General features: G+C 58.3%; 58 protein-coding genes (2 of these 58 cut by a window edge). 24 read left to right on the forward strand and 34 right to left on the reverse strand.

The window, feature by feature from the left end; all coding sequences use genetic code 11:
- A protein-coding gene (locus tag I6J19_RS10330) for a Re/Si-specific NAD(P)(+) transhydrogenase subunit alpha (protein ID WP_038628253.1) crosses the window boundary here: on the forward strand, positions 1-713 show its end. The gene continues 877 nt to the left of window position 1, outside the view; 713 of the gene's 1,590 nt are visible here — the last part of the coding sequence; the start codon falls outside the window, past its left edge; it ends in the stop codon at positions 711-713.
- A gap of 6 nt (positions 714-719) precedes the next feature.
- Positions 720-2,195 carry an NAD(P)(+) transhydrogenase (Re/Si-specific) subunit beta gene (locus tag I6J19_RS10335; RefSeq protein WP_038628251.1) on the forward strand — a complete coding sequence of 492 codons (1,476 nt, stop codon included), beginning with the start codon at positions 720-722 and terminating at the stop codon, positions 2,193-2,195.
- A gap of 48 nt (positions 2,196-2,243) precedes the next feature.
- On the opposite strand, the gene I6J19_RS10340 is transcribed toward I6J19_RS10335, so the two are convergent.
- The 5 genes from I6J19_RS10340 to I6J19_RS10360 form a co-directional block, all read right to left on the reverse strand.
- The gene (locus I6J19_RS10340) at positions 2,244-2,711 is read right to left on the reverse strand and encodes a GNAT family N-acetyltransferase (RefSeq protein WP_038628248.1); all 468 of its coding nucleotides are present in this window, start codon (positions 2,709-2,711) and stop codon (positions 2,244-2,246) included.
- An 87-nt stretch (positions 2,712-2,798) separates the two neighbouring features.
- Positions 2,799-3,683, reverse strand: coding sequence for a 5-oxoprolinase subunit C family protein (locus tag I6J19_RS10345; RefSeq protein ID WP_038628245.1), 885 nt, complete (start codon positions 3,681-3,683; stop codon positions 2,799-2,801).
- 18 nt (positions 3,684-3,701) lie between these two features.
- Entirely contained in the window at positions 3,702-4,355 is a 654-nt protein-coding gene (locus I6J19_RS10350) for a 5-oxoprolinase subunit B family protein (RefSeq protein WP_038628241.1), read from the reverse strand.
- Positions 4,356-4,426: 71 nt separating this feature from the next.
- On the reverse strand, positions 4,427-5,200 hold the full coding sequence (locus I6J19_RS10355) for a LamB/YcsF family protein (RefSeq protein WP_038628238.1): 774 nt from the start codon (positions 5,198-5,200) through the stop codon (positions 4,427-4,429).
- Positions 5,201-5,289: 89 nt separating this feature from the next.
- Positions 5,290-6,501 carry an NRAMP family divalent metal transporter gene (locus tag I6J19_RS10360; RefSeq protein WP_038628234.1) on the reverse strand — a complete coding sequence of 404 codons (1,212 nt, stop codon included), beginning with the start codon at positions 6,499-6,501 and terminating at the stop codon, positions 5,290-5,292.
- 148 nt (positions 6,502-6,649) lie between these two features.
- Between I6J19_RS10360 and I6J19_RS10365 the strand changes: the two genes are divergently transcribed.
- Positions 6,650-7,339 (forward strand): GntR family transcriptional regulator, encoded by a 690-nt coding sequence (locus I6J19_RS10365; RefSeq protein ID WP_038628232.1) that lies wholly within the window; start codon positions 6,650-6,652, stop codon positions 7,337-7,339.
- Positions 7,340-7,366: 27 nt separating this feature from the next.
- Positions 7,367-8,332 carry a quinone oxidoreductase family protein gene (locus I6J19_RS10370; protein WP_235191238.1) on the forward strand — a complete coding sequence of 322 codons (966 nt, stop codon included), beginning with the start codon at positions 7,367-7,369 and terminating at the stop codon, positions 8,330-8,332.
- 13 nt (positions 8,333-8,345) lie between these two features.
- Here I6J19_RS10370 and I6J19_RS10375 read toward each other — a convergent pair whose 3' ends face one another.
- From I6J19_RS10375 to I6J19_RS10405, 7 genes are all read right to left on the reverse strand, one after another.
- Positions 8,346-8,867: a hypothetical protein gene (locus I6J19_RS10375; RefSeq protein ID WP_038628219.1), complete on the reverse strand. Its 522-nt coding sequence runs from the start codon at positions 8,865-8,867 to the stop codon at positions 8,346-8,348.
- The gene (locus tag I6J19_RS10380) at positions 8,864-9,181 is read right to left on the reverse strand and encodes a hypothetical protein (protein ID WP_038628215.1); all 318 of its coding nucleotides are present in this window, start codon (positions 9,179-9,181) and stop codon (positions 8,864-8,866) included. Before I6J19_RS10380 ends, I6J19_RS10375 begins: the two co-directional genes overlap by 4 nt.
- A gap of 92 nt (positions 9,182-9,273) precedes the next feature.
- Positions 9,274-9,966, reverse strand: coding sequence for a metal-dependent transcriptional regulator (locus I6J19_RS10385; RefSeq protein WP_038628213.1), 693 nt, complete (start codon positions 9,964-9,966; stop codon positions 9,274-9,276).
- A gap of 3 nt (positions 9,967-9,969) precedes the next feature.
- Positions 9,970-10,788, reverse strand: a complete 819-nt coding sequence (locus I6J19_RS10390; protein WP_038628210.1) for a metal ABC transporter permease — start codon at positions 10,786-10,788, stop codon at positions 9,970-9,972.
- Positions 10,781-11,611, reverse strand: coding sequence for a metal ABC transporter permease (locus I6J19_RS10395; RefSeq protein ID WP_038628208.1), 831 nt, complete (start codon positions 11,609-11,611; stop codon positions 10,781-10,783). Before I6J19_RS10395 ends, I6J19_RS10390 begins: the two co-directional genes overlap by 8 nt.
- Complete coding sequence (locus I6J19_RS10400) at positions 11,601-12,269, reverse strand: metal ABC transporter ATP-binding protein (protein ID WP_038628204.1); 669 nt, start codon at positions 12,267-12,269, stop codon at positions 11,601-11,603. Before I6J19_RS10400 ends, I6J19_RS10395 begins: the two co-directional genes overlap by 11 nt.
- A 23-nt stretch (positions 12,270-12,292) precedes the next feature.
- Positions 12,293-13,423: a metal ABC transporter substrate-binding protein gene (locus I6J19_RS10405; protein WP_038628201.1), complete on the reverse strand. Its 1,131-nt coding sequence runs from the start codon at positions 13,421-13,423 to the stop codon at positions 12,293-12,295.
- 275 nt (positions 13,424-13,698) lie between these two features.
- Between I6J19_RS10405 and arsC the strand changes: the two genes are divergently transcribed.
- The 8 genes from arsC (at position 13,699) to I6J19_RS10445 (ending at position 22,881) form a co-directional block, all read left to right on the forward strand.
- Entirely contained in the window at positions 13,699-14,043 is a 345-nt protein-coding gene (gene arsC, locus I6J19_RS10410; RefSeq protein WP_038628199.1) for an arsenate reductase (glutaredoxin), read from the forward strand.
- 197 nt (positions 14,044-14,240) lie between these two features.
- Positions 14,241-15,638: an MFS transporter gene (locus tag I6J19_RS10415; RefSeq protein ID WP_038628196.1), complete on the forward strand. Its 1,398-nt coding sequence runs from the start codon at positions 14,241-14,243 to the stop codon at positions 15,636-15,638.
- A gap of 142 nt (positions 15,639-15,780) precedes the next feature.
- Positions 15,781-15,948: an antitoxin gene (locus tag I6J19_RS10420; RefSeq protein WP_080969535.1), complete on the forward strand. Its 168-nt coding sequence runs from the start codon at positions 15,781-15,783 to the stop codon at positions 15,946-15,948.
- Between the two features lie 249 nt (positions 15,949-16,197).
- Positions 16,198-17,187: a FecCD family ABC transporter permease gene (locus I6J19_RS10425; protein WP_235191237.1), complete on the forward strand. Its 990-nt coding sequence runs from the start codon at positions 16,198-16,200 to the stop codon at positions 17,185-17,187.
- Positions 17,184-18,044, forward strand: a complete 861-nt coding sequence (locus I6J19_RS10430; RefSeq protein ID WP_038628188.1) for an ABC transporter ATP-binding protein — start codon at positions 17,184-17,186, stop codon at positions 18,042-18,044. The genes I6J19_RS10425 and I6J19_RS10430 overlap by 4 nt, the downstream gene beginning before the upstream one ends.
- Positions 18,045-18,156: 112 nt before the next feature.
- On the forward strand, positions 18,157-19,182 hold the full coding sequence (locus tag I6J19_RS10435) for an ABC transporter substrate-binding protein (RefSeq protein ID WP_038628185.1): 1,026 nt from the start codon (positions 18,157-18,159) through the stop codon (positions 19,180-19,182).
- A gap of 116 nt (positions 19,183-19,298) precedes the next feature.
- Entirely contained in the window at positions 19,299-21,035 is a 1,737-nt protein-coding gene (locus tag I6J19_RS10440; protein ID WP_235191236.1) for an ATP-binding cassette domain-containing protein, read from the forward strand.
- Between the two features lies 1 nt (position 21,036).
- Positions 21,037-22,881, forward strand: a complete 1,845-nt coding sequence (locus I6J19_RS10445) for an amino acid ABC transporter ATP-binding/permease protein (RefSeq protein ID WP_038628180.1) — start codon at positions 21,037-21,039, stop codon at positions 22,879-22,881.
- Between the two features lie 46 nt (positions 22,882-22,927).
- Here the strand turns inward: I6J19_RS10445 and I6J19_RS10450 are convergent, their stop codons facing one another.
- Both I6J19_RS10450 and I6J19_RS10455 read right to left on the reverse strand, forming a co-directional pair.
- A complete protein-coding gene (locus I6J19_RS10450) occupies positions 22,928-24,223 on the reverse strand; it encodes an alpha/beta fold hydrolase (protein ID WP_038628177.1) in 1,296 nt (431 codons plus the stop codon).
- A gap of 15 nt (positions 24,224-24,238) precedes the next feature.
- Positions 24,239-25,333 carry a trimeric intracellular cation channel family protein gene (locus I6J19_RS10455; RefSeq protein ID WP_038628175.1) on the reverse strand — a complete coding sequence of 365 codons (1,095 nt, stop codon included), beginning with the start codon at positions 25,331-25,333 and terminating at the stop codon, positions 24,239-24,241.
- Between the two features lie 57 nt (positions 25,334-25,390).
- Here I6J19_RS10455 and I6J19_RS10460 point away from each other — a divergent pair, with 57 nt between their 5' ends.
- The 3 genes from I6J19_RS10460 to I6J19_RS10470 all read left to right on the forward strand — a co-directional run bounded on the left by I6J19_RS10460 (position 25,391) and on the right by I6J19_RS10470 (position 27,821).
- Positions 25,391-25,987 (forward strand): HD domain-containing protein, encoded by a 597-nt coding sequence (locus tag I6J19_RS10460; RefSeq protein ID WP_052155592.1) that lies wholly within the window; start codon positions 25,391-25,393, stop codon positions 25,985-25,987.
- Positions 25,988-26,157: 170 nt separating this feature from the next.
- Positions 26,158-27,192 (forward strand): NADP-dependent oxidoreductase, encoded by a 1,035-nt coding sequence (locus I6J19_RS10465; protein WP_168155784.1) that lies wholly within the window; start codon positions 26,158-26,160, stop codon positions 27,190-27,192.
- A gap of 95 nt (positions 27,193-27,287) precedes the next feature.
- The gene (locus I6J19_RS10470) at positions 27,288-27,821 is read left to right on the forward strand and encodes an LURP-one-related family protein (RefSeq protein ID WP_224786560.1); all 534 of its coding nucleotides are present in this window, start codon (positions 27,288-27,290) and stop codon (positions 27,819-27,821) included.
- 29 nt (positions 27,822-27,850) lie between these two features.
- Here I6J19_RS10470 and I6J19_RS10475 read toward each other — a convergent pair whose 3' ends face one another.
- Positions 27,851-29,176, reverse strand: coding sequence for an MFS transporter (locus I6J19_RS10475; protein ID WP_222867186.1), 1,326 nt, complete (start codon positions 29,174-29,176; stop codon positions 27,851-27,853).
- Positions 29,177-29,316: 140 nt separating this feature from the next.
- Here I6J19_RS10475 and I6J19_RS10480 point away from each other — a divergent pair, with 140 nt between their 5' ends.
- From I6J19_RS10480 to nagB, 5 genes are all read left to right on the forward strand, one after another.
- Positions 29,317-31,092, forward strand: coding sequence for an ABC-ATPase domain-containing protein (locus I6J19_RS10480; RefSeq protein ID WP_038628170.1), 1,776 nt, complete (start codon positions 29,317-29,319; stop codon positions 31,090-31,092).
- 111 nt (positions 31,093-31,203) lie between these two features.
- On the forward strand, positions 31,204-31,992 hold the full coding sequence (locus I6J19_RS10485) for a MerR family transcriptional regulator (RefSeq protein ID WP_038628167.1): 789 nt from the start codon (positions 31,204-31,206) through the stop codon (positions 31,990-31,992).
- 75 nt (positions 31,993-32,067) lie between these two features.
- Positions 32,068-32,382: a cupin domain-containing protein gene (locus I6J19_RS10490; protein ID WP_038628164.1), complete on the forward strand. Its 315-nt coding sequence runs from the start codon at positions 32,068-32,070 to the stop codon at positions 32,380-32,382.
- Between the two features lie 81 nt (positions 32,383-32,463).
- Positions 32,464-32,775, forward strand: coding sequence for a hypothetical protein (locus tag I6J19_RS10495; RefSeq protein WP_016422332.1), 312 nt, complete (start codon positions 32,464-32,466; stop codon positions 32,773-32,775).
- Between the two features lie 251 nt (positions 32,776-33,026).
- Positions 33,027-33,812 (forward strand): glucosamine-6-phosphate deaminase, encoded by a 786-nt coding sequence (gene nagB, locus I6J19_RS10500; protein ID WP_016422331.1) that lies wholly within the window; start codon positions 33,027-33,029, stop codon positions 33,810-33,812.
- A 62-nt stretch (positions 33,813-33,874) separates the two neighbouring features.
- On the opposite strand, the gene I6J19_RS10505 is transcribed toward nagB, so the two are convergent.
- Complete coding sequence (locus I6J19_RS10505; protein ID WP_038629476.1) at positions 33,875-34,492, reverse strand: cation efflux transmembrane domain-containing protein; 618 nt, start codon at positions 34,490-34,492, stop codon at positions 33,875-33,877.
- 42 nt (positions 34,493-34,534) lie between these two features.
- Between I6J19_RS10505 and I6J19_RS10510 the strand changes: the two genes are divergently transcribed.
- Positions 34,535-35,620 carry a lipoate--protein ligase family protein gene (locus I6J19_RS10510; RefSeq protein WP_038628161.1) on the forward strand — a complete coding sequence of 362 codons (1,086 nt, stop codon included), beginning with the start codon at positions 34,535-34,537 and terminating at the stop codon, positions 35,618-35,620.
- Between the two features lie 161 nt (positions 35,621-35,781).
- On the opposite strand, the gene I6J19_RS10515 is transcribed toward I6J19_RS10510, so the two are convergent.
- The 6 genes from I6J19_RS10515 to lepA form a co-directional block, all read right to left on the reverse strand.
- Positions 35,782-36,747 (reverse strand): ADP-ribosylglycohydrolase family protein, encoded by a 966-nt coding sequence (locus I6J19_RS10515; RefSeq protein ID WP_052155590.1) that lies wholly within the window; start codon positions 36,745-36,747, stop codon positions 35,782-35,784.
- A 79-nt stretch (positions 36,748-36,826) separates the two neighbouring features.
- A complete protein-coding gene (locus tag I6J19_RS10520) occupies positions 36,827-37,399 on the reverse strand; it encodes a histidine phosphatase family protein (RefSeq protein WP_038628155.1) in 573 nt (190 codons plus the stop codon).
- Positions 37,400-37,448: 49 nt separating this feature from the next.
- Positions 37,449-38,384, reverse strand: a complete 936-nt coding sequence (locus I6J19_RS10525; RefSeq protein ID WP_235191235.1) for a hypothetical protein — start codon at positions 38,382-38,384, stop codon at positions 37,449-37,451.
- Positions 38,385-38,512: 128 nt separating this feature from the next.
- The gene (locus I6J19_RS10530; protein ID WP_005511540.1) at positions 38,513-40,096 is read right to left on the reverse strand and encodes a cation:proton antiporter family protein; all 1,584 of its coding nucleotides are present in this window, start codon (positions 40,094-40,096) and stop codon (positions 38,513-38,515) included.
- A gap of 91 nt (positions 40,097-40,187) precedes the next feature.
- Entirely contained in the window at positions 40,188-41,204 is a 1,017-nt protein-coding gene (locus I6J19_RS10535) for an ankyrin repeat domain-containing protein (protein WP_038628151.1), read from the reverse strand.
- Between the two features lie 12 nt (positions 41,205-41,216).
- On the reverse strand, positions 41,217-43,064 hold the full coding sequence (gene lepA, locus I6J19_RS10540) for a translation elongation factor 4 (RefSeq protein ID WP_038628148.1): 1,848 nt from the start codon (positions 43,062-43,064) through the stop codon (positions 41,217-41,219).
- 162 nt (positions 43,065-43,226) lie between these two features.
- Here lepA and I6J19_RS10545 point away from each other — a divergent pair, with 162 nt between their 5' ends.
- The 3 genes from I6J19_RS10545 (at position 43,227) to I6J19_RS10555 (ending at position 45,229) form a co-directional block, all read left to right on the forward strand.
- Complete coding sequence (locus I6J19_RS10545) at positions 43,227-43,841, forward strand: type II toxin-antitoxin system PemK/MazF family toxin (protein WP_038628145.1); 615 nt, start codon at positions 43,227-43,229, stop codon at positions 43,839-43,841.
- Positions 43,842-44,097: 256 nt separating this feature from the next.
- Positions 44,098-44,364: a 30S ribosomal protein S20 gene (rpsT, locus tag I6J19_RS10550; RefSeq protein WP_038628143.1), complete on the forward strand. Its 267-nt coding sequence runs from the start codon at positions 44,098-44,100 to the stop codon at positions 44,362-44,364.
- 430 nt (positions 44,365-44,794) lie between these two features.
- Positions 44,795-45,229 carry an OsmC family protein gene (locus I6J19_RS10555; protein ID WP_038628140.1) on the forward strand — a complete coding sequence of 145 codons (435 nt, stop codon included), beginning with the start codon at positions 44,795-44,797 and terminating at the stop codon, positions 45,227-45,229.
- A gap of 80 nt (positions 45,230-45,309) precedes the next feature.
- Here the strand turns inward: I6J19_RS10555 and holA are convergent, their stop codons facing one another.
- The 12 genes from holA to obgE all read right to left on the reverse strand — a co-directional run.
- Positions 45,310-46,299 (reverse strand): DNA polymerase III subunit delta, encoded by a 990-nt coding sequence (holA, locus tag I6J19_RS10560; RefSeq protein WP_235191234.1) that lies wholly within the window; start codon positions 46,297-46,299, stop codon positions 45,310-45,312.
- A 65-nt stretch (positions 46,300-46,364) separates the two neighbouring features.
- Positions 46,365-48,365, reverse strand: a complete 2,001-nt coding sequence (locus I6J19_RS10565; RefSeq protein ID WP_038628135.1) for a ComEC/Rec2 family competence protein — start codon at positions 48,363-48,365, stop codon at positions 46,365-46,367.
- Positions 48,349-49,119, reverse strand: a complete 771-nt coding sequence (locus I6J19_RS10570) for a ComEA family DNA-binding protein (RefSeq protein ID WP_235191233.1) — start codon at positions 49,117-49,119, stop codon at positions 48,349-48,351. Before I6J19_RS10570 ends, I6J19_RS10565 begins: the two co-directional genes overlap by 17 nt.
- Before the next feature lie 126 nt (positions 49,120-49,245).
- On the reverse strand, positions 49,246-50,607 hold the full coding sequence (locus I6J19_RS10575) for a DegV family protein (RefSeq protein WP_038628128.1): 1,362 nt from the start codon (positions 50,605-50,607) through the stop codon (positions 49,246-49,248).
- Positions 50,597-51,304 (reverse strand): histidine phosphatase family protein, encoded by a 708-nt coding sequence (locus I6J19_RS10580; RefSeq protein ID WP_038628127.1) that lies wholly within the window; start codon positions 51,302-51,304, stop codon positions 50,597-50,599. Before I6J19_RS10580 ends, I6J19_RS10575 begins: the two co-directional genes overlap by 11 nt.
- Positions 51,305-51,306: 2 nt before the next feature.
- Positions 51,307-51,765 carry a ribosome silencing factor gene (gene rsfS, locus I6J19_RS10585; RefSeq protein WP_038628124.1) on the reverse strand — a complete coding sequence of 153 codons (459 nt, stop codon included), beginning with the start codon at positions 51,763-51,765 and terminating at the stop codon, positions 51,307-51,309.
- 89 nt (positions 51,766-51,854) lie between these two features.
- A complete protein-coding gene (gene nadD, locus I6J19_RS10590) occupies positions 51,855-52,625 on the reverse strand; it encodes a nicotinate-nucleotide adenylyltransferase (protein WP_049182052.1) in 771 nt (256 codons plus the stop codon).
- Between the two features lie 21 nt (positions 52,626-52,646).
- Complete coding sequence (locus I6J19_RS10595; protein WP_235191232.1) at positions 52,647-53,990, reverse strand: glutamate-5-semialdehyde dehydrogenase; 1,344 nt, start codon at positions 53,988-53,990, stop codon at positions 52,647-52,649.
- 14 nt (positions 53,991-54,004) lie between these two features.
- Positions 54,005-54,157: a hypothetical protein gene (locus I6J19_RS10600; protein ID WP_038628121.1), complete on the reverse strand. Its 153-nt coding sequence runs from the start codon at positions 54,155-54,157 to the stop codon at positions 54,005-54,007.
- Entirely contained in the window at positions 54,158-54,871 is a 714-nt protein-coding gene (locus I6J19_RS10605; protein WP_038628118.1) for a class E sortase, read from the reverse strand.
- Between the two features lie 159 nt (positions 54,872-55,030).
- Positions 55,031-56,380 carry a glutamate 5-kinase gene (gene proB, locus I6J19_RS10610; protein WP_049182044.1) on the reverse strand — a complete coding sequence of 450 codons (1,350 nt, stop codon included), beginning with the start codon at positions 56,378-56,380 and terminating at the stop codon, positions 55,031-55,033.
- A 98-nt stretch (positions 56,381-56,478) separates the two neighbouring features.
- Positions 56,479-57,671: the 3' portion of a GTPase ObgE gene (obgE, locus tag I6J19_RS10615; RefSeq protein ID WP_038628113.1), read on the reverse strand. The gene runs 322 nt beyond the window's last position; the window shows 1,193 of its 1,515 coding nt (coding positions 323-1,515); the start codon falls outside the window, past its right edge; its stop codon occupies positions 56,479-56,481.

A 57,671-nucleotide genomic window follows, 5' to 3' on the forward strand; every position in this document is an offset into this window, starting at 1 on the left:
CCGTTCCAGGCAAGACTATTGTCACTGACAACGGGGTGACCATCATCGGTTACACCGACCTTGCAGGACGTCTGCCCGCACAGGCATCGTCGCTGTACGGCCAGAACATTTTCAACCTGTTCAAGCTGATTACGCCAGAAAAGGATGGCTCTCCAGTTCTCAATCTCGAGGACGAGATTATCCGTGGCATCACGGTGACAAAGGCTCGCCCACAGAATGGTGCCGGCGCTACCGGAGCTGAGATTCTCTGGCCACCACCGCCAATCAAGGTCGCTGTCACCCCTGCTGCCCCGCTGCAGGAACAGCAGGCTCAGCAGGCTGCATTAGAAGAGAATGCGCCGGAGAAGGTTTCTTTCATGGGATCGGGCCTGGGCTCGAAGATTGCTCTGGGTCTGACGGCACTGCTGGCAATTGTGGTTATGCTCAGCGCGCCGCACAGCGTGAGCGCCAACTTCATGGTTCTCACCTTGGCTATCGTGCTTGGCTTCTACGTGATCTCCGCGGTTACGCCACGCCTGCACACACCGCTGATGTCTGAGACCAACGCGATTTCCGGCATTGTTCTGGTGGGTGCGATTCTCCAGGTGGGAAGCTCCAACCTGCTGGTTTCCGGTCTCGCGTTCGCGGCCATCGTGGTCAGCTCCATCAATATCTTCGGCGGTTTCGCCGTCACCGACCGCATGCTTGGCATGTTCGTGAAAGAGGAGGCATAAAGTCTAATGGCTAGCATTGATACTGCTTCGCTTCTGGACTGGACCTACCGCCTGTCCAACGTCGGCTACATTGTCGCCGCTGTCCTGTTCCTCTCTGCCCTCTCGGGCCTGTCTAAGCCGGAGACCGCTCGCCGCGGAAACGCCTTCGGTATTGCCGGCATGGCTGTCGCCGTTGTCATTGCCATCTTTCAGGCACTCGTCACCGCTGACACCAAGCCGGATACTCACTTCTCCCCGCTGATTACCCTGATTCTCATCGCTGTCGCTATCGGCATCGGTGGTGTCATCGGTATCACCCGCGCACGCAGCGTTGCCATGACTGGTATGCCGCAGCTGATTGCACTGTTCAACGGTCTGGTTGGACTCGGCGCTATCTTCATCGGCTTCAACTCGTACATCTTCGCCGAAGATGTTGACACCGATGCCCTGAAGTTCCACTTCGGCGAGGTCTACATTGGCGTCTTCATCGGCGCTGTGACCTTCACTGGTTCCATCGTCGCTGGCCTGAAGCTGTCTGAGAAGATCAAGGGCTCGCCGCTGCTACTGCCGGGCCGCAATGCTCTGAACATTGCCATTCTGGTGGTCACTCTGGTTCTCCTGGCTGTCTTCATCGCAACCGGCACCGAGGGCGGCGCCATCGCATGGGCATGCATGGTTGCTGTGACTGCTTTGGGCCTGTTTTTGGGCTGGCACTTGGTCATCGCCATCGGTGGCGGCGACATGCCGGTTGTCGTGTCCATCATGAACTCGTACTCCGGTTGGGCCGCTGCTTTCACCGGCCTCATGCTTGGCAACCCGCTGCTCATCATCACCGGTGCGCTGGTTGGTTCCTCCGGCGCCTACCTGTCGTACATCATGTGTGAGGCCATGAACCGCTCCTTTGCAAACGTTATTCTGGGTGGCTTTGGCTCCGAGGCTTCGTCGGCAAGCGCTGTGGAAGGCTCCCACACTGAGGTCAACCACGAGGACACTGCAGAAATCCTGCGCAACGCGGACAAGATTCTCATTGCTCCGGGCTACGGTATGGCTGTGGCACAGGCTCAGTACGCCGTCGCCGATCTGGTACGCAATTTGCGTGCCGACGGTAAGGAAGTGGTCTTCGGTATCCACCCAGTCGCTGGCCGCCTGCCGGGTCACATGAACGTGCTGTTGGCAGAGGCCAAGGTTCCCTACGACATCGTGCTGGAGCTGGACGAGGTCAACGATGACTTCGCTGATGTGGATGTCACCCTGGTCATCGGTGCAAATGACACCGTCAACCCGATGGCAGAGCAGCCGGGCTCCCCGATTGCGGGTATGCCGGTACTGAAGGTGTGGGAATCTGAGCGCGTGATTGTTCTCAAGCGGTCGATGGGTTCGGGCTACTCGGGCGTGCAGAACCCGCTGTTCTTCAACGAAAACACCGACATGCTTATCGGCGATGCGAAGGCGAGCATCGACTCCCTGAATCGCATCCTGGCGGATTCGAAGGTCACCGCTTAAACCCGAAGTAAGCAACGCCGTACAAACCGGAGCCTAGGCGATTAGTTCCTAGGCTTCGCCACGGGCTGCATCACGAACCATGGTGATGTGCTCAATGCCGGCTTCCATGAAGGTCTCCCCGACCTCATGGAAGCCGGCTTTTGCGTACACAGCCTTCGCCTGCGTCTGGGCATGAAGAATCAGCCCCGTATCCGGGTGGTCAGCGATGACCTGCTGCAGCAGTTTCGAGGACAACCCCCTACCCCGGCTCGCAGCATCGACGACAACTCGGCCGATGGTGCGCGGGTAGCTCGACGAGTACTCATCGAGCGTGTCAATTACACGCAAGTACGCGATAATCTTGCGGGAGTCGTTGTCGTCGCGGATGAAATAGTGCTCTGCGGTATCTTCCAGGTCGCGCCAATCCATTTCCGGCTCCTCACAGGACTGCTCAAGATAGAACACGTCGGTACGCAGCGCCGAGATGGCATACGCATCGGTCGCACTGAGGTCGGAAAAAGAAGCTCTCTCAATCATGGTGGCTGATTTTACTGCGAAGTGCTGTGCGACTCTGACAGCTGGCAGACTTTGTGGCGCACCATCGCGCAGGATGACGCCGCAGACCTATGCCGCCCGCACCCGGCGGAATTTTACCTTCGCGCCGGGCACCAATTGCCCAGCTCTCGACAATGACGGCTCCGTCAGCACACCAATGACCGGATATCCACCCGTCGCCGGATGATCAGGACCGAAAATAATCGGCTGCCCCGATGCGGGCACTTGTATCGCACCGGGAACCATTCCCTCGCTGGCCAACTCATGGGTGACCTGGCGCTCAAGAGTAGTCCCACTCAGCCGAAGTCCGACGCGGTTGGCCTCTTGCGTCACGGTCCATGTCTCGTGAAAGAAATCACTGACACTTTCCGACGTAAACCAGTCCGCCCGAGGCCCAGGAACAACATCAAGACGGGCAGCCTCGCTCGACCAATGAGGAGCGGGATAAATTGCGATTGACGAACCCGTCGAATACTCCGGGTCGCCGACTGGCAAGACCTGACCAGCCTGCAAAGGCGCTGGACCGAGCTTGCCAAGCGTATCGTATGACCGCGACCCCAACACTTCCGCGACATCGATGCCCCCTCGAATCGCGACGTATCCACGAAGACCCGCATCGAAGGTACCAAGCCTCACAATCGCCTTCGCCCCGACCACAATTCGGCTATTCATCGAGGTTTTGATGACCTTGCCATCCTGCTCGACGGTCACCTCACCGTGGGCTCCTGCAAAGGAGATAATTGCCCCCTCCGCTACTTGGAACTCCAACCCGCCGACGACGCATTCGAGCACAGCGAGGTTTTCTTCGTTGACAACCATCCGGTTAGCAGCTGCCGCGGACTCGCGGTCGAACGCACCGGAGGTACTCACCCCCAAGCTCCCTTGCCCAGCACGGCCCCAATCCTGAATAGTCGTCAAAATACCGGGTCGAATAATCTCGATAGAATTCTTCATCTCTTCCGCACCCTTTTTCTACGCCGCACTCGCCGTAGAAGTCGCCTCAAATTGAACCTCAGCCCCGGGCTCAAGCAGCGCCGGATTGAGCCGATTTAAGTCCCACATCTCCACATCTGTATGCCCCAAGAGTTGCCAGCCACCGGGCGAATCGATGGGATACACACCTGCGAATTGGCCTGCAAGTCCGACAGAGCCCTTGGGAACTCGGGTGCGCGGCGTCGCAAGGCGGGGAATATCAAGCGGCTCTGGCCATCCCTGACCGCTCCCCCGCACCATGTAATAAAAGCCCGGCGCAAATCCACCGAACGCGGCCGTCCAAGGGCGCTCGCAGTGCCAATCAATTAACGCTTGGGGGCTCATCCCAAGGCTTTGTGCCAAGGATTCAAGGTCCGCGCCGTCATAGTGAACGGGAATCGTCACTGTCTTTCGCTTGTCGACGGTGTGCCTCTGCGTATTGTTGCCCTGCAGCGCGGTTTCGACTGCGCTGAGGTATCGACGAGCCGGCCCGCGAAAGCGAAGTAGGAGCGTTTGGGCTGCGGGTACCCTGTCAACGAGTCCCTCGATCTCAGCCGCCGCAGAGTGTGCACGAAGTACCTTCGCCAACGGATTGGCCGATGATGAATAGTCGATAAGCAGCGCATTTGTTCCCATAGGGCGAATCTCGGCCATGGCGGTGCTGATCCTTTCTTTCTTGCGAGGTTGAAAAACTGCGGTCGATAAGACCGGTGTACGAGTCCGCGCTATACGTGGGCAGCGACGGTAACTCCCGCGTCGACGAGACCTTGGCGAATCCTACGGGACAGTTCGACCGCGCCAGGGGTGTCTCCGTGCAAACAAATAGAGTTAGCCTGCACGGTCAACAGTGAACCGTCGTAAGCGGCGATTGGTTCCCCACTGGCCATTGCAATGACACGTTTGACGGCGGCATCGGGGTCTGCAATGACCGAGCCCGCGAGCGCTCGGGAAACTAGCGTTCCGTCGGAGTTGTATGCGCGGTCAGCAAAAGCTTCCCGAATCACAGGGAGGTCCGCATCGAGGCTGAGCCGTTCGATGACCGACCCCGGCTGCGCCATAATGGCAAGCCCATCTCCGCAGGTGGAGCGAGCGAGCAGGAGCGCCTCCACCACTGCAGTGGCCTGATTTTCGTCCACTGCGATGCGGTTATAGAGGGCACCGTGGGGTTTGACGTAGGAAACTTCGGTACCCACCGCCCGTGCACATGCCGATAGGGCACCAATCTGGTATACAGTTTCGGCTCGCAATTCTCGATGTGAGTAGTCCATGCGACGTCGTCCGAATCCGGCGAGATCGCGGTAGGCGACGTGTGCGCCGATGCGAATTCCGCGCGCGGCAGCTGCCTCACAGGTCTCCATCATGACGCTAGCGTCACCCGCGTGATACCCGCAAGCAACATTCGCACTGGTCACAATGTCCAGTAGAGCGATGTCATCCCCCATCTTCCATGAGCCGAAAGCTTCCCCGAGATCAGAGTTGAGATCGATAATGGCGCCCATAAACGTCGCCGCCCCTTCCAGGTAGTAATGCTGGTCTTTGTACCGTTGATATGTTGGTCCTCATCTGAGCTGTACGAAAAACCGGCCGATTAGCCGAGCATTTCAAACACGCCGCCGAACGAGCGCCACGCCAAGAACCAAGCGACTGCGACACCCACGATTCCGATAGCCGCTAACCACTTCGGGTACTTGTAGCCATTCATGAGGTCCGCACGGAACAGCGCGATGTAAATCAGCACAGTAACACCAATTGGTAGAACCAAACCGTTGAAGGCTCCGGCGAAAACCAACAGCGTCGCTGGAGCCGTACCGATGACACCGAAGAGCAGCGTGGAAATTGCAATTAGGACAATGGTGATCGTGTTTTGAGTCTTGGCACCAGCACCCGAGGAACGAGTCAGAAACGTTGCCGAGGTGTAGCTGGCACCCACAATCGACGAGATTCCCGCAGCCCACAGGACAACGCCAAAGAATCGCATACCCCAATCGCCTGCCGCAGCTTGGAATGCCTCTGCAGCGGGGTTTCCATCCGTATTGAGGACCACGCCACCCGCGACCACTCCCAAGACAGCTAGGAAAAGTAGGAAACGCATGATAGCCGTGACAATGATGCTCGTAACAGATGAGCGAGTGGTCTGCGCGAGGTGCTCCACACCGCTGGCGCCAGCGTCAAGCATGCGGTGAGCGCCAGCGTAAGTAATGTAACCGCCTACAGTGCCACCGACCAGCGTGATGATTGCCAGCAAGTCAATCGTGTCGGGCATGACCGTGTTCTTCAGTGCTTCTCCTACTGGTGGGTTAGAACTGAACGCCACAATTGCAGTGACCAGAATCATCACTACACCAAGCACGACGAGTGCCTTGTCCAGCGCCATACCCGCCCGTCGGGAGAGAAAGAAGCCAATGGCGAGGATTGCAGTAACAATGCCGCCAATCTTTGCGTCCACGCCCAACATCGCGTTCGCGCCAAGTCCAGCTCCGCCGACGTTGCCAATATTGAAGACCACACCACCGATGACAATGAGAATTGACATAAGCCAGCCCAACCCCGGAATCACGGCGTTGCCGAGCTCCTGTGCGCGGCGTCCAGAGACGGCGATTACTCGCCACACGTTGAGCTGAATCGCGATATCAAGAAGCACCGAGACCAAAATGGCAAAGGCGAAAGCCGCGCCAAGCTTGGCCGTAAAGGTTGCGGTCTGGGTGAGGAAGCCTGGCCCGATAGCACTGGTCGCCATCAGGAATACAGCGCCGAGGAGTGCCGTTCGACGCGCCTTGTGGGCAGATGTTGAAGCGTCCATAGCGTAAGGCCTTTCCCTACAAATCTGACAATCCCCACGTTGAAGGATTCCTACGTTGAAGATCGTCTGCACCGAGATTGTTGAACAATGTCTCGTATGTTAATTGGTGATGGCCGCCACACAAAAGTGCTTTAGTAGTCTGTATTACATGACTACCCCCGGAAACATCCTCGACGATCAGACCCACACGTCCTCTGGGGAAAAACAACATGACGTTTCAGTAGCGGATGCCACCGCAACTGTCCTGCGCCGAGAGATTCTCGCCGGAAAGCACTACAGCGGCGAGCAGCTCCGTGAAACCCAACTTGCTGCGCGACTACAGGTCAGTCGCAACACCATCCGACAGGCGTACCGGAAGCTGGAATCTGAGGGGCTACTCACTCACATCCCTCATCACGGCGTTTTTATCGCCTCCTTCGACAAAGAACGCATCCGCGAACTGTATGCTTTTCGCCATGTCGCCGAATGCGGAACACTGCGGTCGCTAAGCAAGAGCCAAGCAAAGCTCCTCGGCAAAGAGATTCTTTCTCTTTGTGGTTCGCAGTCATCATTGAACCTTCCCGAACGGAATAATGCCTTTCACCTCGCCATCGTCAGGGCTTCCGGGTCTCCCGACCTGTTAGCAACCGCCGAATCCATTCAGGCCCAACTCCGTCTTTGCTTCCTCTCCTACCCCCAAAGCATCGAACTCCATGCCCGATACGCCGATCGCCACATCAGTATCGCCAAGGTTCTCATCGAAGACACCCCGCACCACGCCGCCGACCTCCTCAGCGCCTACCTCAACGAGTCCTTCGACGCCGTCACCGCTGCCCTCCCACCTGCCACCCGTTCATAATTAGCAGCTAGGACTACAGTGATGGACATGGCAGCAAATTCAGGCAACGCATACGCAATGACCATTACGGAGTTCGGCCCCGCTGACATTTTCACCAGGACACCTATCGAGCCTGCAGAGCCCGGCCCCGGTGAAATCCTGGTCAAAACCACAGCCATCGGCGCAAACCCGCTGGACTACAAGATGCGCGATGGATCTTCCGGCCTGTGCGCAAAGTTCACCCCTCCCGCGGTGCTCGGACGTGAAGCCGCTGGCGAAGTCGTTGCCGTCGGCGAAGGTGTGGACAGCTTCGCCCCCGGCGACCGTGTCTTCGGCATGCGCAGCTTCGACGACTTCCGCGGCACCTACGCAACGCACAACGTCTTCCCCGCCGACGGTGTGGTCCGAACGCCCGATTCGCTTGACGACGTTACCGCTGCGGGCCTTGCCCTAGTGGGAATCACGGCGACCGTGGCTGTCGAGCAGCTTGCAAAGGTAAAAAGCGGTGACACCGTACTAATTCATGGTGCCGGTGGCGGTGTTGGCCAGCTGATGACGCAGCTGGCGGTCGCCCGTGGCGCAACTGTGTTGGCCAGTGCGTCGTCACGCCATCATGAAAAACTAGTGGGCTTTGGCGCGCAGCACATTGATTACACAGCGGAAGATGTATTCAAGGCTGTGCGCCAGCAGTTCCCCGAGGGCGTGGACGTTGTCCTTGACGGCGTGTATTTCGATACTTTCCTCCCCTCGCTGGATGTGTTGGCATCGGATGGTCGGATTGTGGCGCTGCCTTCGCTGGCCGATTTAACACCGGCGAAGGAACGCGGCATTGAGGCACACATCCCGGCTATTTCGAATGACACGACTATTTATGCAGACCTGGCCGACCGCGTGGTTGCCGGTGAGATTTCGCTTCCTATCGGCCTGACTAAAAATCTCACCGAGGTCGCGGAGGTCCACCGGGTATTGGAAGACGGACACGCTGACGGCAAGGTTGTGATGACCGTCGACTAATTCAAGTGCGTTACTACAGCTCGCGACGAGCGTTCTGATACGTCTTCGTCAGCGAGCACCAGAGCTCGTCGGCATCAGAGATGGCTTCCACCAGCTCCCGGTTAGTCATAGTTTCGCGCTGCTCGCGCAGTCGGTTGTTTAGCTTTCGAGCTCGAGAGAGCTCACCGCGTAGTTCGATGAGCTCCGGCGTAGCCTCTCCGGAGGCAAATACATCTTTGTAGATGGTGCCGACCCCCATTGTGGTGTTCACGTTGTCCCAGGCAGAGAGGATTGCGGTGAGCTGGTACTCGGTGTCCATGGCAATCTGCTGTAGCTCAGCGTGATTACGCTCGGCGAGCTCGTGCGCCTCAGCGCTGCGGCGCACACCGACCCACGCCTGGTATGCAATGAGAATCGCAAGCACCAAGCCCGCAACTGGCAATGCATATTGCAGAATCCACAGCGTGACACCGAAGAGCTGAACAATCAGGCCGAAGAAGAAAAATACGACAATGACCGTCGCGCACCCGTTGTCGGAGCCTGAGCGTTTACTCATCGCGGCGTCACCTCCGCCGCAGCATTCAAAATCGCATCGGCCCCCAGGTGGCTGGCGTAGCCAAGTCCGATGGCTGCTGCCAAAAGGAGTATTGCCAGCAACGTATAGACGATTGCCTCTTTGACGGTGCTAGTGACCGCAATGCGCTGCTCTTCGTAGTCCAGCAGTGCCCGCATATCTTTGGTCGAGGCATTCAAGCGGCGTTCGAGATTAGCCATGTGTTCCTGCTGCTCAGCAGGCGAGATAGCGATGGCATTGAGTGGCACATCAACGCTCTCGACACTGGCATATGCCTGTCGACGAGCACTCTTCACGCTGTCGAACGAAACTGACGGTGCGGGTGGCACTTTAGTTGGCCCAGTGAGATTCCGCGACACCTTATAGTAAGAGCGCGCTGCGGCCCTCGTCAGTTCGTTGTTGGAGTCGCCTTGATTGCCCATAGTGCCGAGTCTGCCACATGAATTTTCTTTGGCTCGGTATCGTCCACCTCATCGAGGATGGCAAAGACATGCATGCCTGCATATGGTGCGGCTTCGGCTCGGAGCACAGTCCCCGGTCCTACCCCTGATGTCGCCAAATAGCGCAGTAGTTCAGGGTCGGAGTCATTAATGCGATCGACTACCACCATCGCGCCGGCTTCGATATCCGTCAGGTCGGTGCGCACTGCGCTGGCGATGGTACCGCTTGCGCTGGGAATTGGATCGCCATGCGGATCGCGCTCAGGGAATCCCAGCATTGCATCAATGCGACTAATGAAATCATCCGAGACCGCATGTTCAAGCTTTTCGGCTTCCTCGTGAACCTCATCCCAGGTGTATCCCAGAGTCGAGACCAAGAAGCTTTCAATCAACCGGTGGCGACGCACCATGATTAGCGCAATGTCTCGCCCACGGTCCGACAGGCTAATGCCCCGATACGGCTCGTGGTTGACAAGGCCACGTGCAGCTAGCTTCTTTACAGCCTCGCTGGCGGTGGGCTTCTTTTCGCCCATCCGCTCAGCGACGTCGCCAAGTGCCACTTTTTCACCGGTGCGCTCGTGCAAATCCCAAATGACCTTGAGGTAGTCCTGGGTCTTTGCTGGTAAATCCTCCACGTGCATTCTTCAAACTCTAGCGCTATTGCGTGTTGACGCAATCTTGAGGGGGACATAGAAACAGCCGGCGCATACACCAATGCAGCCACCAACTGACAGATTCGCCGCCACCGCAATGAATAGCCCCACCAGGCCAATCGCGATACCCATCAATGGCGCCAACACGAATAGCAAACGGGTATCGTTCACTACCCCAACGAGCGCAGCTGCCGGGGCAGCTAGCAGCGCGATGGATAGAATCGTGCCGACAGCCGGAATCAGCGCCACCAGAGTCAGAACGATGAGCCCGCTGATGACCAGCTGTGCTTTTCTCCTCGAATGCGCGACTCCGAAAGACTCCGGGTCGAAGGTGAAGTAAATCAGCTGCCGCCACCGAGCCACCAGCACCAACGCCACCAGCAGCAAGAGGCCACCGGACAGCGCAATATCAATCTTGTTCACGTTGAGTACGCTGCCGACCAGGAAACTCTCTACCTTCACCGGCAACGGGGCGAACCACTTGTTCAGGAAGTAGCCCAGTGCGAACCCAAATGTCAGCACAATTCCCGCCGCCGAGGACGTCGTTCCCACCTTTGACAGACCGAACAGCGCCCCAATCGGAATACACATCAGAAATGCTCCGATAAAGAGGAACACCGAAATCCACGAGTGGCTCAGGCCGAGCGCTGCCGCAATAACAACGCCCACAACCGCGCCGGGAAAAGTCGCATGTGTAATCGCTTCTGCGAAGAACACTTGTTTTCCCAGCACCGCGAGCACCCCAACTACTCCAGCCAGGGCTCCTACCAGTATCAGTTCGATAATTGGCAAAATCAGGATGCTAGACACGGTCGCCTCCCAGCACGACGCGCAGCCCCAGTGCCATGAAATACAGTCCCACCGAGGTCAGCGCGACGACTGCCTGAGGCGACACCGGCCCCAAAGGCACCAGTGCCAAACCAACGATTCCGCTGAGGCAGCCCACTGCAATCGCGATCGGCACCATCACATGAACTCGGCGAGTCAGCAGTCTCGCCGCCGCTCCCGGCACGACCAGATATCCGACTACCAGCAGCACGCCCACTGCGCTTGCCGACGACACCACGACCGCAGCAATCGCCGCGTTAATGGTGAGGTCGGCGCCCCACACATTGACGCCTGCGGCTTTGGCACCGAAGCGATCAAAGGCAACAAACACCTGCTGGCGCCAGGTCACTGCGATAAGAACCAAGGCGATGGCACAGACAATCAGGGCGCTGGTGAGACGGGAGTCAGTGACTTCCAGCAGTCGCCCGAACATGAGCGCTTCCAGCTGTCCTGACTGGTCACCTTTCTTCAGCGAGAGAATCACGCCGATGGAAAAGAAGCTGGTCAGTACGACTGCTACTCCAGCTTCCGACATGTGCGAGCGCGATACTAAGGTCAGTGCTACTGCCACTACCACCGCAAATGCTGCAGCCACCGGGATAATCATGTCGATGCCGCCGAATACGGCACCGGCCACAATTCCGGGAAAAATAGAATGCACCATGGCCTCCGCATTGAACTCGAGGCCACGCAGGTTCACGATGACACCGACCAGGCCAGAGACCGCCCCGAGGGCAATCAGCAGCACTAGTGGCCTGAACATGAAAGGCGCTACCCCAAGCTCATTCGCAAGCTCAGTCCACATAGGCTGGCACCAACTTCGAGGTCGCACCAAAAGCTGGCTGCTCCGCCACGATTAATGTGTTTTCGCAGGTTTCCTCGGCAAGCACGAGATCATGGGTGGCCGCGATAATTGCCGTGCCATTTTCCTTCAGTTCGTTGAGGAGATTCAGCAGCATCGCCCGATTTTCAGCGTCGAGGCCGTTAAACGGCTCGTCGAGAAGCACGAGTTGCGGACGTGCGACGATGGCACGCGCCAACAGAACGCGTTGCTGCTGACCACCGGAGAGGTTGCCGAAACGTTCACTGGTGCGGTCGGCAAGCCCGACTTTGGCTAGCGCTGCGTGGATGCGTTCTTTGCGGTGTCCAAGCGGTTGGAAGGGGCGCAGTTCGTGCAGCACCCCCATGGCGACGACATCGAAAGCCGTGACCGGAAAAGTGCGATCGAGGTCTGCCGACTGCGGGACGTAGGACACAATCTTCGCGTTGTTGTGCATCTCACCAGCGAGAATACGAGTCCCACCCAGGATTCCGCGCAGCACAGTCGTTTTTCCAGAGCCATTGGCGCCGATGAGTGCAAGCCCGGTACCCGGCGCGACATTGGCGGTGATGTGATTGACGATGGGTACCGCCGTGTAGCCGAATGAGGCATCGCGGAGCGTGACTATGGGCTCGGCAGACATGGGGTTAGCTAAGTGGTTACGGCTCACTTGATGCCCTCTGGCAGCGGCGCGACAGTTCCGTCCCATGCCGTCACAACCTGAGTGACGTTGTGGATGATGGAACCGATGTAGGTTTCGCCATCACTGCCAGCCGGACCAAGGGAGTCGCCGTAGAGTGCGTCCTCACCAACGATGGCCTTGACACCTGCGGCCTTAGCGATCGCCTCAATTGATTTCGAGTTGTTCGAGTTCTCCGCAAACAGCGCAGTTGCACCCGAGTCCTTCACGGTCTTTGCCGCCTCGGCGATATGCGCGACCGTGGCATCCTGCTGCTCGTTGAAATCAGACAGCGCTGCACCGATGAAGTTGATATTGAACTCGTGGGAGAAGTATCCAAAGGCATCGTGGCTGGTAAACAGCACAGGGTCCGACACGGTGGCGATGGACTTATTTGCCCACTCATCCAGCTGATTCAACTTGTCCTGGTAGGCCGCAACGTGGTCGGCGATGGTGGACTTCAGCTCATTGTCGCCACGTTCCTCAGCGACCTGTTCCAGTGCGTAGCCGATATTGGCAACCTGAACCTTGGCGTTCTTCGGCGAGGTCCATACATGCGGATCGAAGCGGAATTCCGCCTCCTCACCGGGTTCTTCCGGCGGGAATGGCCATGGGGCGACATCAATCTTTTCCACCCCTCGGTCGATGGTGTAGTTACCATTCTTCGCCTTCTCTGGTGGCAGCGGCTTGGTTTTGTCCGTGTCCTTGGCTGCCTTCATGGCATCTACGTCACCTGCAGTGAGAACGCCACTGGTTACTGCCATCGTTCCGGAAAAGCCCGAGGACTCAATCGCCTGGTCCAGGAAGTGCTCCAAATCGACTCCGTTGACGAACAAGAGATCGGCGTTACCAGTCTTGGTCAGCTGCTCATGGGTCATTTCCAGCTCATGTGCTGTTGCATTCGGCGCCAACAGACAGGTCAAATCAACTTCATCGATGTCCAGCTGCTTCACGTAATCACAGATCTGTGTCGTGGAAGCCACGACGTTGATTGGGTTCTCGCCGCTGGCTCCCTCACTGCCATCGCCACACGCTGCAAGGCCAGCGCCCGCTAGCAAGATCGAAAGGCCCGCACACATGGACTTAGCTGATCGCGAAAGCTTTCCGGAAATTGTCATGTTGGTGTCCGCTCTTGATTGTTTGTTATTGCTTTACGACGGCTACGCTGACCGGCCGCTTCAGTAAATCTGGTCACCTTAGGGGCGGTTGGGGCGCACTTCGCCGTTCATCTATCACGTGCGAGAGTAAACCTAACGACAACTATTTTCAACCTATTGAACTTAAGTGTTGTTGGCTTTACGGCCCTTCAAGATAAATAATGAACAAGGTCTCACCACATACAGTTACGCCGCTCCGTCAACCGTCACACCACAACATCAGCCATGATGGAGACATGGAAGCGAAGATTTACCACAACCCCCGCTGCTCAAAGTCCCGCCAAGCTCTCGCCGTACTACGCGAGGCCGGAATCGAGCCGGAGATCATCAAGTACCTAGACACTCCTCCAACCAAGACCGAGCTGCGCTCGCTAATCGAGACGGCCGGCCTGAACGTCATCGATGCCGTGCGCACCAAGGAAGCAGAGTTCAAGGAACTGGGACTCTCTAAGGACTCCAGCGACGAGGAACTGCTGGACGCAATGGTCACACACCCACGCCTGATTGAGCGCCCGTTTGTCGTCACCAATAAGGGGGTAAGGATGGCGCGCCCCACCGAGGCAATTAATGACATTCTCTAGGCAGTGACAAGCATTAATTGCTTTTACGCCAACCCCCCTCAAAGACCCCCAAGGCCGGGAGGTTAACGCCCCATTAATAGAGACTGAAGTCTCTGTAAACTCAACGCTGAAACGATAAAGCTCTCCGCCTGCTGCCCTAAGCATCCGCACAGGTTGCATTAGAGGCAACGGCGGCCTTCAGCGAAAGGACTGTCATTATGAGCAGTCAGAGGCTCGGCTGGCTCAGCGCACCCGGCCCAGCAGCTCCCCTCCCCGAGGAAAAAATTGCCCCGACCTACCGGACCTGGCGATTCAACGTCTTCATGGGCATCTTCATCGGCTACGCGGGCTTCTACCTCATCAGAAATAACATCCCCCTGGTGTCCGCCGTACTGGAAAAGCACGACCTACTTGGCGCAGCCGGAATCGGCATCGTAGCCAATGCAGTTCTGTTCTCCTACGGCCTATCCAAATTCTTCATGGCCATGCTCTCCGACAGAGCCAATGCCAGGTACTTCCTCCCACTTGGCCTAGCACTGTCCGCGGTCGTAAACCTCTTTGTTGCGTTCGTCCCAGCCATCAGCGCCTCTGTTGCAATATTCGCGACAGTCATGTTCATCAATGGTTGGTTCCAAGGCATGGGCTGGCCTCCCTCTGGACGAGTTGTCGTCCACTGGTTCTCGACATCCGAGCGCGGCACTTTGATGTCGATCTGGAACACTGCCCACAATGTCGGCGCCGCCGTCGGCGGTGCTCTGGCAGCCTGGGGCTTGCATTCGTTCGCCACTTCCGACGCCGACTGGACTCCCGCATTCTGGCTACCGGCAATTGTCGCGCTCGCGATTGCCGCCATCGCATTCCTGCTGATTCGAGATAACCCGCAATCCATGGGCCTGCCTCCGGTCGAGGAATACCGTAACGACCCGGACAAAGTCGAAGGAACTAATGACGAGGCACAAGAACCCTGGTTCACAATCGTCAAGAACCATGTTCTTACCAATCCGGTTATCGTCATGCTGGCACTTGCCAATGTATTCGTCTACGCACTCCGTTACGGAGTTCTTAACTGGATTCCGATTTACTTGACAAACGAATTGCACAAGACCAACGTCACGGGCGGAATCATCGGATTCATGCTCTACGAGGGCGCAGCAATTGTTGGCACCCTGCTGTGCGGATGGGTCTCCGACAAGGTCTTCAAGGGTTGGCGCTCAGGCGCCGGCATGCTCTTCCTGGTTGGCACCGGCATCACCATTTTCGCATATTGGCAGCTACCCGCCACGGCACCATTGTGGATGTTCTACGTGCTCATCTCCCTGATCGGCGCACTCATTTACGGTCCAATCATGCTTATCGGACTGCAGGCCATCGACCTCTCGCCTAAGTATGTTGCGGGAACCGCAGCTGGTTTCACTGGATTGTTTGGATACCTTCTCGGCGCAACACTCGCCTCCACTGGTGTCGGCCTCTTGATCGACTTCGCAGGCTGGAATGTTACATTCGCGACCCTCATTGGCGTTGTCGCTATAGCGTTTGTCCTCATGATTTTCGTCGGCAAGTACGAGCGCGATGTCATGCACAAGGCAGATGAAGCCCGCACCAAAACAGCTCAATAACTGTCAGTCACGGTGTTGCTAGTCGAATATCAACTTCACTCCGTGGGGCCAATACGGTCGCAAGGTCACCAATTCATCGGTACACTCTATGTCACAAACGAAAAAACGCGAGTAGACATTACGAATGGAAGGAGACTTCACCATGGGACTTATGGACAAGGCCAAGGAAGCACTGAGCAACGAAGAGAACACCGATAAGGTTCTGGACAAGGCTGAGCAGCTAGGCAAGGAGAAGCTCGGCGAGGACAAGGCCGACCAGATCAAGAAGGCTCGCGACATGGCAGACGAGCGCCTGGGCGACGAAAAGTAAGCTACAGAGCTTTTCACCCCGCATTAGCACCCCACTTTCACAGGGGAGCTGGTGCGGGGTTTTGCTGTCCTTAGGAGATCCCACAGGACCGCTGACGCGCCTTTATTGACAATTATTTTCACATTGTCCATCATTAGCCAAGTGAAAACTATTGTCGATAGAGCTTCTCTTCCGCGTCCTCGAAACCAAAAACTTCGATCCCGGCTCTTCGGCTTTCTGTTTTTCCTGGCCGTCCCCGCCACAATCCTCTTGGCGATCTCCATCGGCCCCGCGGGAACCGGTTTCAGCAACGGCATCGTCGCACTGCTCACTCCGCTCATCAATACGCTTTCCGACGACCTCCCAGCTCTCAACCACCTTCTGCCAGAGATATCCCCTGCCACGCAATCACTTGTCTGGAGCATTCGACTACCGCGCGTCCTCCTTGCGGGACTGGCCGGCGCCTCGCTCGCTGTCGCAGGCGCAACCATGCAGGCAGTCTTTCGCAATCCACTGGCGGAACCCGGTGTTACCGGTGTCTCCTCCGGTGCAGCAGTGGTAGCCGTTATTCTCATCGTCACTGGCGTGGCCGCGAAAGCGCCGTGGGTTCTCTCGGCAGGCGCGTTCATAGGCGCGTTGCTGGCTGTCATATTTGTCCAGATCGTCGCCGGTCTCAATGGCGGCAGCGGAGCCACCCTGTTGCTCGTCGGTATTGCACTCAACGCATTCCTCGGCGCAGTCATCGCCGCCACCATCGCAAACGCACCACACAGTGATGACGCACAACAGGCCATGTTCTGGCTCAACGGCGATTTAACTGCTGCCAATTGGCAGGACATTGCGCTAGCAGTCGGCCCCATTACCGTCGGCACGGTTATCTTGATGATGCTCATTCCCGAACTCAACCTGCTCCTCCTCGGCGAAGAACAGGCCGCTGCCACTGGTATGCGCACAGTCTGGATCCGGCAACTGCTACTCGCCCTGGCTGCTTTAGTCACGGCAGCGGGCGTCGCTGTCACTGGCGTTATTTCCTTTGTCGGATTGGTCGTCCCGCACCTGATTCGCCTTGCCATCGGCCCCGATCACCGCAGCCTGCTGCCCATTTCTATGTGCCTCGGCGCAGTGTTTCTCATTCTCGCCGACCTCGTCGCCCGCAGTCTCTTTTCCCCAGTTGCTCTGCAAACTGGCACAGTCACCGCGTTCCTTGGCGCACCTGCGCTACTCGCGTTGATTCTTCGGCAAGGTGGTCGCCAGTCATGAGTCAGCAGACGCAAAATCTCACTGACCACGTCACTAAGCCAGACACCGACAGCACCGCGCTGCTGCGGGCTACCGACCTCAGTGTCGGTTACCGCAATCGGACCGTCGTAAGTGGCGTGAACCTTGCTATTCGACCTGGCGAAGTCCACGGCATCATCGGCTCCAACGGCACCGGAAAATCCTCCTTGCTCCGTGCTATGGCTGGCATTGTGACACCGAGTTTGGGGCAGGTTGAGCTCCTCGGCACGCCGCTGACGAAGCTTCGTGCCCACGAACGCGCCACTCGATTGGCGTACCTGCCACAGCACACACCGGCCGATGCTGCTATTGACGTTCGAACTGTCGTGGCACTCGGCAGGTACGCGCACCACCGTCGGCGTGACCGTTTCCGCAGCTCACTAAACTCCACGGACCACGACATCGTCGCCTACGCGCTAGACCGCGTTGGTGTCACCGCACTCGCCGACCGCCCTATCACGGCTCTGTCCGGCGGGCAGCGGCAATTGGTGTTCATCGCAAAGCTATTGGCACAACAGGCCAAGGTCATGCTTTTCGACGAACCCACTGCAGCCTTGGACATCGGGTTTCAGCTGGAAATCCTCGAGCTCGTCGGCGAGCTTGCCGACGAAGGCCACGGTATCGGAGTCGTCCTTCATGACCTCAACCTCGCTGCCCGCAGCTGCCACCGGCTCAGTGTGATTCACAACGGCGGATTGGAAGTCACTGGTTCCGCCGAAGCGGTGCTAACACCTCCCCGAATAGATGCGATTTATCGCATCTCCAGCGCTGTCGATACCGATCCGCATACCGGTTCGGTGCGAGTGACGGCGTTGGCTCGGGCTCGCCCGGCTGACTGATTGCGGCTAACTGATTCAGACTGACTGATTCAGACTGACTGATTCCAGCTAGCGATAACGCAACTGAAAACTTTCCCGACAATCAAAACTCAACATTCAAGGAAGTACTTTCGTGTTTTCACCAACTTCTCCTATCTCTGCCTTGAAGCGAAACTCTAAAAAGGCCTTCGCTCTGCCGTTGATTGCAGCGCTCCCACTCGCTGCGGTCGTCGCCTGTTCCTCTTCGGAGGAGGCGTCGCAGCAGCCGTCGTCAAGCGAAACTTCGACAAACCAGCAGGCGCAGTGGCCGCGGACTGTGACAGTCGGCGACCATGACGTTACGGTGCAGAGTCAGCCGAAGCGCATCGTTGCACTGTCGACCGAGGTTGCAGATCTGGCGCTGGAACTGGTTGGGCCAGAGCGTGTCGTCGCGGTGACGAAGAACGCGCTCGATGAGACCTCTGGTAATCAGGTTGAGCTGGCGCGTAAGGTGCCTAATGCAATTGCCAACTCCACGAAGCCGGATCCGGAGCAGATTCTGTCCTATGAGCCGGACATGGTGTTGATGACTAGCCGCCATGATCAGGAGCAGTCGGCAAGCAAGCTGCTGGGCGCCAGCGATGTTCCGACCGCTGCGTTTTCCAGCAGTGATTTCGCTTCGCCGAAGGCGCTGGCAGAATCGGTGACCACGCTCGGCAAGTTGCTGGGAGCTGAGGACAAAGCGGCCGAAATGGTTGCCAAGATTGAATCGGAAACCGAAGAGATTCTCTCGGGAATTGATTCCACAACTAAGCCAAAAACGCTGGTCCTGTTTGCCCGCGGTGGTCAGAAGATGATTATGGGAATGCAGTCGGCGACGACGAATCTCGTTGAGCTGGCCGGTGGCGAGCCGATTTCGCCAAAGGGCAAGCGCCCGGGTGCCGTTCCCGCTGATCCGGAGACAATTGTGCAGCTCAATCCGGATGTCATTTTGATTCAGGATTTCCACGGACAGGGCAAGGCTCCATTCCAGGAGTTGCTGGATAATCCGGCGCTTGCCGACGTCGCTGCGGTCAAGAATGATCGAGTGCAACTGATCGATGCGAAGACGACCTCTGGCACCGCCGGAATGCACATGCCCGATGGACTGCGTGAGATCGCTGACGCGCTGGCTAAATAGAAGATAGGTTTCACGTCGCTATGTGGATTCATGAAGCACTGACTTCGCCTCCCCGCGGAATGCACTGGGTTTTGTTATCCAGCTGGGGGCGTAGCTTTTCCTTCGCTCTCAGTGCCGTGTCTCTTGGACACGCGCTCGATGCTCTCAGCAGTTTGCACGGCGGTATGACATTCACCAGTGGCGGCAATTGGTTTGGGGATTGGGGGCTTCATGAATCCCTGGCCGCTACAATTGTGGCGGTCATTCTAGGAAGCCTCTGTGCTTATGTCACCGAGGCACTACCACCACGGCTAGCTGGGGAGCAGGAAAAGCTGTGGCGCTCGCATGTGGTTGGCAGTGTGCTGAAGCCGGAGTTTTCTGCTCCTGAACAGGCCACGAAGCACGCACATGGAAAAGGGCACGGTGGCGGGAAATCCGGTCACGCACACCGAAGCGCCTCTAACACTGGCGAGGGCCTACTCTTCGATGCAGCGACCGCAAGCGTCGAACAGACCGCGAATTACCGAGCGACATTTCTCGCTCCCACGTTGGCCTCGTTTAGTGCTCCACTGATTATTTTGGTGGTCTGGGCTTTGTGGGTGGATACGAAAACCGCCTTGTGGCTGGCACTATTTTTCATTTCCACGCCGTTGATCATTATTGGGGCTGGAAAAATCCTGCGGAAATCCAATGCGACGTATCGCCGAAAGCAAGCGAAGGCCACACATGCGTATTTGGAAATGCTCGAAGGGCTGGGCACATTCAAAGTTCTTGGAGCAATTGACCGGGTCATGACGCGTTTTGCCAGCCAAACTCGCACCGCGATGGCTGAGCTCACCGCCCTGCTCGCCCGCAATCAGCTGATGATTATTGTCAACGATGCTGTTTTTGGAATTGCAATGTCGACTACAGCAATCGGCCTTGTCCTGCTGCGTTTACAGGCCGGCGCAATCAGCGTAGGCACTGCTCTCGCAGGTGTTTTTCTATCCGTTCTGCTCTACGAGCCCGTTAATCGTGTCGGTCGGACCTTCTACATCGGACTCGGTGGACGCACCCATCGAAATGGAATTGTGGAGATGTTCGGTGAACCTCCAGCTGAAGCGTCCACAGCCGCAACAGCGCATTCCACCGATGCCTCCGCGCCGCAGGCACCGCACGCACAGCACGCACCGGAGATTTCCCTCCGCGATGTCAGCGTTGACATCGGCGAAAAGCGCATTCTCTCCGATATCAACCTGACAATTCCAGCCGGCAGCAGAGTCGGCATCGTTGGCCCCAGCGGTTCCGGAAAAAGCACACTCCTGCGTGTACTCGCAGGCCTGCAGCCACATTCCGGGGAAGTCTCCCTCGACGGCCACGCTCTTTCAACCCCGGAGTTGCTCGCCAACTCGCTACTCATCTCCCAGCAACCAGCCATTTTCGGCACCACCGTCGCGGACAATCTTCGCATCGCATGCCCGGACGCAACGGCCGTCGATATGCGAAAAGCACTTCGCGACGTGCACTTACTCACCGAAATCGAACAGCGCCCTGGTGGTCTCGATTCGGAAGTCGGCGATCAGGGCAATTGGCTCTCGGGCGGGCAACGACGCCGCCTGGCCATTGCGCGTGGTCTGCTCGGTACTGCTCCGATTGTGCTTCTCGACGAGCCGACAGCGGACATCGATCGCCGGACGGAAGGTCTCATCAAGGAGTCCTTGACCCGCCTCGCTGAAGGTCGCACGAGCATCATGGTCGCTCACCGAATGGAGGCACTATCGGACGTTGACCTGGTCATTGTCGTCGCTGAAGGCCGGATTGTGGCTGCGGGCAAACCCGACGAATTGAGCACAAGCAATGAGTATTACGCACGGGCGCTGACCGAGGAGAGCTGACATGAACAACATCATCTGGTTGCTGCGCTTTTCCGCACAGGCTCGCGGGGCGCTCAGCGCATCTATCCTCGCACGCGTGGTTGGGCACATACTGGGTGCATTAATGCTGGCCGTGCCTGCCTGGGCAATTGCCACAATTGCGCTGTTGAAGTGGGACGCAACCGGCTCGTCGCAAAGCAAGGGCATGACGTGGACCTGGGCGGTCATTGGCGTGATTGCGGGGCTGGCGCTGCTGAAAGCGATTCTGCGGTATGTCGAGCAGTACCTCGGACATTTGGCGGCATTTCAGCTGCTCGGCGAGCTGCGACTGTGGATCGTCGAGCGCCTTATCCCGCAGGCGCCCGCGATAACCGATGGGCTGGGTACTGCCAGGATCCACACGATTGCGATTCGTGATGTTGACCGTGTGGAAGTCTTCTTTGCGCACACAATTGCGCCTGCGGTGACGGCCGTATTAATTCCTCTGCTGGCAGTCGTGACAGCGTCATTGACTGCCGGAGCACTGCCTACGATTGTTCTGGCACTGACCTTTGCGGTTGGCTTTGTGATTGCGCTCGCAGGCGCTAAGAAGACGACGGCGGAGGCCTCCGCAACGAACTCCACACGCACGGAAGTTGCGCAGTATATCGCCGATACACTGCGACTTCGGGAGGAAATCCTCATCTACGGCGCAGCCGAGCAGCGGCTGCGGGGACTGCGCGAGCTCGACGAGCAGCTCACCCAGAAGATGCGTGCAGGCGGCAAGCGGGCTGGACTGCGCTCTGGTGCGACTGGGCTTCGGATTTGGGGCGGCAGCATCGCTGTCTTTTGTGCTGGTATCCCGGCGCTTTCAGCCGATCACCGCATGCTGCCCGCAGTTTTGGTGGCGACGTCCCTGGTGGCGGGAACAGCTGCATCGATGGATTCGATCGAGCGCCTGGCATCTTCTCTGCCAGCAGGGCTCAATGCAGTCACTCGGATTAGGGAGCTGGCCGCGCAGCCACCGACTGTGGAAGAACCGCGGCAGCCGGAGCAGCTGGAGATGCCGAATCAGTTTGAACCGCGACATGCGCAGGGCGCCCGGGCCAACTCCGCCGACCCTGTCCCTGCCCTCGAACTGAGCGATGTCAGCTATCACTACCCTGGCGCCGATAACCGTGCGCTGACCAAGATCAATCTGCGCATTGCCACAGGCCAGTTCATCGGTGTGGTCGGCCCCACCGGTTCGGGCAAGTCCACGCTTTCCCGGCTAATCCAACGGCATGTCGATCCGGATGCGGGAGAGGTCATCATCAATGGTCACAATGCCCGTGACCTCGGCTCAACCAATGTCTGCCGAGCTGTTGTTGTCGCAGATCAGAATCCTTTTCTCATGGAGGCCACTGTCGCTGAGAACTTGTGTCTCGGCGCACCTGATGGCTGCGAGGTTCCCGAATCGCTGATGCACTGGGCACTCGAACTCGCTGCCATCAACCCTGCTGAGCTACCGCTGGATAGGCCCATTGGCCGCCGCGCGCAGCGGCTTAGCGGTGGTCAGCGTCAACGTCTGGCGCTGGCTCGCACCTACTTACGCGCGGTACTTGCCGACGGTTCCGTGCCCAACGGCCCCGGTGCCAACCTCGCCGGAAAGATTGTCATTTTCGACGAAGCCACCAGCCACCAGGATCCACTGACGCAGGCTCGTATCGTCGACAATGCCCGCGCATGTGGCGCGACCTGCATCTTCATTGCACACCGGCTTCAGACTCTGACCGAGGCCGATGACATCCTGGTCATCGAAAACGGCCAACTCATCGAGTGCGGCACTTATGACAACCTCTTGCGCGCCGACGGCGCCTTTGCTCGACTTGCGCGCGCAGAGGTCTAGGCTCGGTCGAGCTCACCGCGCTAAGACTCAGCGCTCGGATACTCGCCTAGTGATCCTCGACGAGCCCGCGGAGCCGCGCAAAGATTGCCGCGCCATCGTGGCGAATACCGTCATGCTGGAATGCATTGGTCACATGTGGTCGCAGATCTCGGTAGCAGTTGGCTGTCCCCATCGAGTAATCGAACGGTACGAAAATGTCGTCGAGATAAATCGCGGCTGCTGAGGTCGGAGCGTCGGCAAGCAAGCGCGCGGAATCATACGGCGAGTTTTCCCAGGTGTGCTGCGCCAATTCTTCGGCCTTTTCCTTGAACGGAATGAGCGCAGGGTCTTCGTCGAATTGCCAGGGGAAAATGTGCTCGCCGGTGAGGTAAAACAGCTCGTCACCTGCGGGATTGGCATTTTCTTCGAAACCTGGAATCTCCTCGCGAATGCGGTGCGCTGCCCAATTAGTTGTGGGCTGCTCCCCGACGCCACCATAAATGGATTCGTGAATCGCGGCGTATAGCGGCCCCTCGGCGAAACTCACGCGGGATCCGACATCGGCTAGGAAATCAATGCGCAATTGCTTTTCGCCATTGCGAATGTGGAATGGCTCTTCCAACAAATACGCCAGATTATGGAATCCATCTCCGCGGCCCAATTCAATTCCGATGGTTCGGAATCGGCGAGAACTCAGACGCTCACCAGTGGGGAGAGTTTCTGCAGATTGCTCCAGGTGCGCGCAGATTTCTCGAATGCGATTCTCCACCCACGGGTATTCGCGATAAAAGCGTTCGTGGCGGGTGCGCAGCTTCGCATATGTCGTGCGATAAAGGTCGTCAGCGCCACGATCCAGAACGGGCAAACCACCCGTGAGGTAAGCGTGCTCCACGGATTGCGGATAGCGGCTGAGATATGAAGTAATGCAAAAACCACCAAAGGACTGCCCATACAGTGACCATCTCGCAATGCCCAAATGCTTTCGCAATGCTTCCGCATCTTCGACAATGTATTCCTGACGCAATTGCGCAAGCCGCGCGCCCGGAATATCCGCAATATTGGCCGCATCAATTCGATGCGAGCGCCCCGTGCCACGTTGATCCAAAAGAATCACGCGGAATTCCTTCAGCGCCTCACCAATTACTCCGCTAGTTCCCACCGGACGCGGTGCCGGGAAGCCTGGACCTCCCTGCAAATAGACAATTGCCGGCGCGTCCTCATTTCCTGGCGCATAGATCTCCCTTGCGAAGAGCTCAAATGTCGCAGCATCCGCAGCCCCGGTAAAAGGATCCCAGGGAACCTCAAGGGTGTGTTCCTTAATAATGTGCCCAAAATGCCTGCTCGCAGTACTCGTCGATGCCATGTCTCTACCGCTCCTCTAATCCCGCTGGTCGTATTTCTTCATTAGCTTTGCGACGAGCAAATCGGTCGCCTCATCGTCAGCAAGAATTTGATCCAACATCTCCCGGTATTCCCGCTGCCGCAGCGCAGTATCTTCCCCGTAATCGTCATAGGAATCGCCGGATAGGTCCACACCGAAATTGGATTCATCGCTTTCGTCTTGCTCTGTCTCCTGTTGTGCCGACGGAACTTCCAGATCCGCTGGGAAGTCCGCATTGAACTCCTCCAGGAATTCCTCCGCGTTGGCCTCTGCGTCGGAACGCGATACTCCCCTATCGACCTCAGCCTGAATGCGACGCTGCAGCGCTTTTTCCATCTGGCGGTGGCGCCAACTGCGCAGGCGCGCGGGCTCGAAGCGTCGACCGACCTCACGGCTCTTGCCCTCTGCGCGACGCGCGAGGACCGCAATCTGCGACGCGGTGTCGTTCAATGGTGCCCACTCAGAGCGTGCCGATACGCGCCAATTGCCCCAGTACCCCAGCAGCGAAAGCAGAATGCTGACGACGGGACCGACGACCATGGACACGGCCATAAATCCCAGATGGTGGCCTCCGATGACAATAATTGCGCAAGCCACGGCGGGGATGACCGTGGGCTGATTGCCGCCGAAAACAGCGGGTACCCGTCCGGTAACAATGTCACGAATCATGGAACCGCCAGTGGCTGTGAAAACGCCCATCATGATGCACGGCAGAATGGGCAAGCCATACGTGACACCTTTGACCGTTCCCGTAGCGGCCCAAAGACCCGAAACCACAGCGTCACCGTGGACCTGAACGTATTCCCAGGTCTTACCTTTGAAATAGAAAAATCGCGCGATAAGTGCACCGGTGAATGCCAGGATTAGGTACTCCGGCTGACTCATTGCGGCGACGGTGCCCTGGTTAATCAGAACATCGCGAATCATGCCGCCACCCAGTGCAGAGAACAGTGCAATAAAGAAGAACCCGATGATGTCGTAGCCTCGTTGCCGGGCGATGGTGCCACCGATGATGCCCATGAGCAGGACACCACTGACATCGGACCACCGGTACATCGACTCGATGAGCGGATCTACTTCTGCGACGTTCATGATGTTCAAGCTTAGACGCTGCTATTTTTCATGCATCAACGAAAGGTCGGGATACCCATGGAAAACGCTGACACCTTTGCTTCGACACGCCCCAGTGAAAGGCTCATGCGCGGCATCGCAACTGCTTCCCGCGCGCACGATGGGCACTACCGAAAGGGATCTGGCGTTCCCTATATCAGCCATCCAATGGCGGTGATGTTGATTGCGGCGAGCGTGACTAACGACGAAGACGTGCTGTTGGCAGCCCTCTTCCACGACATTTTGGAAGACGTGCCGGAAAACTACTCACGTGCCGAGATGGAAGATGAGTTCGGACCTCGCGTGGTTGAGATTGTCGAGGGCGTCACCAAAGACTCTTCCCTGCCCTCCTGGCAGGAGCGTGCCGATGCCTACCTGGAGCAACTTTCTCGTGGCAGCGCGGAGTCAATCATCGTGGCCGCCGCGGATAAGTTCCACAATCTCAGCCAAACTCTGGAGGATTTAGACCGCGAAGGCCACTCGCTGTGGCGACGCTTTCGTTCAACTTCGAGCCAGCAGCTCTGGTGGTACACGAATGTCCGCAACGTAATCGCCGAACGACTGCCCGACATGCCTCTGTTGGACGACTTGGACATTCTAATTGAGCGCCTCGATTCCTGGGTACAAGCGGCGTAACCTGCGTTTTTCCAATCGCTTTAAGTTATAAAAACATGTCTAGGCATAGCCTGAACCACTCCGGCAACGGTACAGTGGCAGCCTACGTGGCTCGGATATTTATCACGATATAGAGGCCACGCAACAACAATCCGACAATAGATCCAGGAATACGCAACAGGAGAAAAACAGTGACTTCCACTGATGCATCGTCCACAACCGAACTGCCCACCACCACTCAGCAGTGGGTTCTAGCTTCCCGACCGACCGGCCTGCCGACTGACGAGAATTTCCGCCTCGAGACCGTCGATTTGCCAGAGCTTAACGACGGCGACATTTTGGTAGCCAACTCGGTCGCTACCGTCGATCCCTACATGCGTGGCCGGATGAACGACACCAAGTCGTACGTTCCTCCTTTTCAGCTTGACCAGCCAATGACTGGCGGCGCTGTGGGCACTGTCCTTGCGTCCAAGTCGGATAAGTTCCAGGTTCGCGACGCTGTCCGCCACTCTTATGGCTGGCAGACCAATGCTGTTATTGCCGATTCCGAGGCAACACCGGTTGACCTCAACGTTGCACCGGCTGCTGCCCACCTGGGCATCCTTGGTCTTACTGGACTTACTGCTTACGTTGGCCTGACTGCTGTCGGAGAGATGAAGGAAGGCGACGTCGTCTTTATCTCTGGCGCTGCTGGTGCGGTCGGCTCGGCTGCTGGTCAGTTCGCCAAGCAGATGGGCGCAGCCCGTGTCATTGGCTCCGCCGGCTCGGACGAGAAGGTTGAGCGTCTACTCGAACTCGGCTTTGATGCCGCCTTCAACTACAACGACGGCCCGGTTGCAGAACAGCTGGCAAAGGCCGCTCCAGAGGGCATTGACTTCTACTTCGACAACGTCGGTGGCGACCATCTCGAGGCAGCCATCGGCGCGATGCGCACCTTTGGCCGCGTTGCTATGTGTGGCGCAATCTCCCAGTACAACAACACTGGAGCTCCGACCGGACCACGTAACTTGGCTCTGGCGATTGGCAAGTGCATTACTCTGCGCGGCTTCGTCTTGGGCAAGTACCTGCACCTGGCAGATGAATTCCAGGAGCGAATGGCTCCGCAGGTCGTCAGCGGTAAGGTCGCCTACGATGTCACCACTCGCCACGGTATCGAGAACATGCCAGCTGCATTCCTCGAACTGTTTAGCGGAGGCAATACCGGCAAGATGGTCGTAGAGTTCTAAATAACTGTCATCGAGTTTGGAGCTAATTCGTGAACACACAGAAACCTCGACTGCTTACGACCGACACACTGCTAGTTCAAGAAACACGCAACGTTATGCGCAGTGAATACTCTATTTTCGATGACAACGGCACCCAGATTGCCCAAATTACCCAAGCAGGATCACTGGGTCGACGCATGTTGGGCATCGGTGTCAAGTACGACATCTTCGATATGGACGAGGATGGCAAAGAGGGCGACAAGCTCCTCACCATCACCGACCCCGCGAACGTTTTCGGCGACACATACAAGGTTCTCACACCCAACGGCGCTAAGATCGCCACAGCCAAGACCAAACGATTCAGCCTAAAATCACGGCTAACTTTGTCCGTCAAAGGGCTTTCCGACGTCGATGTTGACGGCGGCTTCCGCGGTAAAAATTACGCACTGACCAGCAAGGGACGCCCGATTGCGAAGATTGACCGGAAGTACCGTGGTCTCAAAGGCGCTATTACCGGCAAGGACACGTACGCTCTGCATTTGGAGCCGAACTTGAACGAGGAAACGCGGGCTGCGGTGATCGGTACTGCGCTGGTTATTGACATTGTCAGGCGCAAGAACGATGAGGCTGTAGCGGTTAGTGTGAGCTAGCGCTTCCGCCTTGTTAAAGAACTGCCCTGCTAAGGCGTCACCTTGTGCGGCGCCGAGACTTCCTTCAGCCTGCTGGACATAGCGACACCAACCAGTCCCATTAGTGCCAGGAAGATTAAAGCTGCCGCAGGGCCGAAGCTGGCGATAACACCCGAAAGCGCACCGACGATGAGCAGGACAACGCCCATGATGGTGTTGGCTGCTCCGACATACTCGGTGCGCTTGTCTCCTTCTGCCATGTCCACAACATAGGTCGAACGAGCCACGCGAACACCGGCGTGGACGACGGACATCGCGAAGAAGCCGAGCGGGAAAATCCAAGCGTTCGCACCGGCGGAAAGCCAGTGAGCACTTGCGACCAACAAAAAGAGAACAATAGAACCGACCAGCGAAGAGTAGGTCAACACCTTCTTCGAGGATTTATCCGACCAGATTCCGGCGACTTTTCCACCAACCAAAGAGGCGAAGCCTGCGGCGAGCATGAAGATACCGACATTGGCGCTTACTCCCCCGCCGCTACCGTCAGAGGCTTCCAGATCAGCTCCCACCTGTGCACTTAGGGTTACGATGAACGACGTGGATAATGCTGTGACCAGCAACAAACTACGGACGATCACAAAGTCGCGGAAGTTCTTATCCTCTTTAAAGAGCCGCCAGGTGTCCTGCCACCAGGTTTTATTCGGTTCTTCCTTGTCCCCCTCGTTGGTGGGCTCAACAATCCCACGGAAAATCAAAACTGCTGCTACCCACGACAGTGCCGCAACAAAGATGAGCCCCGCCACGATTGGTTTGGTGACGTTGTCGCGGATAATCCACAACACTGCACCAACAATAATTGCGGCGACACCGCCCAACATCGCAGCTCGGCCACTAATCTGCCCGCGCTGCCCCTTCGGAATCGTGCGGCCCTGGACATCCTTTGAGGCCATCGAGCACAGGGCTCGGGCCGTTGCAAAGCCTGCAAGCGCGACGATGACAGCGACGCCGAGCGCGGTGCCTTCTAGGAACAACGCAGCCAGACCAATCAGCGCTGCTGCGATGGCTTGCCCCAAAGCACCAGCGATCCAGACGGTTGTGCGGCGCGGGCGAGATTTCACCCAAGGTGTGAGGGCGGCCTGCGGAAGCATCGAACCGGACTCGCGCACCGGCACAAGCATGGCGATGAAGAAGCCCGGCGCGCCAGCCGAATGCAGCAGCCATGGCAACAGCGTCTTCGCCGCGACGATTTGATCGCCGATATTCTGTAGTCCGTTCGCCCAAACGTAACGCTTGGCATTCGCGCGGGCGTGTTTTTGCACCGACTCTGGGGTGTTCCCTGCGTCCGTGGGTTTGTCAGCTTCCGAGCTATCAGTCATGGCTCTCACGCTACCTGCCTGTAGCAACGGCGCTACCGTATGCGGCAGCCCCGCTGTGTCGCCCGACGGCAATTCTCATCCGGCGCTCAGTCGCTACACTCGCGGGAAGAACACCGAATTCCCTCAACGAAAGTAGCAATATGCCCGCTGACCTTTATCGACGTCTTTCCAACCTCGATGGCAAGAGCTACGGTGCATACAAATCTCTTCGTGGCTCCCACGACCTGCCGGATCTCGACACGACACTGTTTATCGACAAGGTCCAATCCGACCCTTACGCCCCAGCATCACGGGCACGCGTCCACATTCCGCTGTCAGTGCTGGACTATCGCGGCGCATCCCGCGCACAACCGGGCAGGTTCAGCACGGCAGAGCTCGACTTATTGAACCGTCGCCTCGTGCGCGCGTTTAAGAAGTATGGCCGCGGTCTGTTTATCGATCCCCCAGGTCAGCAGGTTTTGCGTCGAGCAGCTGTCGCTGAGCTCCGTGGGGATGCGCACGACGTCGATAAGCATGATGATGCCCTCCAGATCTGCCTGGAAATCCAACTGCCCGCCCGCGGCCGACGCATTCTCGGCCGTGAGGCAGCGCGTCTGATCTGTGAGGATTTGTTGGACGCGCTTGACGACGCCATCGTGAACGCACCCATCGATGCGCTCGAGGCAGCCGCGGAATTGGAGTATGACCAGAACTCATTGCGCCGTGCAGTGGCGGACGCGGACCTGATTGGGTTTGTGGCAGACGGGTCGGTGTTGCCCCGTCAGGCGGGAAATAGCCAGCTGCCGAAGCCCGGTGCGACTGCGTTTACCTCGCCGGAATCGTTGCAGCACAGTTTTCAGCTACCTTCGGGGAAAACGGTGCACGGCATGGGCATCCCGCGGGGCGTGACGTTGATTGTCGGTGGCGGTTATCACGGTAAGTCCACGCTGCTGTCCTCCCTGGTCACGGGCGTATATAACCATGTCGCTGGCGATGGCCGCGAGTTTGTGGTCGCCGACGAGACTGCGGTTGCGCTGCGTGCCGAGGACGGCCGGGCCATCACTGGTGTGGATATCTCACCGTTTATCAACGGTCTTCCCTCCGGTGATGACACGACCCGGTTTTCCACGGCGAACGCGTCGGGGTCGACCTCCCAAGCTGCGGGCCTGATGGAGGCGCTGGGTTCCGGTGCGCGAGTGCTGCTCATCGATGAGGACACCTCCGCGACCAACTTCATGATTCGCGATGAGCGTATGCGCCGACTCATCCCCGATGACCGCGAGCCGATTACTCCACTGGTCGCACGGGTCCGCGAGCTCTGGGAGGACCACGGGATCTCCACGGTCATCGTCGCTGGTGGTTCTGGTGCGTTCATCGATGTCGCGGACACCGTGATTGCTATGGATGCGTACACGCCTTACGACGTCACCGAGCGCGCCCGTGAACTTCGCGAATCTGCCACTCCGGCTGCACCTTCGCCAGCATTCGCGCAGATTGGTGAGCGTTTACTGCAGGCAGGCTCTCCTGCCGGTGAGAGCCGTGGCGGGCATGACGGCCGCGATGGTCGCGGACGTGGCGGTCACCGCGGCGGACGTGGCGGCGGGCGTGATGGTCGTGGCCGCGGTGCGAAACCGCCTAAGCCACCGCGTGCTCGTGGTCTCGAGCTGATTCAGGTGGGCAAGGACAATCTTGACTTGCGCGCTGTCAGTCAATTGATGGATTCCTCCCAAACAGAAGCAATTGCCCGGATTCTGGGGGCCGTCGTCAAGCAGCTCGATGGGCGTACTGACCTTATCGAGCTAATCCAGCGTGAGTACGACAATTTTTGTCATTCGCTCTTCGACGCGACAGCTGAGTTCAATAATTCAGGTCATCTCGCGGAGCCTCGTTTCCAGGAGGTGACGGCGGCAATCAACAGGCTCCGGCTCTTGCGGTAGGAGCCCGAAGGTTGGCAATCGCGGGAACGACATTCCTGCGGCTGCCGCAGCAAACTTCCTCATCTGATTCCGGCATCTGGCCTTGACCTTGACGCGACGTCAAACAGAAAGATGATTCCCGTGAGCAACAACGACAACGAGTACACCATCGGCGAGGCAGCCGAGCTCCTGGGCGTTACAACGCGCACGCTGCGACATTGGGATGCCATCGGGCTGCTCAGCCCGCAGTATCGCACGTGGTCCGACTACCGCCTCTACACCGATGAGGATATCGACACGGCATTGGAGATTCTGGTCTATCGCGCCGCTGGTGTGCCGTTGAAGACTATCGAGGAGTTCATCCACTGCGATTCCTCCTCGAGAAGTCGGAAAGATCGTTTGCTCGCACAGCGAACTGTTCTCACAGAGAAGATCGCTGCCCTGCACCACATGGTGCAGTCTCTGGACAAACTGATTGAGGAAGGACACACGATGGAAGCAAAGACGAAGGCAGAGCTCTTGGGCCGCGACTGGCAGAATCTAGAGGCCGAGGCTGAGGAGCGCTGGGGTGACACCACCGAGTGGGAGCAGTCCCAGCAGGCTCAGAAAAACATGACGGATAACGACTGGGCTGCTCTTGAGGCAGAGGCTAAGGATTTTGCCGATGCGCTTGCCGACGCTGCCGAGCGACACGTGGAGCCAGGTTCCGAAGAGGCGGCCGAGCTAGTTGACCGTCACTTGGCCTCTATTACCCGCTTCTACGAGGCCGGTCGAGAAAAGCAGATTCTGCTGGCTCGCATGTACGTCGCTGATTCCCGGTTTGACCGGTATTACCGCGGCAATGCTGGCTACCTGCTGGAGTTGATTGAAGCTCAGGCCCGTAAGGAAGGTATTGACCCGGCAAGTGCCGAGTGGCGGTAGGTAGCGCTAGACACCGGACGGCAGCCGTTCATCCAGGCCTTTCCACTCGGGACGAAATCCGCTTAGAATTGGCTCATGAAATTCATCGAAGCCGCAGACTTCACCGCTGATCGCCCGTGGGGTGCACTGAATGTTGTCACTATGACTGGCGCCACAAGCGTCCGGCTCCACTGGAGCAATCAGCCATACAAGTGGCACATCAATGATGGCGAAGAGGTCTTTGTGGTTGTCGACGGAGCCGTCGACATGCACTACCGCGATGCGGGACAGGAATGCGTACGCACATTAACGCCTGGCACTATCTGTTTTGCAGAAGCCGGCGACGAGCATGTCGCGCACCCGCAGGGCGAGGCGCGCATGCTTGTCATTGAAAAAGAAGGCTCAGTCTAGCCCACAGCAACAGCAGCCGACAGTGCGCACTTCGGCATCCCCATAACTGCGTCATAACCCCGACTCGGGAAGGAATTAACTATGAAGTTCTCTCGCTCTCTCGCCGCTGTTATCATCGGCGCCGCTGCCGTACTTGGCTCCGTCGTGGCTTCCCCGACAATTGCACAGGCGATTAACTGCCCATTTGCTCCGGTGCACAAATACGAACAGCACCGTTTCTCAGGATCTTCGACTTCGGCCGATGCTTTCCAGGTTTGGTTTGACGGTGGCGTGTACGTTGAACCAATTGTCGAAACACTGGATTTGGTTGAGCTTCAGGTCAACGATACCCAAGTCGCTCAAGCTGGTGACATCATCTACAAGGACGAAGACGGCAATTTCTGGGTGAAGTAGCCCAGGGCCAGAAACAATACGCCCCCAACACACTCAGAGTAACGCCAACTGTGGCGTTGCCCTGAGTGTTTTTCGTTGCCCGGAAGAAGTTGATAAACAAGAAAAACAGAGTGTAATTACAGGAATTAACCAATGGCAGATTAACCTCGTCTGAATAGGGCTGTAGCGCCTAGCGTTGTGGAGTCACTAGAATTCTGCCCCGCCCCTTTTCATTTTCTGCCACGAGCCCTCGTTTTCTGGAGTGTTCCACCATGGAAATCATCATCGTCGATTCTGAGGCTGAAGTCGCGAGCATCGCTTCGGATTACCTCGCGCACTACGCCAACAAGGGTGCAAACCTCGGTGTAGCAACAGGATCGACCCCGCTTGCGACGTATCGGGAGCTGATTCGTCGCCATCGGGCTGGTGAAGTCACTTTCAAGGACTGCAGCTTCTTCGCACTCGACGAATACGTGGGCCTGCCCATCGAGCATGAGCAGAGCTACTACCACGTGATTCACAACGAGTTTTCCGATCACGTGGATGTCGACCCGGCGCGGGTCCATATTCCCGATGGTCTCGCAGACGACATTGGCGCTGCCTGCGAGGACTACGAACGCAAGATTATCGAGGCCGGCGGCATTGACATTCAGTTACTGGGCATCGGCACAAATGGGCATGTCGGTTTTAACGAGCCCGCCAGCTCTTTCGGTTCCCTGACTCGCATTAAGACGCTGCACCCGCAGACCGTGCTGGATAACGCCCGCTTCTTCGACTCCACCGAAGACGTGCCGTACCACGTGGTCACCCAGGGTCTTGGCACCATTTCACGTGCGGGGCACCTCCTGCTGCTGGCCACAGGTTTTGCAAAGGCGCATGCCATTGCCGCCTCCATCGAGGGCCCGCTGAGCGCTTCTATGCCCGCGTCCGTATTGCAGCTGCACCCACGGGCCACGGTTGTGATTGATCAGGCTGCAGCCAGTGAGCTGAAGAACAAGGAATACTACGAGTTCACCTACGCTCATAAGCCGCAGTGGCAGAAGGATATGTGGAAGTAGGCCCCAGCTGCCCCCCCCCTACTATTGCCCTACCGCACCCCGCCACACACGACTAGTCTGCACTAGTCGTCGTCATCGTCATCCATCTCCAGCTCGGGGTCTTCGGCACGCGCCTGCTCGTAGACCTCCTTTGCGGCCGTGAGATTAATGACGCCGATGACAAGTCCTACGACGATGTCCGGCCATGCGCTGAACCAGAAAATGGTGACCACTCCAGCGGCGAGAATGAGCAGGTTCGCCAGGACGTCGTTACGCGCCGCCAACCACGCGCCGCGCATGAGCGCACTGTCGGCTTTGCGCAGGTTCATCAGCAAAATCGCGCAGACCAGGTTGATGACCATCGCAATAATCGCAGTCACCGACAGCGTTAGCGGCTCTGGCGGCTCACCGCTGATCATCTTCCAGATGGCAGTGCCGAACGCCGCAATCGCCGGAATCAGGATTAGCCCGGCAAGGCCGAAGCTTGCTTTACGACGGCTCGCCAGCGACCAACCCAATGCGGTGAGAACCAGCAGGTTGATGAGGAAATCTTCAAGAAAGTCTGCAGCGTCGGCGAACAGCGCTGCGGAGCCAATAATTGAGGCAACAATTAATTCAATGAAGAATCCGAGAAGATTCAGGCCTGCTACCCACGCAACAATTTTGCGGGCACGGTGATCCAAAGTCGATGAGGTAAACACGGGGGGGCATCGTAACGCCCGGCACGAGTACCATCGAAACCCATGACCCCCGCACAGAAATTTCACTCAGAAATGAAGGTTCCCGGCGGCAAATTGGTTGTTGCCGACTGCGAGACCACAGGTGACACGATTTCGTCGATAAGCATTTCGGGCGATTTTTTCCTCGAACCCGATGAAGCCTACGACATTATTAATGACGCTCTCCTCGGTGCGCCTGCCGGGGACAATACGGAACGCCTACAGGCTCGCCTCGATGCGGCGCTGAAGGATTTTGAGGATCAGTCTGGCCGCGAGGTGCGACTGCACGGTTTTGATACCCACATCATTGCGCAAGTCGTTCGACGTGCACTGACACAGGCCGTCGACTTCACTGATTTGGAGTGGGAGGTTTTGCAGCCGGGTGTCCTGCCGACGGTGATGAATGTTGCGCTCGACGAGGTCCTTCTTGATCAAGTCAATTCCGGGCAGCGCGGACCGACTCTGCGTTTCTGGGATTGGGATGATCGTGCCACTGTGATCGGTTCATATCAGTCTTATGTCAACGAACTCGAGCCCGAGGGTGTAGAGAAGCACGATGTGCAAGTGGTGCGTCGTCTCTCCGGCGGTGGCGCGATGTTCATGGAGGGCGGCAACTGCGTCACCTACTCGATCTATGTACCAGAGAAGCTGGTCGCTGGTCTTAGCTACGTCGAATCCTATGAATTCCTCGACCGCTGGGTCATCGCTGCACTTGCGCAGCTCGGGGTCAATGCGTGGTATGTCCCCATCAATGACATCACCTCCGATGGCGGCAAGATTGGTGGTGCCGCACAGAAGCGCCGTGGCTCAACAGTGCTTCACCACGTCACCATGAGTTATGACATCGACGCTGACAAAATGATGGAAGTCCTGCGCATTGGCAAGGCCAAGATTGCCGATAAGGGCCTGCGCAGCGCGAAGAAGCGCGTCGATCCGCTCCGTCGCCAGACCGGTGCCAGCCGCGCGGAAGTCATTGACACGATGAAGCAGACATTCATCAACCGCTACGGTGCCGCCGAGGCATCGCTTTCCGATGAGGACTTCGCTGCGGCGCAGCATCTTATTGACACCAAATACGGCACGGAGGGCTGGACTCACCGAGTCCCCTAATGCCCACGCCAACTATCTAAATGAAGAAAATCTTCGGGAAAGAGAGTTAACTGGATAAAAAGTAAACCAAGGAGACTCGGCGTGGACGACGAGAAGAAACGGCGTCAAGTGGAAAGAAATCTGACGATACGTCCACTCATTAGTGAGTGCGTCGCCGAATATTAGCTCTCCATGCCCACCAGTTTCTCCGCCAACTCCGCAACATCGTTTGGGTGATACTGCGCGGGCCGGTTTCGCTTCGGCGAGCAGGAATCAATGACATCCCGCCACCGCTGCGGAATGCCGGAGGCCCCAAAGACGCCACCGAGAAAAGCACCAACAATGGCCGCGTTAGTGTCGGTGTCGCCGCCACGGCCAATGACTCGGACCAGAGAGTCCTCAAAGGTCGTGGTTTTGTCTTCTACCCGGCGCAGTTCTTCATGCAGTGCCCACAGCGCAAAGCGCAGCCATCCCTGATGCACCGAGAAATCCGGCTCCCCGCTATCCACCACGGCACCGCTGGCCTGCCACTCGGTTTCCCACTGCGCGCGCTGGGAAGCCAGCCACTCCATCAGCGCACTCACGCCAATGCCGCGGCGCGGCTGGTGGAGGCCGCCGCTGATGACGTCGGCAAGCGCGGATGCGTAACGTGAATTGGCCTCTATGCACACTGGGTGCGGGTGCGTGATGGCGGCGTCCTTGCGGGCGAGTTCGCCAGCACGTGCGGGGTTGCGCCAGTACGCGATAGCCAGCGGTGAGATACGCATGAGCGCGCCGTTAGCCTGGGAGTTCGGGTTCGGCGCGCGCCGGAGCAACGCTGCCGTGGTGGCCTCTCCGATGTCGAAAGCGTCGGAGTTTGCCCAGCGCACATAGGACTCGCGGACATCGGCGGCATCGTAGCCTTCGCAGCGCACCAGTGAGCGTGCCAGCGCCAGCGCCATTTCGGAGTCATCAGTGGGCTGGCCGGCGGCGATGTTGTGGGTGCCGCCATCGGCAAGTTCACGGACACCGTGTGGGTAGCGCTGTGCAATCTCCTCGGCACTACAAAACTCCACTAGCGCGCCGAGGTTATCGCCGATGACCTGGCCATAGAGCACGCCGCGGGCACGGTCGACTACGCGGGCGAAAGCATCGGAATTGTGATTCACAGGCACCTCTTACAGAGCTTGACGGCGTTGGCGGCTTGAATGGCATCGGCGAATTCACCGAGACACCTGTACAACGCCGCTACAATCCCCGCGAGAGGTTCCAGCGCAGAACCGCAGGTCGGTCATGGTAGCGACCAAGCACGGATAGGGATGCGGTATTCAACGGGAAGGACTGGCCAAGTGCAATGGGCAGTTCTAGCCAGGCCGTGGTGAGTGCACGCAGCGAGTGACCGTGGGCGAACAAAATCGCCTTGTCTTCGCGGGATTCGCGCACCCTCTTGACCACGCGCTCAACCCGTTCACGGACTTCCTCCGCGGTTTCGCCATTGGGCACACCGTGAGTCCAAATCTGCCAGTCGGGAACAGTCTTCTGCACTTCCTTCGAGGTAATCCCCTCGTAGTCGCCGTAGAACCATTCCGCAAGATCCTCTTCGACTTCGAAGTCGTGGAACCCTGCCAATCGAGCGGTCTCCTGGGCGCGCTGGCGGGGTGATGCCAGCACTAGCCCAAAGTCCTTCGGATCCAGCCAGCCGTTGAGAGCCTTCGCTTCTTCCCGGCCGTTGTCAGTCAGAGGAAGATCAGTTACCGACGTGTGCTGCCCAGTGCGCGACCACTCAGTTTCGCCGTGCCGCACGAGATATAAATCAGTCATAGTTCCAGCTTAGGCTTATCTGAAAGTGAGGTTAGCCACGGCAGCCCTGCTAGCCCGTCACGGGGTCACGGACTTCCAAGCCACGCTCCGGGTCCTCACACACCGTTACAGCCTGCAGCTCTTCTGACCTCGCCGCCGTCGGAGAGCTACAGGTCCAGTCCCCTACTTGAGCGGTCAGGGTGTTGCCACCGCCCTCAGTGTCCTTGATTGCGTCGTACCGATCCAACACATCCATGGCCTCAGCGCAGGTCATCTCGCCCTTGACCACTTCCGCCAGACGATGGCCCTCCATGGCACCGCACATCATCGGCCCCTGAACAAGTGCATCCGTGCCCTGACTGTAGCCCCTCGCCGGCTCACTCCCCTGGGCCATGAGTTCCTCGACGGAATCGAAAACCTTGCCGGAGGTGCGAATATTCTTGTCCTTGCCTTCGATGGCAAAGGCCGCGTTATCCGACTGGCACACCAGCTTGTTCGCATCCGTCTTCGCACACGCAGCGGTGCCGAAGCTCGTCCATTGGCCGTCGTCAAGCTCTTCCTGAGCCGGCGGTACCCCTTCGACGAGCGTGTACGCGGCACCTGAAGTATTCAGCATGATTGCGCCCGGCGACTGTGGTGGGAACGGCGGAACCTCCACGTCGGGAATCGACGAATCAGCCTTACCGATGCACGTCACCGCGCCGTCTGAGTAGAAACACTCGCTCTTTTTCCCGTCTAGCGTGACGTAGAACGCCTTGATTCCGTTCTGGCTAAACCGCTGAACGTCAATTTTCTGGTAGGCGCTTTCATCAAATCCGATGCTGTCGGCGCTTGTCCCCTTCGTCGGCGACGGCATCTTCGGATTATCGCCCTCGCTTGCCGACGTCGATTGCGACTGCACCTCACTCTGATCATTGTTGCTTTGTGATGCGGCGGCATCTTCGGAATCTGAAGATGAGCAGCCGACGAGAGTTCCGAGCATGACAACAGCAAGGCCCGCGGTCATCCGAAACATCGCACTGCGACTGGATCGAATAGGACTCGCGGGCATCTGGTTTTGGGTGACTGACATGAAATCAGCTTATCGCCGAACGAATCGGCTGGCTTGTTGTTTGCCGTATTTAACGGATGCGACTAAGACCGCTGCTTAAGCGTCTCCACTGCACGGTCGGCGAGCTCCTCGCCAGCACCGTCGTAGAGGTAGACGGCCATGTCAGCACCAACGTTGAGAAGCTGATCCTTAAACCTCTGCACCTTAGTGGTGGTAGCAACCACGGCTTCGGTGTCCTGCTTACGGATGTTCTGAATCATCGCGTAGGTCTCAGCGTGCTCAGACAGCGCCAACACGTACAGCGCTGGTTTCTTCTCCAACTCGATGTGGTGCCAGAGCTCTGGGTCTGTCACATCGCCTGGGATGACCTGGTAGCCCTGCTCGCGCAGCTCTTCGATGCGATCCTCGTCGAAATCAACACCGAAGACGTTCATGCCGTACTCGTTGACCAACCTGCCGTAGACACCAACGCCGACTCGCCCCATACCCATGATGAGAGCATCAGCGTTATCAATAATGACCTTTGCCTCTTCTGGCACCAGGCGGTCCTCTGGGGTTTCTGGGACGAACTTCTGCAGGAAGCTGACAATCTTGTCTTCGTGCGGGGCCATCAGCGAGCTGGCAATGAAGCTACCCGCCACGGCGACTGCCATAATCGAGGTCCATTCTTCCGGCAGAATGTCCTGTTGCGTCGCCGCCGCCATCACAATTAGGCCGAACTCCGAGTAGTTACTCAACGTCAGCCCCGCCAGCGCACTCGTGCGCAGCGACAGTCCCATGCGCTTGAGAATCCAGATGAAGATAGTGGCCTTGAACACCAGGAACAGCACCATAATCGCAGCGATGACGTAGCCGCCCGCGCTTGGCAGACCACCGAGACCAATCTCGATAAAGAACGCGACCAGCAGTAGCTCACGAATACTAATCAGTGCTTCCGACAGACGGTCAGAAATTGGGTGCGAAGACAGCAGAATACCGGCGACCAGGGACCCCAGCGAGCCAGAGAGCCCTGCCAGTTCGAAAGCCGAGTAAGAAGCCACTGCAATACCAATACCGGTGAGAACCAGCAGCTCAGTGCGGAACATGCGGTTGGGAAGCCGCGCCGCCAGCGGGCGAATGAAGAACAATAGTGGCAGCGCCAGCGCCCACAGCTCCGGGGTCTTACCCGACGATGCCACCAGCACGCCGACCGCAATGATGTCCTGCAGAATGAGTACACCAATCGCGATACGTCCGATGGCCGAAGCACCGCGGTTCTGCTCCTCCAAGTGGCTCATCACAAACACCGTCGACGAAAATGAAGTCGCGATGCCGATGTAAATTAGCGCGGTCACCGACAGTCCCGTGAGCTCACGCAGCGGCAAGAAACTGGCGACACCGAACAGCACGGCAAAAACTACCGTGTTTAAAAACGCGTGGCCAAGCCCCGAAAAGACCACTCGTGGCGCCACGATATCCTTCGGATTTAGCTTCAGACCGATTGTGAACAGCAAGGTGGTAACACCAAGCTCGGCCAGCGAATCAATGAACGGGATTTCCTCAAGCCCCATTGCATGAACGGCAAAACCGGCCCCAAGGAAACCAATCAGCGGCGGCAGCCGAAGCAACGACGCACCGAGTCCGCCGATAATCGAAAACAGTATTGCTGTTAGGTATACGGATTCCACCCATCAAAGATATCGGCTGACACTACCGATTGATGCAGTGGCTAACCATTAACAGATTTTTAACACCAAACCGGGGTTAGCTTCTTGGGAGTTAGCGCCGGTACGGGACCTCGCCCAACGCAATCGGCTGCGGGTGCTCTGTAACCCACTCGATTGTCGCCTCCGTCAGCGCATCAATGTCCGCCTCACCAGCTTTGCGCTGCTTTACGACGGCCATGGCATCCTCGGCGGCCCCAACCGTCTCCAGCCAGAAGTCGATCATCTTGGCATAGTCTTCGTCCCAGTTGACGTAGCCCATCTCCAGCGCTTCGTACCCGAGCCGGCCCACGATGCGGATAACTTCGCCCTGCACAGTCGCGGCTGGGCCACCACCCGGCACCAGGTAGTTCCAGAGGTATCGGAACTGGCCGTTGATCGACTTGTCTGCGGGGACAATAATGTCGCTGTGGCCGTCGTGAGGCGTGATTTCCTGCGGGCGGTCAGCACCGATGCGCTCATATAGTCGATCCATGACTGGCTGGTACTTGTCGCGCTGCTTGTCTGACAGGCGGTTGTAGCGGCGACCGAACTTAGTGAACTCTTCGCGAGCTTCGTCGTCGATTTCCGAACCCGCGTCCAGGAGCACCTCGATACTCGCTAGGACTCGACTGAGGGAATCGATATCGGCGGTAGCGACGGCCTCTTTGAACGCTGTCCGGCCGTGACCGAGGCGGTTCTCGCGGTGAAGGTCAGCGCCATTTTCCAACAGCAACGCAATGGCCTTGGGCTGATGGCTCTTCGCTGCCTGGAATAGAGGCCAGTGTTTGCCAGCTTCGATGTCAGCACCGCATTCGAGCAGGACTTTCATCTTGTCGGTATCGCCCCGGCTTGCGTGCTCTGCCAGGGCGGTTTTACCGAAGCGGTTCTCGGTGTTGACGTCGATTCCCTGGTCGATTAGCCAGCGCATGAGCTCCGGCGGGGTGCCACGGAGCGCTAGTGCAGTGTCCTTGCTGTATCCGAAAACTGCGTTGAGTGCGCAAGCGTCATAGACGGCCTTCAGCGCATCCATGTCACCGGCTTCGAGCAGCTCTTCGAAGTCCTCGACCAGTTTCTTCCGCTTCCGTGGCATGCAGTTTCCCCTCTACTTACCGCCCTCGTCGGTCGACAGCGCAGCCACGAATGCTTCCTGAGGCACCGAGACCGAACCGATGTTCTTCATACGCTTCTTACCGGCCTTCTGCTTCTCCAGCAACTTGCGCTTACGGGAAATGTCGCCGCCGTAACACTTGGCAAGAACGTCCTTGCGCAGTGCACGGATGTTCTCGCGGGCGATAATCTTCGAACCGATTGCCGCCTGAACCGGGACCTCGAACTGCTGGCGGGGGATTAGCTCGCGCAGCTTCTTGGTCATCTTGTTGCCGTACCACTGGGCGTTGTCGCGGTGGACGATCGCGGAGAACGCATCGACAGCCTCGCCCTGCAGGAGAATGTCCACCTTGACCAGGTCCGCAATCTGCTCGCCGGCGTCTTCGTAGTTCAGCGAAGCATAACCCCTAGTGCGGGACTTCAGCATGTCGAAGAAGTCGAAGATGATCTCACCCAGTGGCATCTTGTAACGCAGCTCCACGCGATCCTCGGACAGGTAGTCCATACCGCCCATTTCGCCGCGCTTCTGCTGGCACAGCTCCATGGTGGGGCCAACGAATTCACTCGGCACAACGATGGTGCACTTGACCATCGGCTCGTAAATTTCGCGGAGCTTGCCCTCCGGCCAGTCACTCGGGTTGTGAACGGTGACCTCAGAGCCGTCCTCGGTGACAACTCGGTAGACAACGTTCGGGGCCGTCGAAATCAGATCCAGGTCAAACTCGCGCTCTAGGCGGGCGCGGGTAATCTCCATGTGCAGCAAGCCCAGGAAGCCACCGCGGAAACCAAAACCAAGGGCCACCGAGGTCTCCGGTTCGAATGTCAACGAAGCGTCGTTAAGCTGAAGCTTTTCCAACGCATCACGCAGGTCGGGATAGTCAGCCTGAGAGATCGGGAACAGGCCGGAGTAGACCATCGGCTTTGGCTCTTCGTAGCCTTCCAGCGGCTCCTCCGCCGGCGTGGCGTTCAGCGTGACGGTATCACCAACCTTGGACTGACGAACGTCCTTCACACCAGTGATGAGGTAACCGACCTCGCCGACGCCAAGACCCTTACACTTCTTCGGCTGCGGTGAGACGACGCCGATTTCCAACAGCTCGTGTTTGGTGCCGGTGGACATCATCTGAATGACTTCACGCGGCTTGAGCTGACCATCAACAACACGGATGTAGGTGACCACACCGCGGTAGGTGTCGTAGACCGAGTCAAAAATCAGCGCACGGGCAGGTGCCTCCGGGTCGCCGACCGGCGCTGGAATGAGCTCACAGACACGGTCGAGCATTTCCTCAACGCCCTCACCTGTCTTGCCCGAAACACGCATGACATCTTCCGGTTCACAGCCGATGATGTGCGCAATTTCCTCCGCGTATTTATCCGGATCCGCGGCTGGAAGGTCAATCTTGTTCAGTACCGGGATGATTTCCAGGTCATTTTCCATGGCCAGGTACAGGTTGGCCAGTGTCTGCGCTTCGATGCCTTGAGCAGCGTCGACCAGCAGAATTGCGCCTTCACACGCCTCCAGCGCACGCGAGACTTCGTAGGTGAAGTCAACGTGACCCGGCGTATCAATCAGGTGCAGGACGATTTCTTCGCCTGCGTGCTTACCTGTGCGCGGAACCCACGGCAGGCGCACGTTCTGAGCCTTAATGGTAATGCCTCGTTCGCGCTCAATATCCATGTTGTCGAGGTACTGATCGCGCATGTCGCGCGCCTCGACAACACCCGAGAGCTGCAGAATTCGGTCCGCCAGGGTGGACTTACCGTGGTCAATGTGCGCAATGATGCAGAAATTTCGAATCCGTGAAGGGTCCGTAAAAGTCTGCTCCGCAAAATTCTTGGTCACGTTGGGTCTACTCCGAAAAATAAAGACGTTATGGGCATTGGGGCGCGGCGTTGGCCGACCCATATGCGCCGGCCTCGAAAACCGACCAGCCGGGCTTAAATACAATCACGCACAATCTTACCTATCGATTCCCTCCGCACTAAACCTCTAGACTTAGATTTCATGAGCTCCACTTCGTCCACCGATCAAAATGAACGCGAAAGCTGGCCACGCCGCCTGCGTAATCGCATCAGCGCGCGTCTTTTCGCCGGTACCGAGTGGTTCCGCGGCCCCGACACACTCGATGAGGCGCTGTTTAAGCTCAACACGCAACTTGGGCTCGCTCAGGACACCTCGCTTTCCGACGAGTCCAAGGAGGCCCTACTTCGCCTGCGAGACCCGGTGACCATCGCGCGTCCAACCGCGGAACTAGCCCGCACGATCGTGTACAGCCCCGACATGGATGGCCAAGCCGACCCCGGCGAAGTGGTGTGGATTCCATTGCAACTCGAAGGCGAAGACGCCGCCTTGCGGGAGCGCGCAGTTGTCGTGGTTGGCCGCCATGACCAGTACCTTCTGGGCATGCTGATTTCCACTCGCACCGAGCACAGCGAGCAACCGGAGTGGCAGTTTATCGGCAGCGGGTTCTGGAATGAAGACCCCAAGCCATCCTGGGTTCGCATGGACCGCATCTTGCTCATCCCGGAATCAGGCATTCGCCGCGCAGGTGCGATGATGCCCCGCAGGCGCTTCGAGCTCATCGCCGCCCGACTGCGCGGGGACTACGGCTGGAATTAGGCAGTGGCTGGTATTAGGCAGCGCTGTTTGCTAAGATTCTGCAAGTTGTTTACCGTTGTGTTCCTTTACGGCGAGCGCGGGCAGGACCTTGGGTTCGCGTTTTCATCGTCGTACAAGCGCAGTGCGCGGTGTGATCTCGCTGGTTGATTAGTTTGACCGGCGATGATTGTACAGCATGATATGCACTGTGATCAGGACTTTTCTTGGTGGCGGGCGGTAACAATTCCAACTACTACGGATACAAGAGGTATTCACGATGGCAAATATCAAGTCCCAGATCAAGCGCAACAAGACCAACGAGAAGGCTCGCCTGCGTAACCAGGCAATCCGCTCTGCAGTCCGCACTGAGATCCGCAAGTTCAAGGCTGCTGTTGAGGCTGGCGACAAGGCTGCTGCTGAGGCTCAGCTGCGCGTTGCATCCCGCAAGCTGGACAAGGCTGTCACCAAGGGCGTCTTCCACCGCAACACTGCGGCTAACAAGAAGTCCGGTATGGCTAAGGCTTTCAACAAGCTGGAGGGCTAATTCCCTTTTGGCGCTGTGAGCTGTGCTGTTGCAGCGGCTGTTTCAGCGCTGCGCTTGCGTCGTGCGAGCACTGCTTTTACGCCGCGCTTGCACCGTGAAAGTTAACCGCTTTCTGCTATTTTCCGATTTTCAATTCGGAATGTGGCGGGAGGCGGTTTTTCTTATTTAATCCCAATGCGAGTTACTGACTGCGTTTATGTTTGGCGACGGCGGGCCGATGCGAGTTACTGACTGCGTTTATGACAAAAATGGCCTGAAAAATGGCTTGAAAGTGCTATAAACTTACACAGTTTCACATTTGCAGCCCGTTGGGCTGGCCGTGGACCCCGCCTCCCACACTGTTGGTTGTTGATTTCCATCGCTTCGGTTCCAGCACACCAACCTGCGGCCAGCACATGCGGACAGCACAATTTCTACAGGAAGGAAACTCATGCCGAAGACAACTTTCACGACCGTTGCGCACGCCCCTACCAACCTCGAAACCACGGTGACCTCTCGCGACATGAGCTTCACCCTGGACGAGCCGACTGACCTCGGGGGAACCAACAAGGGCATGAACCCGGTCGAGGCGCTGCTCGGAGCCCTCGGCGCCTGCAAGTGCATCGTCGTCCGCTCATTCGCCGCTGCCCAGGGCATCAAGCTCAACGATGTCAAGGTTGAATGCTCTGGTGTGCTCGACCCAGACGGATTCATGGGGAAGACCCCGGAGGCAAAGATTGGTTTCTCCGAGATCCACACCCGCTTCCACATTGATGCCGACAACACGAGGGAAGAACTAGTTGCACTCCTCGACTTTGTCGAATCCCACTGCCCGGTTCAGGACACGCTGTCTAACCCGGCTGCATCTTCCTTCGAGCTCGCATAGCGAAGAATCAACGTGACGTAAATGCGGCTAAGTATCGAGGCAAGTCACTGAACTGAAGCTCCCACGGGGACCCGAACTATTTAACGCCGATGGGACGAATACGCCAGCTCCGCGATACGAAGCACCGACTGTTCCAGCGACAGCTCCGGTGTCGACGAGGCTCCCTTCGTGTCCGCATCCAGCTGTGCCGCGACAACCACAGCGCGAGCAACCGCAGGGGTTGACCAGGCTGAAGCTAACCGCTGTGTTTTCTCCAACTTCCACGGCGGCATGCCATAGCGGTGGGCATCTCTACGCGCATTGACACCACGCGCGCCGTGGAGCCGAGCTACATCACCGACCATTCCCGTGATTGCAGCCGACAGCAGTGCCGGTGCCATGCCCAGCTGCAAGGCACGACGCATCTTGGCCAACGCTTCCCCACCGCGACCGCGCAGTGCTAGCTCGGCAATCTCAAAGCCCGAGACCTCCGCCGACGCGCCGTAGTAGGTGCGAACTGCTTCCGAGGTGACCTTGCCCGCAGTATCTGCACAGAGCTGGGAAATGGCAGTGGCCAACTCGCGGAGGTCCGAACCGACCGCATCCAGGACGGTATCAATGACGTCGCGACGCACCTTAACCCCGTGTGCAGCAAACTCTTCGCCGACGAAACCGGGCAAGTCGTTTCTCTTGAGCGGTTGTGCTTCGAAAAAGCGGACGCCTAGCTTACGCAGGTCAGCCACCATCTTCTTCTGACGTCCCTCACCGGTGTGAAGGAGAATCAACGTGATGCCCGGCGCGGGATCTTTAACAGAATCCATCAACAGCTTGGCGGGTTCTTTACCCGCATCCTGGCAGTCGGTGACAACCACAATGCGGTCATCCCCAAACAACGAGGGGCTGAAGAGCTCCACGGCATCGACAGTGGTCATGTCCCCTGCGCGGATGGTGGTCACAGGCACCGAGCGTCCGCCCGGATCGGACTCCGTTGCTGCCTGCGCGCGGACGGCAGCGACAATGGCGAGGCGGGCGCGGTCTTTCAGCAGCTCCTCTTTGCCCACAATCAAATTCACGGGTGCGACGGCGCTCAATCCCGACCTCTTTTCCGCGTTGATTCCTGCGACTGTTATTTCTAGCCTACGGGACAGCCCGGATTTCACCTCCCTCGCCAAACGTCACCATTCGAATAGAGAGCTTGTGGCCCATCTCGCTGTGGACACACCACAGGAATGTGCTCGGGGGTCATTACGATTTCTCGCACGCGCGGACCACACTCGCGGGCGACAAACCACTGCGGTGAGCTGCGTGTTTGGGGAACTCTGCCGCTCACGGCCTCAGCGATATACGAAGGGGACTCCACCACCACGGTTCCTGTCGTGGGATTATCAACGGCTGGATCGAGCCCCTGGGCATGCCATGTCATTTCCTCGGTGATTCTGAGGGCAATTCGGCACTGCCGGCTGAGCGAGGTTGGTGCAGAGCTGCTGTCCGGATTTCGCGCAGAGCGGTCTACAGAAGCGCCATGGCTGACGGGTCCTTCGACAGCGCCCGCGTGAATGAGAACAATCTGGTTTTTCTCAGCACAGGCGGCTAGCTTCCACCCCTGTGGGGCACGCGCAATATCGAGGCCGAACACCCAAATAACGGCATGGCTACCGGCTGCCAAGACAGCAGCACAGGCCCCAGCGCGAAGCGCAAGACGGGGCCACGCCCAAAGCGTCGTCAAGCATGTAAGTGTAAGCGTGCAGGAGACGACCAACGTGACCGTTCCAGTGGCGGGCGTGACGATATCTGCAGTAAGGCGTGCGACCTGATAGATCCACCACGCGCATGGTGCAGCACACCAGAGCAGAGCGCTGACCAGCCAATTGAGATGCAATGCGGCGGCAACGGCAGCGAGCGAACCAGCGATAGTAACGGGTGCGACGGCGGGCGCGGCGAGCAGATTCGCCAACAGTGAGATATGGCTGATTTCGCCGATGAGAAGCGCCAATACGGGCATGGTGACCACGTGTGCGGCAATCGATACGGCGACGGCGCGAACTACTGGGGCGGGCCAAGTCCCCATAACGGTGGTGGCGGACAGACGTCTGGCAAGGGGCTCGGCAAGAAGGACTAGCCCGGCGGTGGCTGCGACCGAGAGGGCGAAGCCCACTGATACCGATAGGTCTGGTGCCAGGAGAATCAACCCAATAATGCCAGCCGATAGCGCCGCGATCGCTTGGCCAGCTCGTCCTACGAGAATAGCCAACAGCCCAATGCAGCCGGTGACCACTGCGCGTAGCACTGAGGGTTCTGTGCCCACTATTGCTACAAACCCATACAGGGCAACCGTGGCGACTGCGACTCGCACTCGCGGTCCAGCCCAGGAGAAGACCGCCACGACAGCCCCGACAACAAGTGCAACGTTGGCTCCAGAGACGGCCGACAGATGTGAAAGCCCGGAAGCAGTCATCATGTCGCCGTCAGCGAGGGTGAAACCGCGCTCATCGCCGATGGCCATGGCGGGTATGAGGCGGTCGGGGCCAAAGGGGAGATTCTGCGCCGAGTCAAAGAGCTGCTGCCTCACGTCAGCGGCAAGCCCCTGTGGTGGCGCAATGACCTCAACATCTCCGCGTAGATTCAGCTGGATTCCGCTGATGCAGGGTTTGCTGGCCGCACGTATACCGGCTGTGGATTCAACTACGGTGTCTCTCGTGACCGACAACAGTGACTCGTCGCCAAAAACCGTCACCTGCCCAGGAAGACCCTCGATGCGCGCCTTTGCACTCGCCCCGAATTCGGTTGCTTTCGGCTCCGTGACCAGGCGCAACTGCACTTTCGCCATCCTGCCAATGTCGTGATGGAGCTCGTGGGCTCGGGCTCGCGCTATGCGGATTCGCGTGGCTACCGCAACGCTCGCCACCGACACAGCTGGCACCAGGATAGTGGCGATCGCTCGCCAGCCGGATGTCACCGCGCCTCTTCCCCATCGCCACGACCACCGCTGCCACGCCCACGGCAGCACCACCGCAGTCACGATTGCGCACGGTGCCACAACTATCGCCCATTCTGGGCGCATGATCACTGCCACCGCAGTCGCCCACGCCAACACCGCTGCTGGCACTAGCCGCACATCGAGCCCAGCACGAGCGCGCAGGTCAGACGGTGGCGACATCGCGCAGAGCCTCTACCTTCGCCGGGCCGATTCCCGGAACCTCCTCAAGTGCGTCGATACTCGCAAAAGGCCCGTTCTTTTCTCGAAAGTCGATGATTTTGGACGCCGTTGCGGGGCCGATTCCGGGCAATTCCTCCAACTGAGTAGCAGTAGCGGTGTTGATGTTGATCTGTCCGTCCGAGCCGCCCGGGCCAGCCCCGCCTGCAGCACCGGCGCCAGAACCGCCAGAAACATCGGCCCCGCCCTCCGCCGTCCCTGCTGGCAACGGCGCTGTCCCGACCACAATCTGTTGGCCATCAACCAACGGTGCCGCCAGGTTCACACTGGCAGGATTAGCCTCCGGTAAAAGCCCACCCGCACGCTCAATTGCCTCCACCACCCGCGCGCCCGCTGGCACCTCCACCACGCCTGGATTCACGACCAACCCCACCACCGACACAATCAACGGCCCCGCCTGTGCCTGAGCGTTAGTCTCCTTCCCCGGACCACCCGGCGTCTCCGCTGAGGTTTCGGTCGTCTCCGGTGTCGTCCCCGCGACAGCCGCGTCCTGCACCACTGGCATCTCTACCTGCGGCGACGACGGCCATAACACCGCCGCAATTGCTCCCAGGGCCAACACCGCAATCACAATGCACGCGGCCATCGCCACCCGCGGCGTCACCACCGTCCGGCGCACGGAAAAGTCCACCGCCATGCGCTTGTCTTGATCAATCGGCTCCAGGTAGTCCGCCAGCCGATTCCGCAAATTCGTCACAATGCGCACACTAGCGCCCCGCCCCACACCGCACTCCCGCGAAAGCACCTGTCGAAGCGTCATCTGTGGATAAAAAATGACCTGTGGAGGTTATCCACAGGTCACATCATCTGCTCAGTTCAGCCGCTATATCTTCGTCTCATCGCCGTCATCATCACGCTTGTCGCTTGACGACGACTCCTGCGATTTCTCCCCTTCGTTGCCAAATACAGCTCCCTCGGGATCGGACTTATCGCGCAGCGCCAAATCAGAGATAGCCTTCGCCAGGCGCTCAGCTTTATCCAGGGCTGCTTGGCGGTTCTCACTCCACGTTGGCAATTTAGAAACAGCCGTGGTGAAAAGCGGAATTCCCTGTTCATTAGTCACGACTGTGCGATGGATACGCTTATTGCGGTTGCGACTAGCCGCCGGATTCTCAACTACCTTCACCACAGCCTGATCGGTGATTGGTTCATCCGAGTCAGTGGTATCAGCAGTTTCAGCTGAACCAACGGAGCCATCCGCCCCTTCCATGTCAGCAGAGTCACCGGAATTGCCTATGTTCCCGGAATCATCTTCCACCGCGTCGGTAACCTCAGCTTCAACAGCAGCCGCGTCACTCTCCTCCACACTGTGGAGCAGCGCAGTTACTCCCATCTCTGCTTCAAAATCCATGGCATCCGAATCGATCGAGCCACCGGAAACCATGCCAACTGCATAGGCTCCCTGCCCGACATGAGCAGCAAGCGACTCCGGCAAATCCAGGATTCTAAACCGGGTATCGTCGGGTAGCTCTTCGGCAAGCATGGCCTGGAGCTCGTGGACGTCGTCAAGCGCGTCGGAATGATGCAGCAATACTGCAGGCGGACGGTTCGTCGATGACGCAGACCGCACCATCTTCGTGGCAAAATCCACCATCCGCTGCTTGACCTTCGCTTCTGTGCGGCACTTGGCGACGAGTGCCAGTGAGCCATCTTTAATGCCGACGATGGGCTTGATAGCGAGAGCCGTAGAGAGCATCGCTTGGCCCGCGGAGATGCGACCACCACGGCGCAGCGAATCAAGCTTTGGTACAAACAACCAGAGTCGATAGCGCTGCAGCACATCACGGGCTACATCGGCCACCTCATCACGACTGGCCCCGGCCCTCGCTGCCTTAGCTGCCGCGATGGCAGCGGCACCGACTCCAGCCCCTACGGTGTCGGTGTCGATAACGGTCACGCGGTCCAGTGCACCAGCAGCGGTGACAGCATTAGACCAGGTCGCGGACATTCCTTTGCCAAGATGCAGGGCAACAACGCCAGCGTCAGAGCCGTCCTGGTTGGAGCGTTCCAGCGCACGCGCATACGCGGCGCACAGCTTCAGCGGACTGACTGCCGACGTGGTGACGGCGTCTTCATTGATGTCATGGCCGATGGGAACCACGGTGATATCGAGCTTGCGGGCAACCTCGGGCATCAGGCACGCGGTGTCATCGACAACAATGCGAACGCGACCGTCACCGGGCATGGCGGCCCCCTGAAGAATCAGAAACCTGCGACTCCCGCGCGCGAACCTTCGCATTAAAAGCATTCAAGTACCAAGAGGTCTCACCATTGACGCGCGTGCGTTGCTCCATTTCAACCCACGCAGTGTTGCCCAGGCCGTTAAACGTGCTGAAATAGTCGCGCGGCAGCTGCAGCAGGGCTGCGGTAGCGGCAGCAATGGCACCACCGTGGGACACGAGCACAAAGGTGTCCGACTCCCAATCGGGGTTAGCTGCTAGCTCAGCAATGACTGCCAGCATTCGGTTGGAGACCTCAAAGCGGGTCTCGCCGCCCTTGGGTGCCCAGTTGAGGTTATGACGCCAGTGGTCACGCATACCGGGAAACGCGGAGTCAATCTCGTCATAGGTGCGCTCTTGCCATTCACCGAGGTTGGTCTCACGCAGGCGCTTATCAAAACTCAACTCTGCGCCGGTGGCCTCAGCTAGCGCGCGGGCGGTGTCAGCTGCCCGGGTCAGGTCGGAGGACACGATTTTTGTGATTCGCGGTTCAGCCTCCGCCAGGTACTGCGCCGCAGTACGGGCTTGCTCGCGGCCAACGTCGGAAAGCTGCGTGTCCAGCTGTCCCTGAATGCGACCGGTAGCGTTATACGACGTCTGCCCGTGCCGCAGCATAATCAGGCGACGTCGAGCGGCAACATGTGCCTCGCGTGAGCCCGCCACAGTTAAAACTCGTCCGTGTCCGGGTTTTCGGCAGCCAGCGGAATCTCGTCGATGGAACGAGCATGGCGGGCGAAATCTTCGCCGTCCTCGTTGCTCGGCTGCTCGACGCCTTCGACCTCGATGCGCGGGCAGTCGCGCCACAGTCGATCCAGGCCGTAGAAGTCGCGTTCTTCACTGCGGAAGACATGCACGACAATGTCGCCGTAATCCAGCAGCGCCCAACGTCCCTCACGGACACCTTCGCGGCGAACCGGCTTTGCGCCGAGGTCACGCAGATCGTCCTCAATTTCGTCGACGATTGCGGCAACCAGACGCTCATTGTCAGCACTGACCAGGACGAATGCGTCCGTAATCACCACTGGGCCAGAGACATCGAGAACAACGACGTCCTCACCCTTTTTGCTATCGGCGGCCTTAGCCGCGGCGGTCGCCAGCTCAATGGCGCGTGGTTGTGCAGTCACGAAAGACTTCAGCTCCTTGTGATTAAAAAAGTCGTGAAAAACAGCGTTTGTACTTGTAACTTACCGTCTCAGCGGGATTTTGCTAACTTTCAGTCGTCGGTATCGGACTTCGCATCCACCGATGCCGCATCCACCGGCGCCGTGTCCTCGGAGGTCGAGTTCACCGATGCGGGGCCCACAGAGCCAACTGTGCCCTCAGCAGACTGGTACAGACCACGCTTAGCGATGTACTGGACCACGCCATCCGGCACCAAGTACCACACAGGGCGTCCTGCCTCCGCCCGCTTTCGACAGTCGGTGGAAGAAATAGCCATCGCGGGAATCTCGATGAGGTGTAACCGCGAGGCGTCAATCCCCTCCAGGTCCTCTGCACGCAGGTGAACTCCTGGGCGAGTGACGCCGACGAACGTTGCTGCGTCGAACATCTCCTCCCAGTCCCGCCACGTCATAATCTTCTGCAGCGCATCGGCACCGGTAATGAAGAACAGATCCGCGTCGGGATAGATGACCTTCAAATCCCGCAGCGTATCGACGGTATAGGTCGCACCCGGCCGGTCAATATCAACCCGCGAGACCGAAAACTGCGGGTTTGACGCGGTGGCAATGACCGTCATCAGGTAGCGATCTTCGCTGTGAGAGACCTTTCGGCCGCGCTTTTGCCACGGTTCACCCGTGGGCACGAAAAGCACAAAGTCGAGGTCAAAACGATCTGCCACCTCGCTGGCGGCAACCAGGTGACCATTGTGGATGGGATCAAAAGTGCCCCCCATCACGCCAATGCGCTGCCGCGGCGCTTCCGCCGACTTTGCTGTCAACGCGGCATGTACTCGCGACCGCACACTTTTCTTGCGCTTAATCATGACTGGCACTTTACCTGGGCACTACGGACGAGTCTGTCCACGACCAGCCAGAACCCACTTGCTGCTGGTCAACTCCGGCAGCCCCATCGGGCCACGGGCGTGCAGCTTCTGAGTGGAAATACCAATCTCTGCGCCGAAACCATACTGCTCACCATCGGTGAACGCAGTGGAGGCATTGACGCTGACGGCGGCGGCATCAACGCGGTCGACGAACTCCTGGCACACTCCCCAGTCACGTGCAGAGATAGCTTCCGTGTGTCCCGAGGAGTACTCAGTGATGTGATCCGTCGCGGCCACCACACCGTCGACAATGCGCGCGGCAATGTCTAGCGAGAGGTACTCATCCGACCAGTCTTCCGCCGTCGCAGGAATAACCTCACCAGTCCACCCAGAGGCCGCCAGGTTATCGACATCGCCGTGGACCGCAACCCCCGCGTCGGCAAGCGCGTCCAAAATGCGCACCTGATCCTGCGTGGACAACGCCGAGTCAATGAGAACCGTTTCAGTAGCGTTACAGACGCTCGGACGGCGGGTCTTGCCGTTAATCATCAGCGCAATCGCCTCGTCAACGTCGGCGGAGGCATCGATGTAGATGTGGCAGTTACCGGTACCGGTCTCGATGGTCGGCACCGTTGCCTTCGTCACAACGGCCTCAATCAAACCGGCACCGCCGCGCGGAATCACCACGTCAACCAGGCCGCGAGCTGTGATGAGATCCTGCACTGAATCGTGGGTCTCACACGGCAGCAGCTGGACAAGGTCCTCCGGCGCATCGTGGTTGGCCAGCACCTCACGCAAAACCGCGACCAGCTGCGTGTTGGAATGGACAGCGGACTTGGAGCCGCGCAGCAAGGCCACGTTGCCCGACTTCAGCGCCAGACCAAACGCATCGACAGTAACGTTCGGGCGAGCCTCGTAGACCATGCCCATCACACCCAGCGGGACGCTGACCTGGGAGAGCTTAATGCCGTTGGGAAGAGTGCTTCCGCGCAGCACCTCGCCTACCGGATCCGGCAGAGCCGCAACCTGACGAAGCCCACCGGCAATACCCTCAACACGATCGGCGTCAAGACGCAGGCGATCCAGCAGGGAGTCACTAAAACCACGGGTCTTACCGGCCTCGATGTCCTTGGCATTGGCCACCAGAATCTCTTCAGTACGGGCAACCAGCGCGTCTGCTGCGGCCAGCAGGAGCTCGTTCTTGCGTGCCGACGTAAAGCGCGACAGCTCTCCCGCGACAGCCTTGGCACGCTGTGCCTTATCTAAAACCTCGGCGCGCTCAGCAGCACGCTCCGGGCTAAGAGCCGAATCCTCGGCAATGCCCTGTTGATTGGTGTTAGCAGTTTCGTTCGTTTGAGCAGTCATGCCTACCAGCATAACTAGAGTGAGACATCATTTGAGGGAATTAGCTCAGCAGCCCAAGGAAAGATGTAATTCATCAACAGCAGGAACACGATGACGGCAATCACGATGGTGATGATCGCTTTCACCCACCACGGCCCTGGCAGGGATCGCCAAAAAGCTGCGTACATCTAGTTGACCTCCTTGGTCTCAACACCGGCGAGAACCGCGTGAATAATGAGCCGATGAGTGTTGTCCCACTGCGGATGGCAGGTAGTCAGCGTAAGTAGAGTGGCGTCACCGACCGGATTGAGGACATCGGCCCGGTCCGGAGTGACAATGTGCTGGCCGGGAATCTCGGGGACGTTAGTTCCTTCTGGCACGCAGTCGAAGCTTTCCCCTGCGCCAGCCATACCGTCGACCGGCAATACCTTGTAGCGGTAAATAGCATCACGCGTCTCTACGGTGATGTCATCGCACGTCTGCAGGCGGTCAATGTTGTCAAAGGGAGCTCCGTGGCCATCACGGTGAGCGGCGTAAGAGCTGTTGCCCACCTGCCCCGGCAGGGCTGTGCCCGGATAATGGCCGGGGCCACTGCGCAAAACTTCCTGGGAGACACCTTCAAATACGACAAAATCGCTAAAACCGGCCTTCGGAGCGGAAATCAACGCCACCGCGGAGCCAGGCATCCAGGAGCCCTCAACAGCTGGCTCCGTGCCTTCTGGCGCCGGAGCTGGAGCCGACGCCGGTGTGGACCATGCCTGCTGCAGCTCATCACGAGCCTGCTGCTGAGCTTTCCCGGTCTCAAGACCAGACCAGTACAGCAGATAAAAGGCGAAGAGCGCCACCAGCACTCCAGCTGTCAAGAGCAACTCGCCGATGACGCCAATAATCTTCGATAACACACTTAGGATTATGCCCGAAAGTTCCTCACCCAGGCAGTCTGCACTCAGCCAGTCCTCCCCCAGCCAGTCCGCACTCGGCCAGTCTTTGCCGAGGCACCTCTATCCGGGCGCGCCGAGGTATGCGTCTTTAAGCGCTGCAGCTCTCAGCGCAACACCCTCCTAAGCGCGGGAAGCGAAATCCGACAGGTAGTCGGCATGGACGACAGGCTTCTGCATGTCATTCGGCAATTCTTCGGTGTGGTAGCCGATCATGCCCAGCAGTTCCTCGGAGTCATAATTGACCTCGCCGCGACCGATGACCTCACCACCAGGACCGATTAGATCGACGATGTCACCAGCGGAGAACTCGCCGTCAACCGAGGTAATACCGACCGGGAGCAGCGACTTACGCATGCGGGTTACGGCGTCGACCGCACCGGCGTCCAGGCGAAGCAGCCCCGAGCTGTCCGCTGCGTAGAGCATCCAGAACTTCCAGGCGCTCAGGCGGTTGTCCTTCGCGGCGAAAGCGGTTCCCACATCTGCTTGGTCCAGTGCTCGCTCAATGTTGGACGCCGAAGTCAGCAACACCGGCACACCCGCACGCGAAGCCAGACGTGCGGCAGAGACCTTCGAGGCCATACCACCGGTGCCCAGCGCACCGCCGTCACCAGCGATAACACCACGCAAGTCGTTACCGCTGCGCACCTCCGGCACAAAGGTTGCACCTGGATCGGCCGGGTTGCGGTCGTAGAGGCCGTCGACGTCGGAAAGCAGAATCAATGCATCGCAGTACGCCAGGTGACTGACCAGCGCGGCGAGGCGGTCGTTGTCGCCGAAGCGGAACTCCGAGGTCGCGACCGTGTCGTTTTCGTTGACAATTGGCACCGCGCCCAGCTGGCGCAGGCGGTCGATAGTGCGCTGGGCGTTGCGAGCACGCGAACGCACACCTGCATCGTCCGAGGTCAAAAGCACCTGTGCAGAAGTGCGACCATACCGCAGGAAGGAGCGTCCCCACTCCTGTGCCAGGCGCACCTGCCCCACAGCCGCAGCCGCCTGCTTGGTCGCTAAATCAGTGGGACGCGAAGTCAGCCCCAGCGGCCCCATTCCGGATGCCACCGCACCGGAGGACACAACGATGACATCGCTAATGCCCATACGCTTCTCCAAAGCATCGGCGATGAAGTCGATGCGCTCGGGATCGGTACGACCGTCAGATCCGGTCAACGAGGAAGAACCAATCTTCACCACGACACGCTTCGCGGTCCGAATTGCCTCACGAGTCTCGGAATCGAAACCGCCTTTGGTTCCCGGAGATAAATTCTCAGTCGCCTTTTCAATCTCAGCGACGGTGGACTCGGAATTGTCGTGAAGCAGCTCGTCGACCTCCTCACGGGAAATCGGCGCGTCCGATTCAGACTTCGGCGCGGTAGCTACCGGGGCATCTAATACATCTGCTCCAGTGACGTCAACATCGTTGGCAACGGTGTCGGAAGGGATAACTGACTCACTCATTTCACTGATGGAAAACATGACGGTCTCATTTAATTCTGACCATATAATTGTTTAAACAATCAATGGCAAAATGCAAGTTTGAAGTCTTCGCTTGCCGACGACGCTGGCGCCCGCGCCTATGAATACCGGTCGCGAATAGCCTCTTCGCCATCCCCGAAATCGTACTCGTCAATCAGACCACGGCGGGCCTGCGATGCACGCTTACGCTGCTCGGCGCTGGTGCGTTCGTTGACATAGAGACGATCGTCGGTACCACGACCACTCGGCACGAAGTCATCGGTGCCCGCGACCTGCTGCGGGTACCACTCGAAGGTGAGATAGGAAATCGTCACCGGGCAGCCAACTGTTGCCCCAGCCTTTGCCAGGGCATCTTCAACACCAAGCTTGGCCAGGCGGTCAGCCAAGTAGCCGACTGCCTCGTCGTTTTCGAAGTCCGTCTGGTTAATCCAGCGCTCCGGCTTACGCCCACGCACAATGAACCCGTCTGGGGTATTCGGATCGCGTTCGATGGTGAAGTCCGCGCCTTCGCGCTTTTTGCCACGCACCCCTTCCGGACGGATGACCGCACGGGGCTCCTGCTCTGTCGGCAACGGATGCGCCTTGCGGTAGGCGGCGATCTGATCCTTCAGGCCGTAGGTCAGCTCCTTGAGCCCCTCGTGCGTCACCGTGGAGATCTCAAAAATTGGCCAGCCGAACTTCTCCAGTTCCTCGCGCTGCATGTCAATCATTTCGCGAGCATCGGGCAGGTCAATCTTGTTCAGCACGATGACGCGGGGACGCTCTGCGAGATCCCCAAGCCCCACGTCGGCCTTCAGCACCGACTGGTAGTTGGCGAGTTCCGTCTCCAACGCCTTGATGTCAGAGACCGGATCGCGGTCGCCCTCCAGAGCAGCAGCGTCAACCACATGCACGAGAACAGCACAGCGCTCAATGTGACGCAGGAAGTCCAACCCAAGTCCACGGCCTTCAGAAGCCCCCGGGATAAGACCCGGCACATCTGCGATGGTGAAGGACTCGTAGCCAACGTTGACTACACCCAGGTTCGGCTGCAGCGTGGTAAATGGGTAGTCACCAATCTTCGGCTTAGCAGCGCTCAAGGTGCTGACCAGCGACGACTTTCCGGCCGACGGGAAGCCCACCAGTCCAACGTCTGCCATGGATTTGAGCTCCAAGACAAGATCCTTGGCCTCACCTGGCTCACCGAGGAGAGCAAATCCCGGCGCACGGCGGTTCTTGTTTGCCAGCGCTGCGTTGCCCAGGCCACCGTAACCGCCCTCAGCGGCAATGAAGCGGGCGCCCTTACCGGTCA

The organism is Corynebacterium amycolatum (genome assembly GCF_016889425.1).
GTDB classification, from domain to species: Bacteria; Actinomycetota; Actinomycetes; order Mycobacteriales; family Mycobacteriaceae; genus Corynebacterium; species Corynebacterium amycolatum.

Coding starts and splice junctions, on each gene's coding strand:
- I6J19_RS10485 (WP_038628167.1), top strand. CDS start 31,204: ATGATTCCCGTGAGCAACAACGACAACGAGTACACCATCGGCGAGGCA.
- I6J19_RS10400 (WP_038628204.1), bottom strand. CDS start 12,269: ATGTCTGCCGAGCCCATAGTCACGCTCCGCGATGCCTCATTCGGCTAC.
- I6J19_RS10535 (WP_038628151.1), bottom strand. CDS start 41,204: ATGCCACGGAAGCGGAAGAAACTGGTCGAGGACTTCGAAGAGCTGCTC.
- I6J19_RS10370 (WP_235191238.1), top strand. CDS start 7,367: ATGGCAGCAAATTCAGGCAACGCATACGCAATGACCATTACGGAGTTC.
- I6J19_RS10490 (WP_038628164.1), top strand. CDS start 32,068: ATGAAATTCATCGAAGCCGCAGACTTCACCGCTGATCGCCCGTGGGGT.
- nadD (WP_049182052.1), bottom strand. CDS start 52,625: ATGATTAAGCGCAAGAAAAGTGTGCGGTCGCGAGTACATGCCGCGTTG.
- I6J19_RS10510 (WP_038628161.1), top strand. CDS start 34,535: ATGACCCCCGCACAGAAATTTCACTCAGAAATGAAGGTTCCCGGCGGC.
- I6J19_RS10450 (WP_038628177.1), bottom strand. CDS start 24,223: ATGGCATCGACGAGTACTGCGAGCAGGCATTTTGGGCACATTATTAAG.
- arsC (WP_038628199.1), top strand. CDS start 13,699: ATGGAAGCGAAGATTTACCACAACCCCCGCTGCTCAAAGTCCCGCCAA.
- I6J19_RS10365 (WP_038628232.1), top strand. CDS start 6,650: ATGACTACCCCCGGAAACATCCTCGACGATCAGACCCACACGTCCTCT.
- I6J19_RS10350 (WP_038628241.1), bottom strand. CDS start 4,355: ATGGCCGAGATTCGCCCTATGGGAACAAATGCGCTGCTTATCGACTAT.
- I6J19_RS10445 (WP_038628180.1), top strand. CDS start 21,037: ATGAACAACATCATCTGGTTGCTGCGCTTTTCCGCACAGGCTCGCGGG.
- rpsT (WP_038628143.1), top strand. CDS start 44,098: ATGGCAAATATCAAGTCCCAGATCAAGCGCAACAAGACCAACGAGAAG.
- I6J19_RS10575 (WP_038628128.1), bottom strand. CDS start 50,607: ATGCCCGGTGACGGTCGCGTTCGCATTGTTGTCGATGACACCGCGTGC.
- I6J19_RS10555 (WP_038628140.1), top strand. CDS start 44,795: ATGCCGAAGACAACTTTCACGACCGTTGCGCACGCCCCTACCAACCTC.
- I6J19_RS10345 (WP_038628245.1), bottom strand. CDS start 3,683: ATGAAGAATTCTATCGAGATTATTCGACCCGGTATTTTGACGACTATT.
- I6J19_RS10430 (WP_038628188.1), top strand. CDS start 17,184: ATGAGTCAGCAGACGCAAAATCTCACTGACCACGTCACTAAGCCAGAC.
- I6J19_RS10495 (WP_016422332.1), top strand. CDS start 32,464: ATGAAGTTCTCTCGCTCTCTCGCCGCTGTTATCATCGGCGCCGCTGCC.
- I6J19_RS10405 (WP_038628201.1), bottom strand. CDS start 13,423: ATGACAATTTCCGGAAAGCTTTCGCGATCAGCTAAGTCCATGTGTGCG.
- I6J19_RS10340 (WP_038628248.1), bottom strand. CDS start 2,711: ATGATTGAGAGAGCTTCTTTTTCCGACCTCAGTGCGACCGATGCGTAT.
- I6J19_RS10360 (WP_038628234.1), bottom strand. CDS start 6,501: ATGGACGCTTCAACATCTGCCCACAAGGCGCGTCGAACGGCACTCCTC.
- I6J19_RS10335 (WP_038628251.1), top strand. CDS start 720: ATGGCTAGCATTGATACTGCTTCGCTTCTGGACTGGACCTACCGCCTG.
- nagB (WP_016422331.1), top strand. CDS start 33,027: ATGGAAATCATCATCGTCGATTCTGAGGCTGAAGTCGCGAGCATCGCT.
- proB (WP_049182044.1), bottom strand. CDS start 56,380: ATGTTTTCCATCAGTGAAATGAGTGAGTCAGTTATCCCTTCCGACACC.
- I6J19_RS10565 (WP_038628135.1), bottom strand. CDS start 48,365: ATGTCGCCACCGTCTGACCTGCGCGCTCGTGCTGGGCTCGATGTGCGG.
- I6J19_RS10375 (WP_038628219.1), bottom strand. CDS start 8,867: ATGAGTAAACGCTCAGGCTCCGACAACGGGTGCGCGACGGTCATTGTC.
- I6J19_RS10470 (WP_224786560.1), top strand. CDS start 27,288: ATGCGCAGTGAATACTCTATTTTCGATGACAACGGCACCCAGATTGCC.
- I6J19_RS10415 (WP_038628196.1), top strand. CDS start 14,241: ATGAGCAGTCAGAGGCTCGGCTGGCTCAGCGCACCCGGCCCAGCAGCT.
- I6J19_RS10385 (WP_038628213.1), bottom strand. CDS start 9,966: ATGCACGTGGAGGATTTACCAGCAAAGACCCAGGACTACCTCAAGGTC.
- I6J19_RS10600 (WP_038628121.1), bottom strand. CDS start 54,157: ATGTACGCAGCTTTTTGGCGATCCCTGCCAGGGCCGTGGTGGGTGAAA.
- I6J19_RS10480 (WP_038628170.1), top strand. CDS start 29,317: ATGCCCGCTGACCTTTATCGACGTCTTTCCAACCTCGATGGCAAGAGC.
- I6J19_RS10520 (WP_038628155.1), bottom strand. CDS start 37,399: ATGACTGATTTATATCTCGTGCGGCACGGCGAAACTGAGTGGTCGCGC.
- I6J19_RS10355 (WP_038628238.1), bottom strand. CDS start 5,200: ATGGGCGCCATTATCGATCTCAACTCTGATCTCGGGGAAGCTTTCGGC.
- I6J19_RS10475 (WP_222867186.1), bottom strand. CDS start 29,176: ATGACTGATAGCTCGGAAGCTGACAAACCCACGGACGCAGGGAACACC.
- I6J19_RS10525 (WP_235191235.1), bottom strand. CDS start 38,384: ATGACCGCGGGCCTTGCTGTTGTCATGCTCGGAACTCTCGTCGGCTGC.
- I6J19_RS10595 (WP_235191232.1), bottom strand. CDS start 53,990: ATGACTGCTCAAACGAACGAAACTGCTAACACCAATCAACAGGGCATT.
- I6J19_RS10420 (WP_080969535.1), top strand. CDS start 15,781: ATGGGACTTATGGACAAGGCCAAGGAAGCACTGAGCAACGAAGAGAAC.
- I6J19_RS10455 (WP_038628175.1), bottom strand. CDS start 25,333: ATGAACGTCGCAGAAGTAGATCCGCTCATCGAGTCGATGTACCGGTGG.
- I6J19_RS10460 (WP_052155592.1), top strand. CDS start 25,391: ATGGAAAACGCTGACACCTTTGCTTCGACACGCCCCAGTGAAAGGCTC.
- I6J19_RS10545 (WP_038628145.1), top strand. CDS start 43,227: ATGAGCTCCACTTCGTCCACCGATCAAAATGAACGCGAAAGCTGGCCA.
- I6J19_RS10395 (WP_038628208.1), bottom strand. CDS start 11,611: ATGTGGACTGAGCTTGCGAATGAGCTTGGGGTAGCGCCTTTCATGTTC.